The organism is Syntrophales bacterium (genome assembly GCA_035363115.1).
In the GTDB taxonomy this organism is placed as follows: Bacteria; Desulfobacterota; Syntrophia; order Syntrophales; family PHBD01; genus PHBD01.
In genome coordinates, this window is record DAOSEM010000009.1 from 1 (window position 1) to 57,671 (window position 57,671).

The 57,671-nt window shown below is 62.1% G+C and carries 52 protein-coding genes, 1 tRNA gene and 1 pseudogene (1 of these 54 running past the window's edge); 30 read left to right on the forward strand and 24 right to left on the reverse strand.

From position 1 onward, the window contains the following. Positions 1 to 99 precede the first annotated feature (99 nt). The 3 genes from PLO63_14785 to PLO63_14795 all read right to left on the reverse strand — a co-directional run bounded on the left by PLO63_14785 (position 100) and on the right by PLO63_14795 (position 2,533). Positions 100 to 1,107, reverse strand: a complete 1,008-nt coding sequence (locus tag PLO63_14785; GenBank protein ID HOI75409.1) for a hypothetical protein — start codon at positions 1,105 to 1,107, stop codon at positions 100 to 102. A gap of 317 nt (positions 1,108 to 1,424) precedes the next feature. Beyond that, positions 1,425 to 1,512: transfer RNA gene (locus PLO63_14790), tRNA-Leu, on the reverse strand. Positions 1,513 to 1,576: 64 nt separating this feature from the next. Beyond that, the gene (locus PLO63_14795; protein HOI75410.1) at positions 1,577 to 2,533 is read right to left on the reverse strand and encodes an alcohol dehydrogenase catalytic domain-containing protein; all 957 of its coding nucleotides are present in this window, start codon (positions 2,531 to 2,533) and stop codon (positions 1,577 to 1,579) included. Between the two features lie 200 nt (positions 2,534 to 2,733). Between PLO63_14795 and PLO63_14800 the strand changes: the two genes are divergently transcribed. The 22 genes and pseudogenes from PLO63_14800 (at position 2,734) to PLO63_14905 (ending at position 21,927) form a co-directional block, all read left to right on the forward strand. Next, the gene (locus PLO63_14800) at positions 2,734 to 4,059 is read left to right on the forward strand and encodes an amidohydrolase (GenBank protein HOI75411.1); all 1,326 of its coding nucleotides are present in this window, start codon (positions 2,734 to 2,736) and stop codon (positions 4,057 to 4,059) included. Next, on the forward strand, positions 4,056 to 5,402 hold the full coding sequence (locus tag PLO63_14805; GenBank protein HOI75412.1) for an amidohydrolase: 1,347 nt from the start codon (positions 4,056 to 4,058) through the stop codon (positions 5,400 to 5,402). The genes PLO63_14800 and PLO63_14805 overlap by 4 nt, the downstream gene beginning before the upstream one ends. Beyond that, positions 5,399 to 6,895 carry a DUF4139 domain-containing protein gene (locus PLO63_14810; protein ID HOI75413.1) on the forward strand — a complete coding sequence of 499 codons (1,497 nt, stop codon included), beginning with the start codon at positions 5,399 to 5,401 and terminating at the stop codon, positions 6,893 to 6,895. The genes PLO63_14805 and PLO63_14810 overlap by 4 nt, the downstream gene beginning before the upstream one ends. Then, positions 6,892 to 7,182, forward strand: a complete 291-nt coding sequence (locus PLO63_14815; protein ID HOI75414.1) for a hypothetical protein — start codon at positions 6,892 to 6,894, stop codon at positions 7,180 to 7,182. Before PLO63_14810 ends, PLO63_14815 begins: the two co-directional genes overlap by 4 nt. 79 nt (positions 7,183 to 7,261) lie before the next feature. Then, the gene (locus tag PLO63_14820; GenBank protein HOI75415.1) at positions 7,262 to 7,705 is read left to right on the forward strand and encodes an Rrf2 family transcriptional regulator; all 444 of its coding nucleotides are present in this window, start codon (positions 7,262 to 7,264) and stop codon (positions 7,703 to 7,705) included. A gap of 73 nt (positions 7,706 to 7,778) precedes the next feature. Then, positions 7,779 to 8,945 carry a cysteine desulfurase NifS gene (nifS, locus tag PLO63_14825; GenBank protein ID HOI75416.1) on the forward strand — a complete coding sequence of 389 codons (1,167 nt, stop codon included), beginning with the start codon at positions 7,779 to 7,781 and terminating at the stop codon, positions 8,943 to 8,945. A 46-nt stretch (positions 8,946 to 8,991) separates the two neighbouring features. Then, entirely contained in the window at positions 8,992 to 9,375 is a 384-nt protein-coding gene (gene nifU / locus PLO63_14830) for a Fe-S cluster assembly scaffold protein NifU (GenBank protein ID HOI75417.1), read from the forward strand. Beyond that, positions 9,372 to 10,436 (forward strand): tRNA 2-thiouridine(34) synthase MnmA, encoded by a 1,065-nt coding sequence (gene mnmA / locus PLO63_14835; protein ID HOI75418.1) that lies wholly within the window; start codon positions 9,372 to 9,374, stop codon positions 10,434 to 10,436. Before nifU ends, mnmA begins: the two co-directional genes overlap by 4 nt. Beyond that, the gene (nadA, locus tag PLO63_14840) at positions 10,423 to 11,325 is read left to right on the forward strand and encodes a quinolinate synthase NadA (protein ID HOI75419.1); all 903 of its coding nucleotides are present in this window, start codon (positions 10,423 to 10,425) and stop codon (positions 11,323 to 11,325) included. Before mnmA ends, nadA begins: the two co-directional genes overlap by 14 nt. Before the next feature lie 57 nt (positions 11,326 to 11,382). Beyond that, the gene (locus tag PLO63_14845) at positions 11,383 to 11,748 is read left to right on the forward strand and encodes a formate dehydrogenase accessory sulfurtransferase FdhD (protein HOI75420.1); all 366 of its coding nucleotides are present in this window, start codon (positions 11,383 to 11,385) and stop codon (positions 11,746 to 11,748) included. A gap of 59 nt (positions 11,749 to 11,807) precedes the next feature. Beyond that, complete coding sequence (locus tag PLO63_14850; protein HOI75421.1) at positions 11,808 to 13,106, forward strand: O-acetylhomoserine aminocarboxypropyltransferase/cysteine synthase; 1,299 nt, start codon at positions 11,808 to 11,810, stop codon at positions 13,104 to 13,106. Further along, entirely contained in the window at positions 13,103 to 14,287 is a 1,185-nt protein-coding gene (locus PLO63_14855) for a homoserine O-acetyltransferase (GenBank protein ID HOI75422.1), read from the forward strand. The genes PLO63_14850 and PLO63_14855 overlap by 4 nt, the downstream gene beginning before the upstream one ends. A gap of 28 nt (positions 14,288 to 14,315) precedes the next feature. Next, a complete protein-coding gene (metW, locus tag PLO63_14860; GenBank protein ID HOI75423.1) occupies positions 14,316 to 14,900 on the forward strand; it encodes a methionine biosynthesis protein MetW in 585 nt (194 codons plus the stop codon). A gap of 61 nt (positions 14,901 to 14,961) precedes the next feature. After that, positions 14,962 to 15,918 (forward strand): cysteine synthase A, encoded by a 957-nt coding sequence (gene cysK, locus PLO63_14865; GenBank protein HOI75424.1) that lies wholly within the window; start codon positions 14,962 to 14,964, stop codon positions 15,916 to 15,918. Positions 15,919 to 15,956: 38 nt separating this feature from the next. Beyond that, a pseudogene (gene cysE / locus PLO63_14870) lies at positions 15,957 to 16,562 on the forward strand (serine O-acetyltransferase). Positions 16,563 to 16,718: 156 nt separating this feature from the next. Continuing rightward, entirely contained in the window at positions 16,719 to 17,345 is a 627-nt protein-coding gene (thiE, locus tag PLO63_14875; GenBank protein ID HOI75425.1) for a thiamine phosphate synthase, read from the forward strand. Continuing rightward, positions 17,342 to 18,541: an MFS transporter gene (locus tag PLO63_14880; protein ID HOI75426.1), complete on the forward strand. Its 1,200-nt coding sequence runs from the start codon at positions 17,342 to 17,344 to the stop codon at positions 18,539 to 18,541. Before thiE ends, PLO63_14880 begins: the two co-directional genes overlap by 4 nt. Then, positions 18,538 to 19,119 (forward strand): hypothetical protein, encoded by a 582-nt coding sequence (locus PLO63_14885; GenBank protein ID HOI75427.1) that lies wholly within the window; start codon positions 18,538 to 18,540, stop codon positions 19,117 to 19,119. The genes PLO63_14880 and PLO63_14885 overlap by 4 nt, the downstream gene beginning before the upstream one ends. Positions 19,120 to 19,255: 136 nt before the next feature. Continuing rightward, positions 19,256 to 19,687, forward strand: a complete 432-nt coding sequence (locus PLO63_14890) for an MOSC domain-containing protein (GenBank protein HOI75428.1) — start codon at positions 19,256 to 19,258, stop codon at positions 19,685 to 19,687. 2 nt (positions 19,688 to 19,689) lie between these two features. After that, entirely contained in the window at positions 19,690 to 20,499 is an 810-nt protein-coding gene (gene fdhD, locus PLO63_14895; protein HOI75429.1) for a formate dehydrogenase accessory sulfurtransferase FdhD, read from the forward strand. 196 nt (positions 20,500 to 20,695) lie between these two features. Next, complete coding sequence (locus tag PLO63_14900) at positions 20,696 to 21,265, forward strand: flavin reductase family protein (GenBank protein ID HOI75430.1); 570 nt, start codon at positions 20,696 to 20,698, stop codon at positions 21,263 to 21,265. After that, positions 21,262 to 21,927: a cation transporter gene (locus tag PLO63_14905; GenBank protein ID HOI75431.1), complete on the forward strand. Its 666-nt coding sequence runs from the start codon at positions 21,262 to 21,264 to the stop codon at positions 21,925 to 21,927. Before PLO63_14900 ends, PLO63_14905 begins: the two co-directional genes overlap by 4 nt. Positions 21,928 to 21,973: 46 nt before the next feature. On the opposite strand, the gene PLO63_14910 is transcribed toward PLO63_14905, so the two are convergent. Both PLO63_14910 and PLO63_14915 read right to left on the reverse strand, forming a co-directional pair. After that, positions 21,974 to 23,515, reverse strand: coding sequence for a DEAD/DEAH box helicase (locus PLO63_14910; protein ID HOI75432.1), 1,542 nt, complete (start codon positions 23,513 to 23,515; stop codon positions 21,974 to 21,976). A gap of 148 nt (positions 23,516 to 23,663) precedes the next feature. Next, the gene (locus PLO63_14915; GenBank protein HOI75433.1) at positions 23,664 to 24,539 is read right to left on the reverse strand and encodes an NAD(P)-dependent oxidoreductase; all 876 of its coding nucleotides are present in this window, start codon (positions 24,537 to 24,539) and stop codon (positions 23,664 to 23,666) included. Positions 24,540 to 24,902: 363 nt separating this feature from the next. Between PLO63_14915 and PLO63_14920 the strand changes: the two genes are divergently transcribed. The 5 genes from PLO63_14920 (at position 24,903) to PLO63_14940 (ending at position 29,510) form a co-directional block, all read left to right on the forward strand. After that, entirely contained in the window at positions 24,903 to 25,835 is a 933-nt protein-coding gene (locus PLO63_14920; GenBank protein ID HOI75434.1) for a substrate-binding domain-containing protein, read from the forward strand. Positions 25,836 to 25,838: 3 nt separating this feature from the next. Further along, positions 25,839 to 26,681, forward strand: a complete 843-nt coding sequence (locus tag PLO63_14925; protein HOI75435.1) for a substrate-binding domain-containing protein — start codon at positions 25,839 to 25,841, stop codon at positions 26,679 to 26,681. Between the two features lie 26 nt (positions 26,682 to 26,707). Next, on the forward strand, positions 26,708 to 27,580 hold the full coding sequence (locus PLO63_14930) for a substrate-binding domain-containing protein (GenBank protein HOI75436.1): 873 nt from the start codon (positions 26,708 to 26,710) through the stop codon (positions 27,578 to 27,580). Between the two features lie 140 nt (positions 27,581 to 27,720). Beyond that, complete coding sequence (locus PLO63_14935; protein HOI75437.1) at positions 27,721 to 28,419, forward strand: ABC transporter permease; 699 nt, start codon at positions 27,721 to 27,723, stop codon at positions 28,417 to 28,419. Further along, entirely contained in the window at positions 28,416 to 29,510 is a 1,095-nt protein-coding gene (locus PLO63_14940; protein HOI75438.1) for an ABC transporter ATP-binding protein, read from the forward strand. The genes PLO63_14935 and PLO63_14940 overlap by 4 nt, the downstream gene beginning before the upstream one ends. Here the strand turns inward: PLO63_14940 and PLO63_14945 are convergent. The 9 genes from PLO63_14945 to PLO63_14985 all read right to left on the reverse strand — a co-directional run bounded on the left by PLO63_14945 (position 29,497) and on the right by PLO63_14985 (position 39,637). Then, entirely contained in the window at positions 29,497 to 30,693 is a 1,197-nt protein-coding gene (locus tag PLO63_14945; protein HOI75439.1) for a hypothetical protein, read from the reverse strand. The genes PLO63_14940 and PLO63_14945 overlap by 14 nt on opposite strands. Before the next feature lie 249 nt (positions 30,694 to 30,942). Next, positions 30,943 to 32,586, reverse strand: a complete 1,644-nt coding sequence (locus PLO63_14950; GenBank protein ID HOI75440.1) for a carboxyl transferase domain-containing protein — start codon at positions 32,584 to 32,586, stop codon at positions 30,943 to 30,945. A 65-nt stretch (positions 32,587 to 32,651) separates the two neighbouring features. Beyond that, a complete protein-coding gene (locus PLO63_14955; GenBank protein ID HOI75441.1) occupies positions 32,652 to 33,116 on the reverse strand; it encodes a MaoC/PaaZ C-terminal domain-containing protein in 465 nt (154 codons plus the stop codon). 175 nt (positions 33,117 to 33,291) lie between these two features. Continuing rightward, positions 33,292 to 33,936 carry a response regulator transcription factor gene (locus PLO63_14960; protein HOI75442.1) on the reverse strand — a complete coding sequence of 215 codons (645 nt, stop codon included), beginning with the start codon at positions 33,934 to 33,936 and terminating at the stop codon, positions 33,292 to 33,294. Continuing rightward, on the reverse strand, positions 33,933 to 35,126 hold the full coding sequence (locus tag PLO63_14965; GenBank protein HOI75443.1) for a PAS domain S-box protein: 1,194 nt from the start codon (positions 35,124 to 35,126) through the stop codon (positions 33,933 to 33,935). Before PLO63_14965 ends, PLO63_14960 begins: the two co-directional genes overlap by 4 nt. Then, a complete protein-coding gene (locus tag PLO63_14970; protein HOI75444.1) occupies positions 35,123 to 35,950 on the reverse strand; it encodes a uridine kinase in 828 nt (275 codons plus the stop codon). Before PLO63_14970 ends, PLO63_14965 begins: the two co-directional genes overlap by 4 nt. Positions 35,951 to 35,966: 16 nt before the next feature. Then, a complete protein-coding gene (locus PLO63_14975; protein HOI75445.1) occupies positions 35,967 to 36,185 on the reverse strand; it encodes a hypothetical protein in 219 nt (72 codons plus the stop codon). Positions 36,186 to 36,203: 18 nt separating this feature from the next. Further along, on the reverse strand, positions 36,204 to 36,923 hold the full coding sequence (locus PLO63_14980; GenBank protein ID HOI75446.1) for a hypothetical protein: 720 nt from the start codon (positions 36,921 to 36,923) through the stop codon (positions 36,204 to 36,206). 11 nt (positions 36,924 to 36,934) lie between these two features. Then, positions 36,935 to 39,637, reverse strand: coding sequence for a glycogen/starch synthase (locus PLO63_14985; GenBank protein ID HOI75447.1), 2,703 nt, complete (start codon positions 39,635 to 39,637; stop codon positions 36,935 to 36,937). Positions 39,638 to 39,774: 137 nt separating this feature from the next. On the opposite strand from PLO63_14985, the gene hrpA reads away from it, so the two are divergent. Continuing rightward, positions 39,775 to 43,581 (forward strand): ATP-dependent RNA helicase HrpA, encoded by a 3,807-nt coding sequence (gene hrpA / locus PLO63_14990; protein ID HOI75448.1) that lies wholly within the window; start codon positions 39,775 to 39,777, stop codon positions 43,579 to 43,581. A 28-nt stretch (positions 43,582 to 43,609) separates the two neighbouring features. Here hrpA and PLO63_14995 read toward each other — a convergent pair whose 3' ends face one another. Then, entirely contained in the window at positions 43,610 to 44,536 is a 927-nt protein-coding gene (locus tag PLO63_14995) for a radical SAM protein (protein ID HOI75449.1), read from the reverse strand. Next, positions 44,533 to 45,819 carry a coproporphyrinogen-III oxidase family protein gene (locus PLO63_15000; GenBank protein ID HOI75450.1) on the reverse strand — a complete coding sequence of 429 codons (1,287 nt, stop codon included), beginning with the start codon at positions 45,817 to 45,819 and terminating at the stop codon, positions 44,533 to 44,535. Before PLO63_15000 ends, PLO63_14995 begins: the two co-directional genes overlap by 4 nt. Positions 45,820 to 46,122: 303 nt before the next feature. On the opposite strand from PLO63_15000, the gene PLO63_15005 reads away from it, so the two are divergent. Continuing rightward, positions 46,123 to 47,670, forward strand: coding sequence for a flavocytochrome c (locus tag PLO63_15005; GenBank protein HOI75451.1), 1,548 nt, complete (start codon positions 46,123 to 46,125; stop codon positions 47,668 to 47,670). A 51-nt stretch (positions 47,671 to 47,721) separates the two neighbouring features. Then, positions 47,722 to 48,246, forward strand: coding sequence for a cytochrome c3 family protein (locus PLO63_15010; GenBank protein HOI75452.1), 525 nt, complete (start codon positions 47,722 to 47,724; stop codon positions 48,244 to 48,246). Between the two features lie 118 nt (positions 48,247 to 48,364). On the opposite strand, the gene PLO63_15015 is transcribed toward PLO63_15010, so the two are convergent. From PLO63_15015 to PLO63_15050, 8 genes are all read right to left on the reverse strand, one after another. Next, positions 48,365 to 49,747: a TIGR00366 family protein gene (locus PLO63_15015; GenBank protein HOI75453.1), complete on the reverse strand. Its 1,383-nt coding sequence runs from the start codon at positions 49,745 to 49,747 to the stop codon at positions 48,365 to 48,367. 216 nt (positions 49,748 to 49,963) lie between these two features. Then, a complete protein-coding gene (locus PLO63_15020) occupies positions 49,964 to 51,349 on the reverse strand; it encodes a sigma 54-interacting transcriptional regulator (GenBank protein ID HOI75454.1) in 1,386 nt (461 codons plus the stop codon). Continuing rightward, positions 51,346 to 53,214: a two-component system sensor histidine kinase AtoS gene (gene atoS / locus PLO63_15025; protein HOI75455.1), complete on the reverse strand. Its 1,869-nt coding sequence runs from the start codon at positions 53,212 to 53,214 to the stop codon at positions 51,346 to 51,348. Before atoS ends, PLO63_15020 begins: the two co-directional genes overlap by 4 nt. A 631-nt stretch (positions 53,215 to 53,845) precedes the next feature. Then, the gene (locus PLO63_15030) at positions 53,846 to 54,379 is read right to left on the reverse strand and encodes a phospholipase D-like domain-containing protein (GenBank protein ID HOI75456.1); all 534 of its coding nucleotides are present in this window, start codon (positions 54,377 to 54,379) and stop codon (positions 53,846 to 53,848) included. 13 nt (positions 54,380 to 54,392) lie between these two features. Further along, positions 54,393 to 55,259, reverse strand: a complete 867-nt coding sequence (locus PLO63_15035; protein ID HOI75457.1) for a hypothetical protein — start codon at positions 55,257 to 55,259, stop codon at positions 54,393 to 54,395. Then, positions 55,256 to 56,446, reverse strand: a complete 1,191-nt coding sequence (locus PLO63_15040; protein ID HOI75458.1) for a GDSL-type esterase/lipase family protein — start codon at positions 56,444 to 56,446, stop codon at positions 55,256 to 55,258. The genes PLO63_15035 and PLO63_15040 overlap by 4 nt, the downstream gene beginning before the upstream one ends. 48 nt (positions 56,447 to 56,494) lie before the next feature. Next, positions 56,495 to 56,992 carry an SRPBCC domain-containing protein gene (locus PLO63_15045; protein ID HOI75459.1) on the reverse strand — a complete coding sequence of 166 codons (498 nt, stop codon included), beginning with the start codon at positions 56,990 to 56,992 and terminating at the stop codon, positions 56,495 to 56,497. Positions 56,993 to 57,012: 20 nt separating this feature from the next. Continuing rightward, positions 57,013 to 57,671: the 3' portion of an adenylate/guanylate cyclase domain-containing protein gene (locus PLO63_15050; GenBank protein HOI75460.1), read on the reverse strand. 1,465 nt of this gene lie beyond the right edge of the window; only the last 659 of its 2,124 coding nucleotides appear in the window; its start codon lies off the right edge, out of view; its stop codon occupies positions 57,013 to 57,015.

The following is a 57,671-nucleotide window of genomic DNA, read 5'->3' on the forward strand; positions in this document are numbered from 1 at the left end:
GTTCCTCGAAAAAAGCCCCGATGGGTCCCAGCCCTCGGGGCTTTCGAGTCTCCGGCGGTCTAAGGGAATCATCACGAAGAAGTTTCCCAGAGAGAACACTCATCCTGATTCCTGTTTCCACGCATAGACTTCATAGCCGTCAACCACCTTTCCCGACGGGGAGAAGCCTTTCCGTTCATGGAGCGGTTCGATCGCCGGCTTGGCAATGTTGACCGTGTTCGGCTCGGCATATTTCTGCATGTGTCCGGCGATGTCGATGGCCCGGTCACTGATCATCTCCAGCGGCATGGATTCGTCAAAGATGACGAACCCGGAGTTCACGCCGCATCGGACCATAAAATCGCGCTTCATCTGCTTCACATCCCGGTTGAATGATTCCAGTCCGTCGATGACGGCCGTTGCGGTCTTCACGGCACCGTCAACCGTCGTGAAGCAGGTCATGACACCGTCCGGCGTCCAGGCCGACTTCAGGCACTGGTTCTCTTCAAGAATCCTGCTGACGAAATTTCGGTACTGAATGAAGTCGTGCTGAACGACGGCCTTATCTTCATCAATCTTCATGCCCGTTGAGTCGACGATGTCGATGGCCAGAAATGCGAGGTCGCGGCCCATCTCATCGAGCTTGCGCTTCGTCTCGGCAAACTCCCGAATGATCTGTTCCCGGTCTTTCTTCGTCGCCGTTTTGAGTTGATCCAGCTTCGTGCTCAATGGAGAGAGCTGCATGTCGAATTCGGAAACATTTTTCCGTGCGCGCATCTCATCGATGCTGCTCTTGTACTTGATGTATTCCGCACGATGCCGGGACCGGTAGGAAAAACCGTTGAGCCAGAGACTGAGACCCAGTGAACCGATAAGAATGATTACTCCGGTCATGTCGTGTCCCCCGATCCGGACAGGAAGAACCGACCGGACCGGATTGCTGATTCTCTGCTCGACCGTTTGCAGGGTCTTGAGATAGGGCTGCTGCTCCTTTTTCAGTTTCACAAAGGGAACGGCAAACGACAAGGCGATAAGAACAAGGATGATGATCAGGGCCAGACTGGCGGCCTGGGAGGTTACCGCCATGAAATAGTGAAGCATGAAGGATGGGGAAAGTCTTGCGTTCATGGAAAGATCCTTTCACGTTTGTCTGCGTGCAGCCCGTGATTATCCGGCTCGGTCAGGAATCACGACGACTTATGGGCAGTTCCTCGTGAAGATCTCTCGGTGCCTTCCCATTACTTACACAGAGAGGTGTATTGTTACGATACGTAAACATCGTTCTGCTTGTCAAGATGTCATAATTGACGAGATCTTTCCCATGTATCCGAAATATTATGTGATTATTGTGATTATGGGATGGATTGAAAGGGAATTGGGATACTGGTTGATGAGGTTGACGGGTACGACGGCTGGAAGGCAGAAGTGCTGTTGATGATGTTACCTGGTGCCCGGGGCGGGAATCGAACCCGCACAGCCACGAGGACCGAGGGATTTTAAGTCCCTTGCGTCTACCAGTTCCGCCACCCGGGCATGGTGCGGTTCTTAACGGTTTTGCCAGCGAGTGTCAAGGCGATTGTCTTGAAAATACCCGATTCTAAAGGATTTCCAGGAGGACCTTCAGGCATTCCCGTTGTCTTGCCCGCTCGAAGGCTTCAATTCCCCGCTCCAGGGGATACCGGCCGGTGATCAGCCTTTCCAGCGGCATGTCCGGGTTGTTCAGGAGGATCCGGAGCCCATCGGAAAATCGGCCGCAGCGGGAACCGACAACGGAGATCTCCTTCACGACCGCGGGGGTGAGATCGATGTGGAAGGAATCATTAACGGTTGTCTTCAGGACGACCGTTCCGCGGGGCCGGCAGAGGACAAACGCATCCGCGAGGCCCTGAACGCTCCCGGTCGCCTCGACGACAAGGTCAGCATCCCCCTCGCGCGGTCCGGTCTTATCGCACGGGATCAGACCCCGCCAGCGGGCGGCCTCCAGCTTGGCCGGATGCCGTCCCACCAGGGTTACGTCTTCAAGGACCGTGGAGAGGACCCAGGCGCAGAGAATGCCGATCCTTCCGTCTCCCAGGACGACGGCACGCTCGTTTCCCTGGAGTGGAACCTGCTCCAGGATCTCGCAGGCCGCCGAGAGAGGCTCGACAAACACGGCCCGGCTGTCAGAGATTTCGTCCGGCAAGGCATGAAGGTTTGCATCCGGCAGCACGCAGAATTCGGCCATGCAACCCGGAAGCCCGATGATTCCCATGGCATGGCGATCCGGGCAGTGCCGCTCCATTCCGGCCCTGCAGCATGCACAATGGCCGCAGCCGACGTTGATCTCGCCGACAACCCGCCGGCCGAGCAGACTCGATTCGTTGCTTTCCTCCACGATCCCGGCGAACTCGTGTCCCGGGATTCCCCGGTAACCGTGATAGCCTGCAAGGATCTGCAGGTCCGTTCCGCAGATACCCGCATTCCGGACCCGGATCCGCGCCCATCCTTTGGGACGCTCAGGCTCGGGTACATCCGTCCGGAAATGGAGAGTATCATAAAATACAAGGGCCTTCATGCCGGTTCACCGATATTCCGCGGATTGTTTTTCATGCTTTGGCAGGTAAACCATCCCCGGCCGCCTGTCAATTGCGATCCATTTCTTCCCGGGACTGGACACCCGAAATAACAGGGAATTCCGGCCTGTTCCTTCTTGAAGGGACTCCGGCGGATGTGCTACAAGCAGGTCGCCTTATAATCCATTTCCGGGGGAGCTCCATGAAAGAAGCCGACGTCATCCTCGCGGGAGGACGAGTCCTGCTCCTGGACGATCAGGACACCATATTGGAACGGGGAGCCGTCGCCGTCGTCGGCGACTCCATCGCCGCCGTGGGAACACCGGAGGAGATCGACCGGGACTTTACCGCCCGGAAGCGCATCGACTGTTCCAACGGCCTTCTCCTTCCAGGCCTCGTCAACGCCCACACCCACGCGGCCATGACCTGCTTCCGGGGAATCGCCGACGACCTGGACCTGATGGACTGGCTGAGCAACTACATCTTCCCCGCGGAGGCCCGCAACGTCGACCCCGAACTGGCCTACTGGGGAAGCATGCTGGCCTGCGCGGAGATGATCCTGTCGGGCACCACCACCTTCTGCGACATGTACATCTTCGAGGACGAGACGGCCCGGGCGGCCCATGAGGCCGGTATGCGATGCCTCCTGGGCGAGGTCCTCTTCGACTTTCCTTCTCCCAATGTCAAGACGCCCGGCGAGGGACTGCGCTACACGGAGATGCTCATCCAGAAATGGGCCGACGACCCCCTGGTGAACATCGTCGTGGAGCCCCATGCCCTCTACACATGCTCCCCAACCCTTCTCAAGGATGCCAAGGCCCTGGCGGACGCCTACGGAGTACCGGTGGCGACCCACTACCTGGAGAACACGACGGAGCCCGGCCTCATCCAGGAGAAGCTGGGCATGCGGGCATCCGACTTCCTCAAGAAAATCGGCTACCTGGACGAGCACTTCTTCGTCTTTCACGGCGTTTACATGGACGACGAGGACATCCGTCTCTTCGCGGACCACGGCTGCAAGGTGGTCCACAATCCCGAGAGCAACATGAAGCTGGCTTCCGGCGTTGCCCCGGTGTCCCGGATGATCGACGCGGGGATCGCTGTCGGACTGGGAACCGACGGCTGCGCCAGCAACAACAACCTCGACTTGTTCCAGGAGATGGACACGGCGGCCAAGCTGGAGAAGTCTGTCCGCCTAGACCCGACGGTCATGTCGGCCCGGACGGTCCTGCGGATGGCTACCTGCAACGGGGCGAAGGTCCTGGGGCTGGATCATCTGGTAGGGTCCATCCGCCCCGGCATGAAGGCCGATCTCGTTCTGGTAAAGCTCGACAAGCCGCACCTGACACCCATGTACAGCGAATACTCCCACCTGGTTTACGCCGTAAACGGCTCCGACGCCGACACGGTCCTCATCAACGGCAAGGTGGTCATGGAGGCGCGGAAGCTCCTCACGATCGACGTGAACGAGGCGATGGAGCGGGTTCTGAAAATCGCCGAGCGGGTGAGGCGGAGCATGGAGACATGACCGGTCTGGAATCCCGGGAGCCCCTGGATCTGCTCGTCAAGGGGGGCACCCTCCTGACGATGAACGGAAAGGCGGAGATCGTCGAAAACCCGGCGATCGGGATCCGGGAGGACCGGATCGCCTTCGTCCGGACGGGAACAAAAGAACTCCCTGCGGCCCGGGAGCACCTGGACGCCTCGGGCTGCGCCATCCTGCCCGGCCTCGTGAACACCCACACCCACGCCGCCATGGTGTGCTTCCGCGGCCTCGCCGACGACCTGCCCCTGATGGAGTGGCTGGAGCGGCACATCTGGCCCGCCGAGGCAAAGTACGTGAACCGGGAAACGGTCTATGCAGGAACCTCGCTGGCCGTCGCGGAAATGCTTCTCTCCGGCACCACGACCTTCTGCGACAGCTACTTCTACAGCAGCTCCGTCGCCCGGGCCGCCGTGGACGCGGGCATGCGGGCCGTCGTCGCCCAGGGATTCATCGATTTTCCCACTCCCGACAGCCCGGATCCCTCCCGGCAGATCGAGATCGCCGAGACATTCGTCGGGGCCTGGCGGGACCGCTCGCCCCTGGTCACCCCTTCCCTCTTCTGCCACACGCCCTACACATGCTCGACGCGAACGCTGACAACCATCAAGGAGACGGCCAGGCGGATCGGCGTGCCTTTCCAGACGCACCTCTCGGAGAGCCGCGAGGAAGTGGACATCATACGGGGGCGCTTCGGGAAGTCTCCCGTCGAGTACCTGGATTCCATCGGCGTGCTCGACGAAAAGACCATCGCCGTCCACTGCAACTGGATGGAGGAGAGCGAACTGGACCGGTTGGCGGCCCTGGGCGTGAAGGTGTCCCACAATCCGGAGAGCAACCTGAAGCTCGCCTCCGGAATGGCTCCCGTCCCGAAGATGCTCCGCCGCGGAATCGCCGTCGGTCTGGGCACTGACGGCTGCGCCAGCAACAACGATCTGGACCTGTTCGGCGAGATCGCGACGGCGGCGAAGATCCACAAGCTCATGGAAATGGACCCGACGGCCATGGACGCCTCAACCGTTCTCCGCATGGCCACGATCGAGGGGGCGAGGGTCCTCGGGCTGGAGGAAGAGATCGGGTCCGTCGAACCGGGAAAGCAGGCCGACCTGATTCTCCTGGATCTGGACAAGCCCCACTTCACGCCCCTGTATAATCTGTGTTCCCATCTCGTCTATGCCGCGCGGGGCTCCGATGTAACAACCTCCGTGATCGCCGGAAAAATCGTCATGAAGGGCCGTCGCCTCCTGACCATCGACCTGCCCGCCGCCATGGAAGAGGTGCGGCGGATCGGCGCCCGGATCCTGGCTGACCGCGCGGGGAACTCATGAACGGGAATCCCGGAGAAAAGAAGCCGCACCGGACCGCCCGGTTCGCATGGTCCCTTTTCCTGGGCCTGCTCGTCCTCGCCGGGCCCTCCCCGCTTTTTGCCGTCCCGATCGAAGCGACTCTCTACCCGGAATCCGCCCGGATCACCGAGGCGATCACGGCGAGGCTTCAGCCTGCGGACGCCGGACGGCTTTCGGCCGTCTTTTCCCTTCCCGGAGTGGCGGATCCGGCAACGCTGACAATCGGCTGCCTGCCGGCAGGCTCCTGCCGGGTCGAGGACTATCGGGTAAAGCGGATTGAAACGCCACTGGGCTTGAAGGAAGCGGAGATCGAAATGAAGGCCGCAAAAGCGAGAGACGAGGCCGCCCGGATTCGCGCGGCGATTCTCGCCGCAGAGACCCAGATCCAGTTCTGGCAGCTCCAGACCAAGGCCAAAACGAAGACCCTCGCCGACGCCCGGAACATGGCCGCCGCCATCGGTCAAAACATCCGCAAGGCGGGCCAGGAGAAGATCGCCCTCGAAGTGGGCCTCGGCAAGGTGGAGCAGCGTCTCCGGGATATCGAGGCGGAGCGGGCGGCCCTGCCGGAGCGCCGCAAAGCGACGTGGCAGGTCACGGCAACCCTCTCCGGGACAGCGGCTCGCGAACAGACGCTGGGCATCGCCTATCGAACGGGCGGATGCGGCTGGAGTCCGGTTTACCGGATCGAGGCGAAGCCGGGAGAGAAAAAGATCCTGCTGTCCTTCGATGCAGAAATCCGTCAAGCCTCCGGACAGGACTGGAAAGACGTCCAGGTCATGCTGGCGTTTTCGGATCCGCCGAAAGGCACGGCAGAGGCTCCCGCGGTGGCCGCAGTTCCACCGCGGAAGCCTGACGCCCCTCCCCCGAAAAAAGGGAAAAAAGCACGCAAAAGCGCGGCGGATGTGAAAACCTCAGAACCGGTCCCGGGAAAAGGATCTCCTCCCACCCCTTCGGCCCCGGCAACCGCTCCGTGCGCCACCGGAGCCTGCGGCCCCTGGAGCCTGGGAAAAACAAACGTTCCCGCGGGCGCGGCCGTGACGAGAAACGTGCTCCTGAAAACGGCCGACGGATCGTTTCTTTATCGGATGGAATCCCTCGCGGGAGAGCCGATTCTGCAGGCGGAAGGATGCCGGGACTGGACGGTTCACATGCCGGCGGGTCCCGCCCGGTTCATGATCGACGGCGCCGTCACGGGGCACGGGCGCTTCCCCGAGCAGGGGGATCGTTCCCTTATGTTCGGTCGGGATCCCCGGGTTGCCCTCCGCGCAGGCAGCGGAAGTGGGCGAACCGAGGTGAACAACGGGCGTCCCGAGCCGATCCTTCTCATCTGGCGGGACGGCGGGCCGGCGGAGACGACGGTCAAAATCCCGGCGGGTGCGTCTGTCGCCATTCCACCCTCCCCCGCTTCTCACGGCACACAGGAACAGGCTCCGCTGTCCTCGGCTTCACCGTCCGCACTGGAGGAACAAAAATGAACACGACCTGCCCCTTCTGCCGGAAAGACATCGAGCTCGGCGACCGGATCGGTAGGCGGGAGACATGTCCGCTCTGCGGCCGGGATCTCCACGTCTGCCTCTGCTGCCTGTTTTACGCCCCCGGGTCCTACAACGACTGCCGGGAGCCCCAGGCCGAACGGGTCGTTGTCAAGGACCGGAGCAACTTCTGCGATTTCTATTCTTTCCTGCCTCCGGGCGAAGGAACGCCCCCCACCTCTCCCAAGCCCTCCCCAAAAGACGCACTTGAATCCCTATTTAAAAAGTAGAAAATAATTCTTGACAAATATCCGGCAGTTCTTTAATTACTACCATCCTGGTAGGAATAACATACTTCCCGGTGAAAGCATGAAGTTGTCCACGAAAACCCGTTATGGTGTCCGGATGATGCAATCCCTGTCGGAAAAATATGGCCGGGGACCGATCTACCTGAAGGATATCGCCAGGGAACAGGGAATATCGGAAAAATATCTGAGCCTGATCGTGATTCCCCTGCGCGCCGCCGGCCTGATCACGTCGACCCGGGGCGCCCACGGCGGCTATGTCCTGTCCCGCGAACCATCACTGATCACTCTCAAGGACATTGTGGATGTCCTGGAAGGGGAAACCTGCCTGGTCCAATGCATCAAAGACGTCTCCACGTGCCCGCGGGTTTCCGTCTGCCCGACAAGGGACGTCTGGACCGTCATCGGGGAGAGGATCTCCGAGACGCTGAGCGGGATCACGCTGGAGCAGCTTGTCCGGATGAGCAGGGAAAAAGAAGACAACCTGGTCATGATGAACGACATATGACGACCGCAGGCCGGCATCCCGTGAGGGGGTCGGTCCTGCGGCGAAAGAAATTCCCGGAAAGGCGGGAACGAACATGAAAAGAATCTACATGGATCATGCGGCCACGACACCCGTCGATCCGGACGTTGTCACCGCAATGCTTCCATTCTTTACGGAACATTACGGAAATGCCTCGAGCATGCACACCTTCGGACAGGAGGCAAAGCAGGCCGTCGAGCAGGCAAGGAAGAGCATCGCGTTCCTGATCGGCGCCAGGCCGGAGGAGATCGTCTTCACCAGCGGCGGCACCGAGAGCAACAATTTCGCCGTCAAGGGCATCGCCTACGCACGGAAAGAGAAGGGCAACCATATCATCACATCCGCCATTGAGCATCATGCGGTTTTGGAACCCTGCCACTTCCTCCAGAAATACGGCTTCGAGGTGACGGTGTTGCCGGTCGACGGGACCGGCCTGGTGGATCCGGACGACGTGAAAAAAGCGATTACGGGCAGGACCATCCTCATTTCGATCATGCACGCCAACAACGAGATCGGGACCATCGAGCCCATCCGGGAAATCGGTGCCGTCGCCCGCGAGCACGGCATCCCGTTTCATATCGATGCCGTCCAGACATTCGGCCGCATTCCCGTTCCCGTGGACGACCTGAACGCGGACCTCCTGAGCGCCTCGGGCCACAAACTTTACGGTCCCAAGGGTGTGGGAATCCTGTACATCCGCAAGGGCACACGGATCGTCCCCTTCATGCACGGGGGCGAGCAGGAGAAGAACCGGCGGGCCTCCACCTACAATGTCCCGGGGATCGTCGGCATGGGAAAGGCCGCCGAGCTGGCCGGCGGGCGCATGGAAGAGGAAGCGTCGCGCCTGACGGTTCTGAGGGACCGGATGATCCGCGGGATCCTCGACGGGATCGACCACAGCCGCCTGAACGGCCACCCCGTCCTCCGGCTGCCGAACAACGTCAACGTTTCCCTGGAATACGTCGAAGGGGAGTCCATGCTCCTCAGCCTGGACATGGAAGGAATCGCCTGCTCCACCGGCTCGGCCTGTTCCTCCCAGAGCCTGGAGCCTTCCCACGTGCTCAGGGCGATCGGCCTGCCCCACGAGATCGCCCATGGCTCCCTGCGGTTCAGCATGGGGAGAATCACCGGCGACGAAGACGTCGACACGGTCCTGGCGGTTCTGCCGCGCATCGTCGGCAAGTTGCGGACCATGTCTCCGCTTTACGGAAAGAAGCAGTGAACTTTCTGCGATCCAACGCGATGGATCGTCAAGGAGTGTAACGATCATGACAGGTTACAGCGATAAGGTAATGGAGCACTTCAGGAATCCGCGGAACGTGGGGGACATCGAGAATCCCGACGGTGTGGGCAAGGTCGGGAACCCCGTCTGCGGTGACATCATGGAACTGTATCTCAAGGTCGAGAACGACGTCATCGTCGACGCCCGATTCAAGACGTTCGGCTGCGGCGCCGCCATTGCCACCAGTTCCATGGTAACGGAGCTGATCAAGAACAAGACGATCGACGAGGCCTCGAAAATATCGAACCGGGCCGTAGCGGAGGCGCTGGGCGGACTCCCCCCGATCAAGATGCACTGTTCGGTCCTGGCGGAGGAGGCCCTGAGCAAGGCCATCGAGGACTACAGGAGCCGGAAGAAGATCGCTGCATGAAACGGAACGTCCTCGTAGCCATGAGCGGCGGTGTCGATTCGTCCGTCGCCGCCCTCATCCTTCGTGATGCCGGATACGATGTCACCGGCGTCACCATGTGTCTCGGCATTGTGGACGACGGCGACCGCTCCCGCTGCTGCGGCCGGGACGCCGTGGACGATGCGCGCCGTGTGTGCGAACACTTGCGCATTTCGCACCACGTGATCGACTTTGCCCGGGATATGAACGAGGAGGTTATCGAGCGGTTTGTAAAGGAGTACCGCCGCGGGCGAACCCCGAACCCCTGCATTGACTGCAACCGTTACCTGAAATTCGGACGCCTGCTGGGGCTGGCCCGCTCGATGGGTTTTGATTTCCTGGCCACGGGACATTACGCGAGGATCGAAAAGACGGGGGACACGTATCGGCTGCTGAGATCGAAGGACAGGACGAAGGACCAGACCTATTTCCTTTACCCGATCCTTCGGGCAGACCTGCCGTCGGTCCTTTTCCCTCTCTGGGACCGGACCAAGGAGGAAGTCCGGACCCTGGCCCGCGAGGCGGGGCTTCCCGTCGCGCACAAGACGGAAAGCCAGGATATCTGTTTCGTTCCCCGGAAAGGATATCGGCAGTTCATCCGGGACCTGGCAGGACCATCGCCGCCGGGCCCGATCGTGGACACGGAAGGCCGGGAACGCGGTCGGCACGACGGCATTGTCTCCTTCACGGTCGGACAGCGCAGCGGACTGGGAATCAGCTCCCCGGCACCTCTCTACGTGGTATCCGTGGATGCGAAGGGCAACCGGATCGTCGTGGGAGAAAAAAAGGATTTGCTGGCCTCGGCCCTCCGGGCCACGGACCTCAACCTCCTGGCCGAGTCCTGGCCGGAGAGGGCGGAGGCGAAGATCCGCTACCGCAAAAAAGCCTCGTCCTGTCGCATGATTCCGGAGGAAGGCGGACTCCGGATCGAATTCGACGAGCCGCAGGAATCCATCACACCGGGTCAGGCGGTGGTTCTCTACCGGGGCGACGAGGTTCTCGGAGGCGGCGTGATCGAGCGGGTGATCCATGAATCTCGTTGAGACAATAAAGGAATTGAAGAAAAAGCGGAACGCCGTCATCCTGGCGCACAACTACCAGATTCCCGAGGTCCAGGACATTGCCGACTACGTGGGAGACTCCCTGGGGTTGAGCATCCAGGCGGCGTCCACCCCGGCCGACGTGATCGTCTTCTGCGGCGTCCGCTTCATGGCGGAGACGGCGAAAATCCTTTCGCCCTCAAAGACGGTCCTCCTTCCCGAGGAGAAGGCCGGCTGCCCCATGGCGGACATGATCACGGCGGACGACCTGATTTCCCTCAAGGCCGCACATCCCGGCGCGGCGGTCCTCTGCTATGTCAACACCTCCGCCGCGGTCAAGGCGGAATGCGACCTCTGCTGCACCTCGGCAAACGCGGTCCGGATGGTGCGGGACGTCCTGAAGGATGAAAAGGAGATCATCTTCGTACCGGATCAGTACCTGGCATCCTACGTGGCCTCGCAGACGGGAAGGGAATTTGTCGTCTGGAAGGGGTTCTGCCCGACCCATGCCCGGATCCTGCCGGATAACATCGCCGAGATGAAAGCTCTGCACCCGGATGCAGAGGTGCTGGTTCATCCGGAGTGCACGCCCGAACTGATCCGCCTGGCCGATCAGGTGGCCTCCACGGAAGGAATGTGCCGCCATGCCGGCGAATCGAAAAACAGGGAGTTCATCGTGGCGACGGAGCGGGGCATCCTGCACCGGATGGAGAAGGAACATCCGGACAAGAAGTTCCATGCCGCCTCGAAGTTCGCGATCTGCCCGAACATGAAATACACAACGCTGGAGAAGGTCCTCTGGTCCCTGGAGGACATGGTCCACGAGATCGTTGTGCCGGAGGACATCGCAAGCCGGGCACGGCGGTGCATCGAACGCATGCTGGCCGCATAGGGCCCCCCGGTTGCGGGACGACCCCTTTCGGATGCTTATGCCGCCGTATCAGAACGTATGAAGACCTTTCAGGCAACATACCGGGGGCATCCCCTCCCCCTGGGCAGACAGAACGCCCAGCCCCTTTCGGAGGAGATCCTCACCGTTCGCGATGACATCGGCCGGCACGACGCCGGTCGATCCGTCATCGGCGAGGCCCTGTATCGACAAGACGGCTTTTCCAGCCGCTTGCCGCGGAGAAGCGGGAGACGTTCATCGGAGAACCTGTTCCAGGGTCTCCGATGTCGGATGCACGACATTGCGGCGGCAGGCGCCACGATCGGCCGGGCGGCGACCATCGCCCGGCGGATCGGCGACCCCACGGTCTCAGGCGCCCGGAAAAGCCGGATGAACGGCCTCATCAGCACAAAGAGGGCCTGTTAACCCCGCCCCCTTTTCATCCGGTTCCTTCTCCCCCACACTCAGAACAAGGAGAAAAGACCATGTCGAACATCGACCGTACACTGCATATCGATACATTGGCCCTGCACGGCGGCCAGGAAGCGGATCCCACGACGGGAGCCCGGGCCGTTCCCATCTACCAGACGACTTCCTACCAGTTCAAGGACACCGGACACGCGGCGAGCCTCTTCGCCCTGAAAGAATTCGGCAACATCTACACACGCCTGATGAATCCCACGACGGACGTCCTGGAGAAGCGCCTGGCCCTCCTGGAGGGCGGCGTCGGAGCCCTGGCGGTGGCAAGCGGCCAGTCGGCCATCACCCTGGCGCTCCTCAACATCGCCCAGGCGGGCGACGAGATCGTCTCGGCGGACAATCTCTACGGCGGAACCTACAACCTGTTTCGCCATACCTTCCCCCGCCTCGGGATCAAGGTCCGTTTCGTAAAATCCAACGACCTCCATGCCCTGGAGCAGGCGATCAACCCCAAAACCAAAGCGGTCTACATGGAGTCCATCGGGAATCCGAAGCTGGATGTGGCCGATCTGGCGGCCGTCACCACCATCACCCGCCGGCACGGCATCCCCCTTGTCCTCGACAACACCGTGTCCCCCTATCTCCTCCGGCCCTTCGACCATGGGGTGGACATCATTGTCTACTCGGCCACGAAGTTCATCGGCGGCCACGGGACGTCCCTGGGCGGTGTGATCGTCGACTCCGGGCGCTTCGACTGGACGAACGGCAAGTTCCCCCTGATCGCCGATCCGGACCCGAGCTACCATGGCCTGAATTTCGTGGAGGCCCTGAAGCCCATGGGGAACATCGCCTACATCATCAAGGCGCGGGTCACCCTGCTCCGGGACCTGGGACCGGCCCTGTCTCCCTTCAACGCCTTTCTGTTCCTCCAGGGACTGGAAACGCTGCACCTGCGGATGCCGCGCCACGCCGAAAACGCCCTGGCCGTGGCCCGGCACCTGGAGTCCCATCCGCGGGTGGCCTGGGTGAACTATCCAGGACTCCCGTCGAGCCCGGAGCACGCAAGGGCGGCCCGATACCTGCCCGGGGGCGCCGGCGCCATTGTCGGTTTCGGGGTCCGGGGTGGAAAGGAAGCGGGCAAAACGTTCATCGAGTCGCTGAAACTGGTCTCCCACCTGGCCAACGTGGGCGACGCCAAGACGCTGGCCATCCACCCCGCCACGACGACGCACCAGCAGCTGTCGCCGGAGGAGCAGTCCGCAACAGGAGTGACCCCCGATTTCATCCGCCTGTCCGTCGGCCTGGAGCACATCGGCGACATCCTCTGGGACCTCGACCAGGCATTGGAAGGAGCGCGGCCATGAGCAGAAACGGAATCGGCATTGTGGAAACGCACTCCTTCACCTTTGCGGAACCCCCGGAGAAGCTGGTCCTGGAATCGGGCCGCTCCCTGGGACCGGTCACGCTGGCCTATGAAACGTACGGGGAGTTGAATCGGGATCGCTCCAACGCGGTCCTTCTGTGCCACGCCCTCTCGGGGGACGCCCACGCGGCAGGCTTCCATGAAGGAGACGAGGATCCGGGCTGGTGGGACGCCATGATCGGTCCCGGAAAGGCCTTCGACACGGACGAGTATTTCATCATCTGCTCCAACGTGATCGGCGGCTGCAAGGGCAGCACGGGGCCCTCGTCACCCGATCCGGCCACCGGGAAGCCCTATGCCCTCGGCTTTCCGATGATCACCATCGGCGACATGGTGAACGCCCAGAGGCATCTCGTCGACCACCTCGGGATCGAACGGCTCCTGTCCGTCGTCGGTGGCTCCATGGGCGGGATGCAGGCCCTGCAGTGGGCATCCGCCTATCCGGAGCGGGTGCGCTCGGTGATTCCCATCGCCACGGCACTGAAGCACTCGCCCCAGCAGATTGCCTTCGACGAGGTCGTCCGCCAGTCCATCATGGCCGATCCGGATTGGCGGGAGGGCAATTACTACGGGATGGGGCAACCGAGGAAAGGGCTGGCGGTGGCCCGCATGGTGGGTCACATCACCTTCATGAGCGACGAGTCCATGGAGGCGAAGTTCTCCCGGAAACTGAAAAACGGCAACTACAGCTATACCTTCGGGGATGACTTCGAGGTGGAGGGATACCTCCGTTACCGGGGAGACAATTTCGTGAAGCGCTTTGACGCTAATTCGTATCTCTACATCACCCGGGCCATGGACTACTTCGACCTCTCCGGAGACCACTTTCTGTCTGGAAAGACGAGAATCGATACGCATTTCCTGGTCATCTCCTTCCGTTCCGACTGGCTGTATCCCTCCAGCCAGTCCCTGGAAATCGTGAAGGCATTGAAGCGCAGAGGAATCGCCGCCACGTACTGCGAGCTGAAATCCACCTGGGGCCACGACGCCTTCCTGGTGGAGGTGGAGGAAGAGACGCGGCTCATCCGCAATTTCCTCGGAAACCTGAACAATTCCAGCATCCATCCCTCTCCGGCCGGACGGAACGACGGAAAAACGGAGGCGAGGGTATGGAACCTGTGAGGACCGGCCGCGGCCGGCATGTGATACGATGAGCGAAAGGCTGGATCACCGGATCATTTGCGACATGGTGCAGGATGGGGCGAGGGTGCTGGATCTCGGGTGCGGGGATGGCTCCCTGATGTCTCTGCTCGTCCGGGAGCGGCGCGCCTCGGTCCAGGGAATCGAGCTGGACGGAGAGGCCGTGCACCGCTGTGTCGAGAAGGGGCTGACGGTCTTCCAGGGGGATATCGAAACCGGCCTTCTGGACTATCCCGACGCCGCTTTCGACGATGTCATCCTGAACCAGAGCATGCAGGAGGTCCGGAAGGTGGATTTCGTGATCGGGGAGTCTTTGCGGGTTGGAAAGCGCGTCATCGTGGGCTTCCCGAACTTCGCACACCTTCCCTCCCGCTGGACGATGTTTTTTCGGGGCAAGACGCCGGTCACCCGGTCTCTTCCCCATTACTGGTACAAAACGCCGAATGTGCGCTTCCTCTCCGTTCGAGATTTCGAGGACTTCTGCAGGAGCAAGGGTCTCAGGGTCCTGAAGGCCGTCTATCTTGGGGCCAACGGGACCCTGACATGTTGTCCCAACCTGTTCGCCCGGGATGCCGTTTTCGCCGTTTCCAGGTAGCGGAAGCCGGCGGCAACGAAAAAGACATGGAAACAACCCGACACCTGCAAGGAGATCAAACATGAAACGAATCTATGAAGACAATTCGCGGTCCATCGGCAACACGCCGCTGGTAAGGCTGAATCGGATTACAAAGGGATTGAACGCCCGGATTCTGGCCAAGGTCGAAGGCCGGAACCCATCCTATTCGGTGAAGTGCCGGATCGGCGCGGCGATGATCTGGGATGCCGAAGAAAGAGGCCTGCTGAAGCCCGGCATGGAGATCATCGAGCCGACAAGCGGCAACACGGGCATCGCCCTGGCCTACGTGGCCGCGGCAAAAGGGTACGGCCTCACCCTGACCATGCCCGAGACCATGAGCATCGAGCGGCGGCGGGTCCTGGCGGCGTTCGGGGCGAATCTGGTCCTGACTCCGGGGGCGGAAGGCATGAAGGGTGCCGTGAACCGTGCTGAAGCCATGGCCGCTGCTGATCCCGGCCGCTGGTTCCTCCCCCAGCAGTTCCGGAACCCCGCCAATCCGGCCATTCACGAGCAGACGACAGGACCTGAGATCTGGGAGGATACGTCCGGTGAAATCGACATCCTGGTCTCCGGCGTCGGAACCGGAGGGACGATCACCGGAATCTCACGATACATCAAGAACACGATGGGGAAACGGATCCTTTCCGTGGCGGTGGAGCCGAAGGAGAGCCCCGTTATCAGCCAGCACCTGGCCGGACAGGATTTGAAACCGGCCCCCCACAAGATCCAGGGCATCGGCGCCGGGTTCATCCCGGAGATTCTCGACCTCTCTCTGGTCGACCGGGTCGAGCAGGTGGAAAGCATGGAGGCCGTGGAATATGCCAGGAGGCTGGCCCGGGAGGAAGGCATTCTTTCTGGCATCTCCAGCGGCGCAGCCGCGGCTGTTGCCGTCCGCCTGGCCGCCCTGAAGGAGTTTGACGGGAAGACGATCGTGACGATCCTGCCCGATGCCGGGGAGCGCTACCTTTCCACGGTTCTTTTCGACGGGATCGGCTGAAGGCCGGTTCCTTGCGGGCAGAGCCCGGGGAGGATGCCATGAACTGGATCCATGCAATCCGCGAAGATGTCCGGACGGTGTTCCGAAAAGACCCGGCGGCCAGGAGCACGCTGGAGGTGCTGACGTGCTATCCGGGGCTTCACGCCGTCTGGATGCACCGCCTGGCCCACGCCCTGTGGAGGATGCGCCTGTTCCTCCCCGGCCGGCTCGTATCTCATGCCAGCCGTTTTCTGACGGGGATCGAGATCCATCCGGGGGCGCGCATCGGCAGGCGGTTTTTTATCGATCACGGCGCCGGAGTTGTGATCGGGGAGACCGCTGAGATCGGGAACGACGTCCACCTGTACCAGGGCGTCGTTCTGGGAGGAGTCACGCTGCAGAAGAAGAAGCGCCACCCGACCCTCGGCAGCGGCGTCCTGGTCGGGGCGGGAACCATCGTCCTCGGCCCGATCACCATCGGCGAAGGCGCCCGGATCGGAGCTTCTTCCCTGGTGCTCGGCGACGTCCCGCCCGGGGCGGTCGCGGTCGGCGTCCCGGCCCGGATCGGCCTTGGCTTTTCCGGAAAGGACCTCCAGGAGCTGGCGGACAACAAGCTCCCCGATCCCATCGCCGAGGCGTTCCGCTTCCTTGGCCGCCAGATCGAGACCCTGGAGCGGCGCCTGTCGGATGTGGAGCAACAGCAGGGAATCGCCGTCGAGCGGAACGGAACCCTGGAGGAGAAGAGACGCGAGATCCAGCGCATCTTCTCACCGATCCGCGAGGAATTCAGCGCCGGGGCGGGAATCTGAAAGGAGGCAGACATGATTGACTACAGCCTGTACCTGGTGACGGACCGGCGCTGGCTCATGGGCAGGGACCTGGTGGCCTGTATTGAGGAGGCCATCCTGGGCGGTGTGACGGTCGTCCAGCTTCGCGAGAAGGATGCTGACTCCCGCTCCTTCTTCGAGTTGGCCGGCCGGATGAAGGCGCTTACCGACCGCTATGGAATCCCTTTGATGATCAACGACCGCCTCGACATCGCCCAGGCGGTGGGCGCCGCCGGCGTCCACCTCGGCCTGGACGACCTTCCCGTACCGACGGTGCGGAAGATCCTGGGGCCGGACAGGATCGTCGGGGCCTCGGCGGCCACCGTCGAGGAAGCCCTGTGCTTCGAGAAGGAAGGGGCCGACTACCTCGGGGTGGGCGCCGTGTTCGAGACAGCCACGAAGCTGGGCAATGAATCGGTGAGCTTCGACGATCTTCGGAATATCAAGCGAGCCGTGAATATTCCCGTCGTCGCCATCGGCGGGATCAAGGCGGAAAACGCGGGAGCTGTCATGGAAACCGGTGTGGACGGGGTGGCCGTGGTCTCGTCGATCCTCGCCGTGCCCGATGTCAGGGAGGCGGCCGCCCGTCTGGCCGCTGCGATCCGAAGGTCCGGAAGATGAGTGGTACCCCCCATCGCTGGCGGGTCCTGTGGGCCGCCTTCATCACCTATCTCCTGGACAGCTACGACCTGATCGTCCTGGCGATCGCCATGCCCGTCCTGCTCAAGGTCCTGGACATGTCGCTCCCCGAGGGCGGGCTCCTGGGCTCGGCCACCATGCTGGGTGCCATGGCCGGCGGCATCCTCTTCGGCCTGATCGCGGAGAACTGGGGCCGGCGTTTCGCCCTCATCCTTGCCCTTCTCTGGCTGGGCCTGGGGATGGGGGCCGTCTACCTCGTTTCCACCTGGGAGCAGTGGATGATCCTCCGCCTCATCACCGGGATCGCCATCGGCGGGATCTGGGGTCCCTGCGCCGCCCTCATCGCCGCACACTGGTCGCCGGAATACCGGGGCCGCGCCGCGTCGTTCGTCTACAGCAGCTTCGCCATCGGCGCCGTCCTGGCATCCCTGGTTGGGCGGATGGTCCTGCACACGGACTGGCATGTCCTGTTTCTCATGGGTACCGTGTCCATCCCCATTGCGCTCCTTGTTTACCGCCTTGTGCCGCTCGACCCGGCTCAATCGGCATCGCCGGACGGCGAGCGTCAGCCCGGCGTCGGCGTCGGCGCCATCTTCCGGGACGGGATGGCCCGGACCACCTTCCTGGCGACCCTGATCAGCGTGGTCAACCTGGCCGGATACTGGGGGGCGGCGTACTGGATCCCGACCTTTCTGACAAGGGAACGGGGGCTCAGCCTCACGACCATGGCCTGGTTCTCCTTTGTCATGTACCTGGGGATGTTTCTCGGCTTCCAGTTTTTCGGGGCCCTGTCCGACCGGATCGGACGGCGGAAGGCCATGATCGCCGCCTTCCTGACGGTCGCTTTTGCCGTCGCCCTTTACATCGTCGTCCACAATCCCGTTTTCCTCTTCTGGTGGGGAATCGTCGTCGGCTTCGGCCTCTGCGGGGTCGGAGGCGTGCTGGGGGCGTATTTTGCGGAGCTCTTCCCAGAGCGGATCCGCGCTTATGCCGGGGGCTTCTGCTGGAACATGGGGCGCATCGGTGCCGTCCTCGCTCCCTATACCATCGGCTTCATCGGGAAGAACTACGGCCTCGCGACGGGGCTGGCGGTCACCTGCGTCGTCTACATCCTCGGGGCGGCACTGCTCCTCTTCCTCCCCGAAACACTGCGTCCCGGACACGAGATGGAAACATGAACCCTATCGATATCCAGGACTTCCTGGGCAAAAAGACGCTGCTCGTCGGCGACATCAACACCGGCAAGACCTTCCGGAGCGGGGAGATCCTGGCGGCATTCTGCGGGGCCGGTCTCGGCGGGCGCATCGTCATCCTGGACCTGGCGCCGGAGATCCCGGAGGAGATGGCCGTCGCGAAAGGACTGCGGGGAGCCGGCGGCAGGCTGTTCCCTCCCCCGGGATGCGATGTGCTTGTTTTCGATGCGTCGCCTGTGCCGCCCCGTCTCAGCTCCCGGACGGAAGCGGAGACCCTGGAGAAGGCCCGGTGGAACCGCCTCGTCATCGACGGCCTGCTTAAGCGGGTCTCCGAAGCCGCGCGGGACATCCTCTTCGTCAACGACGTCAGTCTCTACCTGCAGGCGGGAAACACGGAGGACCTGATCCCGTTCCTGGACGGCTTTCAGACCGTTATCGCCAACGGCTACCTGGGCGAGCGCCTCGGCGGCGGCACCCTCACAGAGAGGGAACAAGGACAAATGAGGAATCTGATGGCCGGATTTGAGGCCCGGGGCCGGGTCATCCGGTTGGAGACTTTATGAACGGAATAGCGGTAGCGCTGCTGTCCGGGGGGCTGGACAACCAACAAATAGACCGGGACCGGTCCGGGGGGACGTCGAAGGAAGGCCATGGGTCGGGAAGAAAGAAACCAGTCTTTGGATGTTTGAGGAGAGTGCCATGGGAAAAATCGTATCGGTGAATGTAGGGCCCGCCGTGGGCGACAAGAAGACGCCCGTCGGCTGCTGCAAGGTCCTGGCGGACGCGGGCCTGGAGGGGGACGCCCACGCCGGGACGGGGAGGCAGGTCAGTCTTCTTGCGGTGGAGAGCATCGAAAAGATGAAGGGAAAAGGTCTTGAGGTGGCTCCCGGAGATTTCGCCGAGAATTTCACCACGGAAGGGATCGATCTGGTCTCGCTGCCCGTCGGAACCCGCCTGAGGGTCGGCGGGGATGTCCTGCTTGAAATCACCCAGATCGGGAAGGTCTGCCATGATCGCTGCCATATCTTCTTCACCGTCGGCGATTGCGTCATGCCGCGGGAAGGCGTCTTCGCAAAGGTGATTTCCGGTGGCATTGCAGCCGAGGGCGACAGGATCGAGGAGGAATCGTGAAGATGCAATCCTCACCGGATGAGAGAATTACGGATCGGTTTACGATCTGCCGGATCATCGTGGAAGACGATGTCATCCGAATGCAGGAAGAGGAAAAACGGGTGATCGGAGAGATCTCTCTCAAGATCTTCATCAACGGGACGGAATACGCGTCGCTCCTGTGCCTCAATCAGTATGCCGAGGAGCTGGCCCTCGGCTTTCTCCACAGCGAGGGGGTGATCGAGACGATCGGGGATGTCGAATCCCTAGCGTACAATGAACGCCTTTTCGCGGTGATGATCAACCTGGCGCCGGGCCGGTCCGTGGCAAAGAGTGAAAGCCTGCGGAGCGTCACGTCCGGTTGCGGCAAATGCTTCACCTACATCAACCCGCTGAAAAGCGATCAGTACCGGGAGACCAGGGGGAATGTGCATTTCTCTCTGCGAGACATCCTGGACCTGATGAAGCGCTTCGAGCGTTCGTCGGAACTTTATCGGGACGTCGGCGGTGTCCACAGCGTTCTCTTCCACCATGAGGCCTTTTCCTTTTTCTGCGAGGACATCGGCCGCCACAATTGTTTCGACAAGACCGCCGGCGTACTCCTGAAAGCCGGGATAATGGACCTCACCGGAAGCGGAATGATGTTTGTCAGTGGACGGGTGTCCTCGGAGATCATCACCAAGGTCATCCGGATCGGCGTGCCCGTGATCGTCTCCCGTTCGACGCCGACCGCCGCGGCCGTCCATCTTGCCCGGAAATACAATGTGACGCTCCTGGGCTATGTCCGCGGAAAATCCGGCTTCGTCTATTCCGGGGAAGAACGGCTGGTGTGACGGGATTGCACAGTGATATGTTAATTCATCCCGGCATGAAGGCATTTCATTTTTATTGTGCGGAGGTCTTGCTCTAAGAAATCCGGGATGAAGTCTGGAAAGAAGTGAACGCAAGGGTACAGATCTGAATATTCAAGGCCTGTGTCCTGAAATAGGCAGCGAATTATAAACAGGATTCAAATGGAGGAAAGATGCCATGAAAAAATCACTGGGACCCAGGACAATCATCTATCCGACACCGGCGCTTGTTGTCTGCGCGTATGACAAGGAAGGAAGACCGAACGCCATGACTGCAGCCTGGGCGGGCATCTGCTGCTCCTCGCCACCGTGCGTCGCCGTGTCGCTCCGGAAAGCGACCTACACCCATGGATGCATCGGAGAACGGCGAGCCTTTACGGTCAACATCCCATCGGAACAGTACGTCCGGGAAGTGGACTACTTCGGGATGGCAACCGGCAGGAAGGTGGACAAGTTCGCCGCCACGGGCCTCACGGCGGAGAAGAGCGCCGCCGTCGACGCGCCCTTCATCCGGGAGTTCCCCTTCATCCTGGAATGCAGGCTGGTCCACGTCTTTGAACTGGGCATGCACACCCAGTTCGTCGGAGAGATCGTGGACCTCAAGGCGGAGGAGTCCGTCCTTGCCGCCGACGGCTCCCTGGACGCCGAAAAGGTGAAGCCCGTTCTCTACGCCCCGGAAAACGGACACTACTTCGGCCTGGGAAAGAATCTGGGCAAGGCCTTCTCCATCGGTCGCGACATCGGATGAGCCTGAACCCGCATTCCGAAGGAAATCGTCATCTCCTGTACCGCCGAGCCCTGGCCCTGGCCCTGATCACGGTCTTCTACAACATTGCCGAGGGGGTGTTCTCCGTATGGTTCGGCCTGGAGGACGAGACACTCTCCCTATTCGGCTTCGGCCTGGATTCGTTCGTGGAGGTCGTCTCGGGAGTGGGCATCTGGCATATGGTCCGGCGCCAGCAGGAGAGACCCGACGAGAAACCGGACCGCTTCGAGCGAACGGCTCTTCGGGTGACGGGTACGGCCTTCTACATCCTCGTCGCAGGGCTGACCGCTACGGCGTTCTGGAATCTCTTCGCACAGCACCACCCGGAAACGACCTTCTGGGGTGTCGTGATCTCCCTGGTCTCGCTGTCCTTCATGTGGTGGTTGATTCGTGCGAAACAACGGGTAGGGAGGGAGCTCGACTCGCCGGCCATCCTGGCGGGCGCCGAGTGCTCGCGGGCCTGCATGATCCTTTCGGTGGTGCTGCTGGCTGCCAGTGCCGGCTATGAACTGACGGGCATCGGCGGTCTGGACGCGCTTGGCGCCCTCGGGATTGCCTGGTTTTCCCTGCGCGAGGGCCGGGAGGCCTTTGCCGAGGCGAAAGGCCTCTCCTGCTCCTGCGGCGGCGACGATTGTTCCCTTTGACGAACTGTTCAACCGCTCTCTGATTGCCGGAATCGTTCCGGCCGGATCAGGAGGCCTCGCCCCCGCCTCCTCCTGCCGAACCACTGTCCGGACCGGATCGGCGCCGCCGCGAACGATCCCTGTCCCTTTCCCTCGGCGGCCTCCGGCGCTTCGGTCGGTCGCTTCGCTGCATCGAGGAATCATCCCGCTTCATGGCCGGAGCCGGTTCAAAGGTCTCTTCATCCGACGGCGACACGACCGGCGCCTGCAGGGTTCGCTGGTAGTAGTCGTCCAGCAGCATGGCGATGACGGGGATTTCCGCTTCCGCCTCGGCGAGGCTCCGTCCCAGGGAAATGAACCGCTGCATCCGCTCGATCTGCACCCGGTCCCTCCCCCGCAGGTCCGCTTCCAGGGCCGCGGTGATGCGTTGCGACACGACCGCCACCACGTCCTCCTCCGAGGGCAGCGTTCGCTCCTCCATGTTGATGTTGTATGTCTTGGCGATGGACTTGAGCTTGAACTGCTCCATGCCCGCGACGATGGAGATGGCCGTCCCGGCCGCTCCGACACGTCCCGTCCGTCCCGCCCGGTGGATGTAAAGCTCCGGATCCTCCGGCGGCTCGTACTGGATGACGTGGGAGAGATCCTGGATGTCGATGCCCCGGGCGGCGACATCGGTCGCCACGAGAAACCGCAGGATCCGCTTTTTCACCCGGGCCATCACCTTTTCCCGCGCCGCCTGGGAGAGGTCGGAGCTGAGTTCGTCGGCGTCGTAGCCGAACCGCTTCAGGACGACCGTGACGAAATGGACCGTTGCCTTGGTGTTGCAGAAAACGATCGCCGAGACGGGGTTTTCCATCTCGATGATCCGGACCAGGGACCGCTCACGCTGCATCCCCGGGACGAGGTAGCATACGTGGTCCGTCCCCGTGACATGGACGCGGTCCCGGCTGAGGCTCAGAAACTCCGGCTCCTGGAGGAACTGTCCTGCGAGGCGCAGGACGTCGGAGGAAAAGGTGGCCGAAAACATGTAGCCGCTGACCGGTTTCTTGGGCATGAACTGCTGGATTCGCCGCATGTCCGGGTAAAAACCCATGGAGAGCATGCGGTCGGCCTCATCGAAGACGAGGATCTGCAGTTCCTTGAGGGACAGGGTTCCCTGGATGAGGTGATCCAGGATGCGGCCCGGAGTCCCGATGACAAACTGGGCACCGGCCTTGAACGCCTCGAGTTGGGGTCCGTAGGAAACCCCGCCGTAGACGACGGCGGTCCGGATGCCCGTGTCGCCGCCAAGCGTTTCCGCTTCGCGGGTGACCTGGACGGCCAGCTCGCGGGTAGGAACCAGGACCAGGGCCTGGCAGGCCTTTTTTTCCGGGTTGATCCGTTCCAGAATCGGCAGGACAAAGGCCGCCGTCTTGCCGCTCCCGGTCTGCGACTGGACCATCACGTTCCGCTTTGCCAAAATGTACGGAATCGCCCGGGCCTGGACCGGCAGGAGGCTCGTCCATCCGGCCCTCGCACAGGCCCCCTTGAGCCGCTCCGGGAGATCCTCCAGATTCATCTCCGGCAGGGCATGCTCCGGCTCGATGATGGGTTCGTCCTCGTTCATCTGTATTCCGCGGCTTTCCGTTCCCGGACCCTCCGGGATGCCGGCCGTCGAATCGTTTTCTCTTCCTTCTTCTTCCTGCATGTTTTCTTTCTCCTGTAATATCCAGATTCTTGATGTTCTACTGCTGCATTCATCCTGCCGGGTGTTCTCAGGGCCGGTTCATCCTGTCCAGGACGCGAAAGAGGGCGTGGGTCCCCTCGTTTTCCAGCCCCTCCGCCACGGCGGCCAGGTAGAACTGGTTCACCAGGGCAAGCCCCGGGAGGGCGATTTTCATCCGTCCGGCCTCAGCCAGGGCGATTCGCATGTCCTTCACGAAATGGCGGATCGCAAAACCCGGGGCCGTGTCGCCCTTCACGATTCGCGGACCGAGCTGGTTGAAGGCCCACGAGGCGGCGGCCCCCTTCCCCACGACCCCGATGACCGCATCCAGATCGAGGCCGGCCCTCCGGGCGTAAAGAAGGGCCTCCACGACGCCGATCATCGTCGAGGCGACGAGGATCTGGTTGCTCATCTTCGTGTGCTGTCCCATGCCGGGACCGCCCATGAGGACGATGTTTCTCCCCATCCGCTCGAAGACGGGAAGGACCCGCCGGAATGCCTCTTCATCGCCCCCGGCCATGATCGCCAGGGTTCCCTCCCTCGCCCCGATGTCTCCCCCCGAAACCGGCGCATCCAGGGAAAAAACGGATTTCGCTTTGGCCTCCCCGTAAATGCGAACCGCCAGGGACGGCTCGGAGGTGGTCATGTCGACCATCACGGATCCGGGCTCGATCCGGGACAGCACGCCCCTTTTGCCCAGGACGACTTCCTCTACATCCGCCGGCTCCCCGACCATGGTGAAGACAATGTCGCTCCGTGCGGCAACGTCTCCCGGGCTGTCGCACCAGACGGCTCCTTCCCGGCACAGGTCTTCCGTCCTTTCACGGCTTCGGTTGAAGACGGAAACGGGATAGCCGCCCTTCAGGACGTGCATGGCCATGGAACGGCCCATGACGCCGGTTCCGATCCAGCCGATTCTTTCCACGGGATTCCTCCGAACATGCCGGTCCGGAATGCTCCACCGGTCCGGAATTCGGGGACTATCGGTCAAAATGTCCAATATGTCAAGAAGTTTAGCCCGCCAGGAGTCCATCTCTCCCCCTCTCGCCTGGAAAAGCGATGATTTCAGCCTGCCAATCACGGGAGCAAGTTTCATGATCCCCTGACTTCTGTTGCCGGTGCGGCTTTTTCACGGATCGATCCTGTCAGGTGATACCGAGGATCAAAGGGTTCTGAAAGATCGTATTTGTTCGTATTTATGATTATTCGTAATAATATGTATGATTTTGTATTGATTCAATCCCCCGAATCCGTTATGAATACCGCTCCGTCCGGAGGATATCCAGCCATGCCGAATGATTTCATGAATACGAAGGAAGTCGCCGGGTACCTGGATATCCATGAAAAACAGGTCTACGCCCTCATCAAGGCGCGACGGATTCCGGCAACTCGGGTAACAGGAAAGTGGCTGTTCCCCAAGGCACTGATCGACGAGTGGATCCGGAGTCAGGCTGGTGAAGCACTCCAGGAGGCCCGCCGGAAGAGCACCCGGATCGAGGGGGCCCTTCTTGCGGCCGGCAGCAACGATCCCGTCCTCGACATGCTCCTGGCAAGCCTGAAGGCCGCTCATCCCGATTTCTACGTCTTTACGGCCAGCACCGGGAGTGCCGGCGGTTTGGCAGCCCTCGGAAAAGGCTACACCGACATAGCCTGGACGCATCTCATCGATCCGGAAAGCGGAGAATACAACACCCCTCCCACCATTGCCCAATACCTTCAGGATACCGGCTTTGTGGTTATCCATCTCTTCAACCGGGAGATCGGCCTGGTGGCGGCAAAAGGAAATCCTCTCGGGATCAGCGGCTTCGAGGATCTCATCAGAATCCGGGCGCGGATCGTGAATCGCCAGCCTGGCGCGGGAACACGAATCCTTCTGGACCATTATCTGCGAAAGGCCGGTGCCTTGCCGGATTCTCTGCCCGGTTACGACCGGGAGGTTTTTACCCACATGGACGTGGGCCTCACGGTTCTTGCCGGGGAGGCGGACGCGGGAATCGCCTCCGCTGCCGTATCGCGTCTCCTGGGCCTGGAAATGATCCCCCTGGCCACGGAGAGTTTCGACATGGTTCTCCGTCGGGATACCTTCTTCAGCAAGGGCATTCAGGCATTCCTCGAAGCCCTGCAGAGTCCGTCCTTCCAGAAGAACGTTGAAAGACTGGGGGGGTACGATTTCCAGCGTGCAGGCCGGGTTCTGCACACCATCGATCCGGAAAGGAGCTGAATCATGAAAAAAGCCGTTGTTACATCCATCCTCTCCCTCCTGCTTCTCTTCAGCGGGCCGTGCATGGCCGGAGAAGGCTTCCTTCTCCTGTCCAGCACGATCGGTCCCATCGACTCCGGGATCGTCTCCCTCCTGGAAGACCGTTTCGAACAGGATACGGGCATCCGGGTCCGCCATGTGGGAGCCGGAACCGGTGCCGCCCTGAACATTGCGAAGAAAGGCAATGTGGACCTCGTCATGGTCCATGCCAAATCCCTCGAGGAAAAATTCATCAAGGAGGGCTTCGGCACAAAACGAATCCCCTTCATGTACAACGACTTCGTCATCGTCGGGCCGGCCGCGGATCCGGCGAAGGTCAAGGGGATGAAAACCGCCGCGGAAGCCCTGAAGGCGATCTCCACCAAGGGGGCACTCTTCGTCAGCCGGGGCGACAAGTCCGGGACCCACGTGGCGGAAATGGATCTCTGGGGGAAGGCGGGAATCAAGCCGGCCGGTGCCTGGTATAAAATCTATGAGAAGGGCGCCGAGGGGAATGTTCCCACCCTTCGCTACACGGACCAGCAGAAGGGGTACACGGTCATTGACCGGGCAACCTACCTGGGCCTGAAAAAAGACATCAAGCTGGTCGTCCTGGTGGAAGGCGACGAGGCCATGCTGAACTTCATCTCCCTGATTCCGGTCAATCCGCAGAAGTTCCCGCAGGTCAACGCCAAGGACGCGGCGACGTTCATCTCCTGGCTGACCTCGCCGCAGAAAGGCCAGCTCATCGTGCGGGACTTCGGCAGGGACAAGTTCGGCAGCCCTCTTTTCTTTCCCAACTCCGATGAATGGAACAGGAAAAAGTGATCATGAAACCCAAGGAGGTTAAAGCAATGATGAGACGATCGTACCTGCGGACGGCCTTGCTGGCTGTTGTCCTTGCGCTGGTCCTGGCTGCCGGAATGGCGGACAGCTCCTTCGCGGCAGCGGCCAAGCAGAAAAACGTGATCCTGGCAACGACGACGAGCACCCAGGACTCGGGCCTGCTGGACGTCCTGATCCCCATCTTCGAGAAGCAGACAGGATACTTCGTGAAGACCATCGCGGTGGGCTCCGGCCAAGCCATGGCCATGGGGGCGAAGGGAGAGGCGGACGTGCTCCTGGTCCACTCCCCCGCGGCGGAGAAGGCCTTCATGGCCCAGGGGAACGGCACCGCCCGGACCCTGGTCATGCACAACGACTTCATCATCGTCGGCCCCCCGGCGGATCCGGCAACGATCAAAATGACCAAGGGAGCGACGGCCGCCTTCAAGAAAATCGCCCTTTCGAAGGCGCTTTTCATGTCCCGGGGCGACAACTCGGGGACGCATGCGAAGGAAAAGGCCATCTGGAAAGCCGCGGGTGTCGCCTATGAGAAGGAGAAATGGTACCAGCAGACGGGCCTTGGCATGGGCCAGACCCTGAACGTTGCGGCGGAGAAAAAGGCCTATACCCTGGCGGACCGTGGAACCTACCTGGCCCTGAAGAAGAACCTGGGACTGGACATCCTGAACCAGGGAGACGCCATTCTCCTGAATATCTACTCCGTGATCCCCGTCAACCCGGCCAAGTTCAAGAAAATCAATACAGAGGGCGGCAAGGCCTTTGCCGACTTCATGGTGGCCCCGGCGACCCAGAAGATCATCGGAACGTTCGGCGTGGAGAAATTCGGATCGCCCCTGTTCTTCCCGGATGCCGGCAAGAAAGAGGAAGCCCTGGGTAAGTAGTTCCTTCAATTTTGACGGCCGGTCCCCCTGCCCGTTTTTACTCCGGACAGGGCAGATGTCGGGCCGGGCCCGTCGCGGCGATGCACGACGACTCGTCGCGGCGGGCTTTTCGTTGTATCTCAAATCTCCGGTGGTGCACCTTGGACCTGATTCTGGAAGGCATCCGGCAGGCGTTTCTCCTCCTCTTCACCCTGGACCGCGAGGTCCTGGGCATCACCTGGCTGTCGCTCCAGGTCTCCGGTGCAGCCACGGGAATCAGCCTTGTATTCGGCATGTCCGTCGGTGCCGTCATCGCCCTGACGGAGTTTCCCGGCAAGCGGTTCGTCATCAGCCTCATCAATACAGGGATGGGGCTACCGCCGGTCGTCGTGGGCCTGTTCGTTTCGATCTTCCTCTGGCGGAACGGCCCCCTCGGCTTCATGGAAATCCTCTACACACCGGCGGCCATCGTCATCGCTCAAGCGATCATCGCCACGCCCATCATCACGGGGATCACCCTGGCGGCCCTCCAGCACCTTCCGAGGAACCTGCGCCTCCAGATCCTGGCCCTCGGGGCCACCCGCCTCCAGATGGTCTGGATGCTCATGAAAGAGGCGAAGCTCCCCCTCCTGGCGGCGGTCATGGCAGGCTTCGGAGGCGTCATCTCGGAGGTCGGGGCCTCCATCATGGTCGGCGGCAACATCAAGGGCTACACGCGCGTCCTCACGACGGCCACCGTCATGGAGACGGGAAAGGGAAACTTCGACATCGCCATTGCCCTGGGGATCATCCTCCTGCTCCTGGCATTTACCATCAACTCCATCCTCACAGGCATTCAGCAGAGGCAGAGGCCGCGATGAATCCTGCCGAAGCCATCCTCGAAATCCACGACCTGGAAGTCCGGCGCGGAGGGGTCCGCGTCCTGGAGCTCACCGGCCTCGACGTCCGCAGCGGGGAGTTCCTCTCCCTCATTGGTCCCAACGGGGCCGGGAAATCGACCCTTCTTCTGCTGCTGGCCTGCCTGCTGCCCCGACATCGGGGCACACTCTCCTTCCGGGGAGCCGAGGTTACAGAAGGGAACGGCCTGCTGGAGTACCGGCGGAAGATCTCCATGGTTTTCCAGGAACCGCTTCTCTTCGACGGAACGGTCGAAGCAAACGTGGCATCGGGGCTGAAACTGCGTGGAACCAACCGCGAGATCATCCACCGGACCGTCGCGGAATGCATGGAGCAATTCGGCATCGGGCACCTGAAGGGCCGCCATGCCCGGAAGCTCTCCGGCGGGGAGGCTCAGCGGACGAGCTTGGCCCGGGCCTTTGCCATCGGGCCGGAGGTCATTTTTCTTGACGAGCCCTTCTCCTCCCTCGATCCGCCGACACGGGAAGGCCTGATGGACGACCTCCAGCGGATCCTCCGGGAGACGAAAACCACCGCCGTGATGGCCACCCACGACCGGGTCGAGGCACTGCGCCTCTCCGACCGCATCGCCGTCATGAAAGACGGTGAGATCGCACAGATCGACTCGCCGGAAGAAATCATGAACCATCCCCGGGACGAGTTCGTCGCCTCATTTGTCGGGGTGGAGACAGTCCTGGCGGGGGAGATCGACGGAACCGGGACCGGTACGGTATTCGTGCAGGTTCCGGGCGGAAGAATCGAAGCGGTCGGGATCGGCCGGGCGGGGGATTCCGTTTTGTGCTGCATCCGGCCGGAACAGGTCACCCTGACGACCGATGCCTCCTGCCGGGATGGGGCGAGCGCCCGGAACGTCTTTCCCGGGAAGATCGTGAAAGTCGTCCCCATGGGCCTGTTTTACAAAGTCACCATGGACTGCGGCTTTCCCATCACGGCCTATGTGACGGCCTCCTCGGTGGAAAACCTGTCCCTCGCGGAGGGCAGCCTCGTCTGCTCCTCCTTCAAGGCCACCTCGGTCCACCTCATCCGAAAGTAGGCGGAGCCGTCCAGGCTCCGGGGCCCCACTTCTCCGGCAGAACCGCTTCTTTAGGCCATTCGGCCGGCACGAGTTGTCCCGGTTCCTCCCCTTCCCTTTCGATCAGCTTCATCAGGCCGGGACGGCGGAACTGGGGGTTCCCGCCCTTCTCCGTCCGGCCGTTGCAGATCGCCTCCGATCGGAGCCGCCGGCCGATGGTCTTTTCCATCCGGTTGCCGAGCCACAGAACGCGATCCACGTCGTAGCCGTGCTCGATTCCCAGTTCGTCGATCTGAACGAGGAGGTCTTCCAGGGTCACGAGGCCCACGTAGCGGTGATCCCTGTAGTAGTATTCCCCGGTCCCCCGGACGGGGCAGTCGTCGAGGAAATTGGCCGGCTGCCCGCCCAGGCCCCCCAGTGTCCCCTCGAAGCGGGCGATGCCGGCATGGAGGGCCGCCAGGATCGAGGAGGAGGCGACCCGCTTCGTCTCGTGCAGATGGCAGAGGTGGGCCTCCGGGTCGGGCATGGCGTCCATGACCATGGAGAAATACCGGTAGACCTCCGCCGCCGAGGCGGAGCCGTCGTGGTCCGCGTGCTCGATGTCGTTGGCACCGATGGAAAACCACCGCTTCGTAAACTCCACGGCGTCTTCGAGCCTCGTGGCGCCGCTGATGGGGCTGCCCCAGATGGTGCTCACGACGCCGCACATCCGGATGCCCGCGTCGCGGCACTTCCGGATGCACCGCTCCGCCTCCCGCCAGTACTGCGATAGTGTCGTCCCGGAGTTGGCGAAGTGGTGCTCGGGATCCGTGGAGACCATCATCAGGACCCGGTCCGGTCCGATGCCGCGCTTCTTCAGTTCGATGGCGCGATCCACCGCGTTCTCCCGGATCGTCACGGCGCTGAAGACCAGCTGGTCGTAGTCGATCCCCTGCCGGGTGCAGCGCTTTTTGAACCGGTCGCTCCGGAAGTGCGCGAGGACGTCCTCGGCGTCCCGGAACTGGGGAATCGCAGCAGGATTGCCCAGGTTGGTCACTTCCAGTTCCCGGCACCCCGCCATGATGCTCTCCTCCCCGTAAAAGATCTTGGCGGCCGTGGAGAGGAACTTCTCCTCGTGCTGGAACCCGTCCCGGATCGTGATGTCCCCGATCATCACCTTCCGGGGCATCCGTGGGAAGATTTTCCAGTAATCATGTTCGGTCATGCTGCTTTTCTCCTCGTGACCTGGTTGAAGTTCTCGTTTTTCCGTGCCGGACCGAATGCCGTTCGCGGGGGCGCGGCCGGGGGTTCCCAGAGGAGCAATTAGAAAACGTTTCCTCCCGGACGGCGATTCAATTTTTCGAAGCGTTTCGCGGAAACGTTTTCGCGACAACGGGAATCCCCGTGACAGCCCCCGCGCCTCAGACTGGCCGCTATCCTCGGGAACACAGCCGTAGGCTTCCCGAACTGCCGCTTAGAATTTGAAATTGCCGAAATTCGACTCTTTAATCGGTTGCAGGAGTGCCACCTCGAACCCCAACGCCAGGGCGTCCCGGCACTGCCCCAGGGGCAGCGTCCCGTCGTTGAACAGGCGCGATTCCATGTAGAACGGGTGCGCCTCCCGGTTGTACTTGTCGATCATCATCTGCCGGAACTTCGCCGCCGCCTCTTCATCCATCTCCTCACCCCGCTTCTTCCGGTTGACCCGCTCCAGGCTCGTCAGGATGAAGCCCGCCGTGTCCCCTGACATGACCGAGGTCCTCGCCCGCATCGTGGCGAAGATGAAGAGCGGGTCGAAGGTGCGCCCGGACATGCCGAAATTCGCGGCCCCGTGGTCCGGCCCGATGATCCACTGGATCCGCGGCACCTCCGCGCAGGCGCAGGCCCGGACCATCCCGGAGCCGTATTTTCCGATGCCGGCGTACTCCTCCGCCGTTCCCACCATGTAGCCTGGGGAGTTCTGGATGTAGAGGAGGGGGATCTTCATGGTGCAGCAGCGGATGACCCACTCGATGGCCTTGCGGGCGGAGTCGACGAAAATGACGCCGTTGTTGTTGCTGGCGATGACGCCCACGGGAATCCCCTTGAGGAAGATCTTCCCGCAGACGATGTTGTCGCCGCGTCCGATGTTGTACGGACGCTTGTACTCGCTGAAATAACTATCGTCGGCGATGGCGGCGATGACCTCCCGAACGTTGATCCCCTTGGAGGTCTCCTTCGGCAGGACCCGGTAGAGGTGATCCGGCGGGACCTTCGGGTCGGCGGGCTTCCGCCGGTCCGCGTACAGGGTCTGCTTCGGGTCGAACGCCAGGAGCTCCCGGAGCTTCTCGATGCCCTCGTCCTGGGACTTCACGAAGTGGTCCGCCCCGCCGGAGATGTGTGTATGGACCTTCGCGCCCCCCAAGTCTTCCATGGAGACGGTCTCGCCGATGGCCGACTTCACCATGGGCGGGCCTCCGAGGAAGGAGTAGGACATGCCGTCGATCATGATGGATTCGCAGGCCAGGTAGACAATGTAGGCCCCTCCGGCGGTGTTCCCGCCCGTGCTCAGGGTGTACTGTTTGAGGCCTTTCGCCGACATGCGGCACATGTTGTAGAAGAAGTGGCCGAACTGGTTCCGGCCGGGGAAGATCCGGTCCTGCAGGGGGAGATAGGCCCCGGCGGAGTCGGCGATGTAGACGAAGTTGAGCCCGCATCGCTCGGCGATCTCCTGCGCCCGGAGGTGCTTCTTGCAGCTGATGGGATAGTAGGCCCCGGCGGTCACCCGGCTGTCGTTAGCCAGGATCATGACCCAGTTGCCGTGGATCTTGCCGATCCCCGTGACGAGCCCCGCGGACGGGACGTCCTCGACGCCCTCGTAGCCGATCCCGAATCCGGCTCCCCGGGAGAGCTCGAAGAACTCCGTCCCCGGATCGATCAACTGCCGGATCAGCTGGCGGGGTGGCTTCTTTCCCTGCTTGGCCAGGCGCTGGTTCTGGGCGTCGCCGCCGGGGTTGTATGCCTTCTCCCACAAGGCATGAATCCGCTTCTCTTCTTCCAGCCAGTGCAGCCGGTTCTCCTCGTGCTCCATCTCCTTCTTCTCTGCCCGGGACAGCCTCTTCTCCGGTTGATTGGCCATCACTCCTCTCCTTTCCGTCATGGTGCGCAACGCCGCAGGCGGCTTCTCCCGCCCGCCGCCTCCGCTCACCGGGGTCTCTTGCCGCAGAACAGCTTCATCACGAAGGAAACTACCGTTTCCCCCCGCTGGTTCCGGATCCGGTTCTGGATGGTCAGGATGCCCTTCTCGTTCCCCTTGTGCGTGATGCCGGTCACCTCCACCTCGCAGTGGATGGTATCGCCGATCCGCGTGGGCGCTGTGAACCGCACGTCTTCCATCCCGTAGAAGGCGATGAAGGACTTCGGCAGGTAGCTTGAGTAGGGTCCAAGGCGGAACGGCAGGGCCATGCCGATCGAGAGCGTCAGCATGCCGTGGGCGATCCGCTCCTTGAAGGGTGTCGCCGCGGCGTATGATACATCCGTGTGGAGGGGATGCCAGTCGCCGGTCAATCCGGCAAAGGTCACGATGTCCGCCTCCGTGACGGTCCTGGCCGGCGACACCATCTTCTCGCCCAGGACATAGTCATCCAGGTATTCGTATTCCTTCGGCATGGTATTCCTCCGCAGGACGGCTGAATCAGCGCCTGCCCTGTCCGAGCAACCTGCCCGGATCACGAGGCGCAAAGATGGGAATGGATGGACGATGGTATAATCCGCGGGTAAACGCCTGTCTGTCGGGAAACCATGACAGTCTGTGAAGGGGAAACGAGGAAAATGCGGTGGAGGATTATTCCAGGGAGGTCAGGCCCTGGCGGATGGCAAACTTGATGAGGCCGGAAACGTCGCGGATGCCGAGCTTCCTCATCAGGCGGCTCCGGTAGGTCTCGACGGTTTTGGCGGAGAGAAAAAGCTTGTCGGCGATTTCGGCGCTCGTCCGGCCTTCCGCGACAAGCTGCAGGACCTCCCGCTCCCGGTTGCTGAGCACGGACAGGGGATCCCGGAGCCCCTCGTCACTCAGGCAGGCCCCCACGACCTGGTCGGAGACCTTGGCGCTCAGGTACCGGTGCCCGGCGCGGACGGCGTGAACGGCCTGGATCAGCTCCCGTCCCGCGGACTCCTTGAACAGGTAGCCCCTCGCCCCCGCCCTGAGGGCGCGCAGAATCGACTCCGACGACGACTGCATGGAAAGGATGATGACCCTCGTCTCCGGGAATTCCCGGCAGATCTGCTCCGTGGCCTCGATGCCGTTCAGGTCCGCCATGACGACGTCCATGATCACGACGTCGGGCCGGAGCTTCCGGACCGCCCGGACCGCGTCCCGGCCGTTCCCGGCCTCGCCGACGATCCGGATGTCGCCGTCGGCCTCCAGCAGATACTTCAGGCCGTCGCGGACAATCGTGTGGTCGTCGGCCAGGAAGACGCGGATCGTCACAGCGGCACCTCCACGGTCACCCGGGTTCCTTTCTCGGGCTCGGAATCGAGGATGAAACGGCCGCCGATGGCCTCGGCACGCTCGGACATGGTCATGATGCCCCAGCCGCCCTGCTCTTCCATTCTTCTCGCCTTGGAGGGGTCGAACCCGACCCCGTCGTCGGTGATGACGATCCTGAGCTGGGCTCCGCGTGTCTCGATCCGGATCCTGGCGCAGGTCGCCTGGGCATGTTTGCCGATGTTCGTGAGGACCTCCTGGACGATCCGGAAGATGTTGTTCTCCACGTCCGGGTTCGGGCGCGGGCGGATCTCCGCCCCTTCCACGACGACCTCCACGCCGGTCCGCATGGAGAATCGCTCCGCGTACCAGCCGATGGCGGCGACGAGTCCCAGGATGTCCATGTCGGGAGGCCGGAGGTCGCTCATGAGGCTGCGGGTGAACTCGGTGATCTCCTCGACCAGAACCATCGAGTCTTCCAGCCGTGCGTGGAGCAGCTTCATCTCCTCCTCGGGAAGTTTCGATTTCACGATGCTCAGGTTGATCCCGACAACGGTCAGGTTCTGACCAACCTGGTCGTGCAGCTCCCGGGCGATCCGCTTCCTCTCCGACTCCTCCGCCTCGGAGAGTTTCGCCGAGAGGATCCGGAGCTGCCGGCTCTTCTGCTTCAGGATCTCCTCGGCCCGCTTGCGCTCGGTGATGTCTCGGCCGATGCCGAACCGCCCCACGGCATTTCCCGCCGAGTCGTACTGGGTCGTGACCAGGAATTCGACGGGAATACGCTCTCCGTTCCGGTGAACGAGATCCGCGTCGTAGGGAAGGGTGTAATCGCCCCGGATCCCCTTTTTGAAGCGCTGGATCGTCGTCTTGATGTGTTCGGGGGCGACCAGGAACGTGAAGGGCTGGCCGATGAGGTCACGGACGGAATATCCCGTCACGCGCTCGAACTGGGGGTTTACGTAGGTGTAGATCCCCGTCTCATCAACGATGAAGATCAGGTCGCCCGTCGATTCGATCAGGGTCCGGTACTTTTCCTCGCTCTCCCGCCGCGCCGCCTCCGCCTTGCCGCGCTCCACCTCCGCCTGTTCCAGCCCGGCGACCTTGCGCCGCAGGAGGGAGATCTCCTCGATCAGCTGTTGTCTCGTCTTTTCCCCGGTGTCCGCGTTGTACTCAAGAGGTTGTTTTTTCATCATTTGGATATGACCGTACCAACCGATTTTCCGGCCAGCGCCTTCGTCAGGTTTCCTTTCTCCAGTCCGTTGATCACCTGGATTCTGTCCACGACCTCGCTGTTCCGCAGGATCTCCAGGCAGGGCCGCTCGATGATCAGGTCGTCCAGCTTCCGCTCCAGAAGCTCGGCGACGCCGATCTTCGGGATGAACTCCGCTTCGGGGTTCTTCTTCGGGTCCTCCGTGTAGAGTCCCCGCTCGTCCTTGACGAAGATGCAGCTCCGGGCGCCGATCAGGTCGGCCAGGATCAGCGTTCCCACGTCGGTCCGGTGAATGGGGATCCGCTGCTTCGACGACGGCAGGGCGAAGTAGTCGTAGGGCGGCATACCGTGCATGACGGGGATGCAGTCCTGGGCAAAGTAGGTCGAGAGCTTGATGACCTCGTCGTGGCCGATCTTGATCCCGCCCCAGGGCGACAGGAGCGTAGAAACCAGAAGCGCGTTCTGCTCCGAGATGGAGCTCCCGAACTTCGCGATGATCCCCGTGGGCATGCCCAGCTCCAGGCCGATGGCATAAATGTGCCGGCTCCGGGTGCCTCCGCCCGTGGTGATGAGCATCTTGTGCTTCTTCTTGCAGGCGACGATCTCCCGGATGATCTCCGGCAGGGCCTTGATCCCGCGGTCGCAGATCGACTGGCCGCCGATCTTGACGACGTTCACGTCCGGGAAGAGCCTCTTCTGCGGGGCAACCTTCAGGCTCTCCAGGAAGGTCTTCCCGACGAGGCTCTCCCCCATGAGGCGGCTCTTGACGTGGAGCCGGCGTCCGTCTTTCTCCCGGTAAAGGGCCATGGTTTCCGCCTTTCCCTCAGTCCTTCAGCTCGATCTCGTCGTCCTTGTCCTTCCCGGACTCCAGGAGAACCAGGTCCGCCCCTACGGCCTTCGCAATGTCCTCCAGCTCTTTCTTCCGGAGATGCTCGCTGTAGAACCTCATGTCCACGCCGGCGATGGCGACGAGCTTGAAACGGGGTTTCTTTTCCTTCTCACCGACCTTCCTCCGCTCCCGATAGAATATCTTCCCTGCCATGGCTGCACCTCCTTGATTTCATGACTTGTTTCTTTTCTCTCCCATGGTCACCCACTCGCCGGGACCCGCCGGCAGGACCGGCAGGACGGCGTCGGATCCCCATAACCTTGGCCGAAGCCATCCCTTTGTGTGGACCTTGTCTTCCGGTCGGGGAAACAGGGCATCCCGGTCCAGCGATACCACGCGCATCCCCTTCCCTTCCAGTGCCGATACGGTAACGGGATCCGGCAGGGACCGGAGCGACGCATATTCGATGAAGCGTCCGCTCCAGCCCGAGGCGGTCAGGCCGACAGCCGCTGCGGCGCCGATGATCCCGTCGCTGGTCCCGCCGTGACCGGAAAGATGCGCCTTCCCGGCGGCCTTGAGGGCCTCAGCCTGCGTCACCAGTCGCCGGGTACACTCCCGCCCGATCTCCATGAGATCCCGCAAGGCCGGATCGCCTTCCCGGACCACGCAGAGCCCCGGGTCGCTGCCCGGCGAGGAAAGCTCTACGATGTGCTCCGCCGCCTGCGTCGCCAGGCCGTCTATCATGGACGGCTCGGGCAGGTCCAGGACCATGCAGGCGGAGCTGTTGTGCGACGTGTAGGGAATGCGCGGGTCCACCAGGAGTTGCTGGCGGACAACACCCCATACCACCGCGGTCTCCGGAACGCGGGTGTCGAAGCGACGGGCCACTTTGCCCGTTCCGAACTCCGCCTCCAGGTTGTCGGTGTCGTCGAATCCGATATAAATTCTCATAAAAAAAATCCTCAAAAAATGGGCCGGCCCCCGTTCAGCCTCTCGTAAATCCGCATGTAGCCGGCGATCATGCTTCCCAGGTCGTAGCGCTCCCGGGCCTCCCTCATGATCCGCCGGATCTGGGGCTCCCGGATCTCCAGGGGCTTCCGGTGGAAGGCCAGGCTTTTTTCCAGGGCGTACCAGAGGCCTCCCGAGTCGTAGTCCCGGAAGAGAAATCCGTTGCCCACGTCCAGGGGGGAGCCTTCGACCTTGAGCCTCAACTCCCGGATCTTGTCGTGGTATCCCCCGGTGTCCCGGTTTGTGGCGGTGCAACCGAAGAGATTGCCCACCTGGTCGATCTGGCCGCAGGGCTCGTAAAGGGAGGCGCCGAAGACGTCGCTGGCGGCGGCAAATCCGAGCATGGACAGCTCTTCGCTGTATGGCTGGAACGTGACGCGCCCTTCCGAGCTCCAGGCGATGCGTCCCAGGATGTCCGCGTGGGTCCGGTCGCCTCCGACGGGGTCCGCAACGATGGCGATCTGCGCGTCCTTGTGGACTCCGGTGAAATGTCCGGCCACGGCCTCCAGGAGCTCCACGCCCTTCTGCACGGTATCGAGCCGGGATGGCCAGTAGAAAAGGACGGCGTCCGGGTCCACGTTCAGGCCCGTCCGTCGCTGGAACTCGACCCGATTCTCCCGCTTTGCCTCCAGGACATCGTCCTCGGGACCGTATTTCCGGGGCAGGAGGTGGCAGTTCTCCGGGTACATGTTCGACGCCGGGGCGTTGATGATCGCCCGGGCGGCGTCGAAGTAGTACTTCTCCTTCACCTCGCGGCGCACGCTCGGGGGAACGATCGGCCGGTCCAGGAAGTAGTCGTTCACCACCTCCCGGAGGAACCGCTCCCCGACGAAATTGATGACCGTGGCGTTCTTGATCGCCGTGGCCTGGCAGTCGATGCATCTCCGGCCGAAGGCCTCGCTGTAATAAAGCCGGGGATGGAGGTTCCCGAGGTTCACTCCCCCCAGCAGCTCCACGGGCAGGTCCGCCGTGAAGATGTTGTGGACGGTGTGAAGGATCGGAAGGCCCGTGGACGCCGCATAGGCCGCGATGGCCCCCCCGGCCATCCAGTCGTGGCTGTGGATGATCAGCCGCCCCTTGTGCTTGGACCGCACGTCCTTGATCAGGCTGTTGACCACCTCCCGCTGGAACTCCGCCGCCGTGCGGAGGACGTCTCCCGCGTAAGCGCCCGGATTGCTCTCGAAGACCGAGGAGCTGACCAGGTGGATCCGCCCGGCGTCGATCTTGTAGCGGATCTCCCGCCACTCCTTTTCATCCAGCTGTGACTCCCGCTGAAAACGCTTCTTCAGGTTCAAGGTGGCCAGGTGGACGTCGATGCCCCGTTCCGTCAGCCCTTCGCACAGGGCGGACACCACCTCCCCCAGTCCGCCGCTCTTTCCGGAGACATATTTGGCCAGGGGGCCCATCTCGTCGGGCAGGCGCCCCGTTTCCGGGGAGATCATGAGAATTGCAGTGGTCTCCCGCTTTCGGAGAACCTCGAACCGGACCATGGCCACCTGGAGATCGTCGATCTTCCGGGTCAGGATCTGCGTCGGCCGGGCGATGGAGCCGCCGTAGGGGTTGAAATAGGCGTGTACGGCATGATCCTCCCCGATCCGTTCATGGATGAAGTAGACGTGGTCCGAGGTGGTGAGCTGACGCCATTTCGTGAGCAGCTCCCCCCCGGCGCGCCGGGCACGCTGCTCCATTCCCTGGATGTCCTGGAACAGCTCATGCTGGGTCGGGTTCCCGAGCCATCCGAAGGTGTCCCGGCCCGCGTCGGCCCAGGAGGAGGTGGAGAGGTCGTGAATGTCGACGGCGGGGCAGTCGGCTTCCCGGAATCGGGCGGCGACGTCCGTCGGGGTCGAGGGAATGACGTTCTCGTATGTTTCCAGGGCCGCCGGCAGGCCCTTCCAGAAATCGAAGATCCCCTTGTCGGCCCAGATGTGCTCCCCGATGTGCTCGAAGTCATAGCCCAAAATGACGGCCTCCCCGTCGATCTTCGCGATGTAGGAGGCATAGACCTCCGGCGGGATGGGCTGGTGCGGAAACCGGAAGGCCACGTCATCGCTCAGTTCCCGGTTGCGGGGGAGGACGATGAGAGGCGAGCCGGCGGCCCGGAAGACGGCGTTGGGGGAGATCGGGACCTCGCTCCCGGTGAACATGTCACTCCGCTTCTCGCAGAGGATGGAGAGATATCCCATGTCCGCCACGACGTCGGCGATGCGGTTGTTGTACATGAGCTCCGTGTTCCGGAAGGACGTGGGAAACACGCCGAAGAGCTTCCGGATCAGGTCCCGGTGCAGCGAGACCTGGTCACGGAACTCCTGCTTCCGCGGATCGTCGAAGAGGCTGGACAGGGAGTGGTAGTAGGTCTCGCTGAGAAACTCCACCCGCTCCCCGTCTCTTCCCGCGTCATAGAGCGCCTGCAGCGCGTGGACCACCTCCGGCCGGAATTCCTGCGCCTGCTCCAGGAACGTGCCGGACATGCTCAGGGTGATCTTGAAGCGCGGGTGCCGGTTCACCAGATCGGTGAACATCTCCACGGCGGGAAGATAGCACTTCGCCGCCACCTTCTCGAAGATCGCCTGGTTCTGCTCGTCCCAGAGAAACTTTTCCCGTTCCGGGTGAAGTCTCAGCGGCTGGTGAAGCTGAAAATAGAATATGGCCAGCGGCATTTCTGAACCCCGTCGTGTGTCCGAATCCCCTTGTCAGCCGGAAATGATTCTGATAGCTGCCTTATACCACACCGGAACCCGTTTTCCAAAGGCATCCGCCCGGATAGGCCGGAGCCGTACAAAGAGACAGGCACGGAATGGATTCCCAGGTCACGAAAAAGCCCGCCGTTCAACGGATAGGTCCGCCCCGCCCGGACCTTCGCTACCCCTCCGCCCTGCCCATCGTCCAGAGGCGTCGCGACATCGTGGCCGCCATCCGCGACAATCCCGTCGTCGTCATCACCGGGGAGACCGGCTCGGGGAAGAGCACCCAGATCCCCAAGATGTGCATCGAGGCCGGACGCGGACGCCGGGGTCTCGTCGGCTGCACCCAGCCGCGCCGCGTTGCGGCGGTGACGGTGGCCCAGCGGATCGCCGAGGAGCTGGGAGAGGAGCCCGGGGGAACCGTGGCCTACAAGATCCGCTTCGAGGAGCGCTCGGGACCCGCCACCCGCATCAAGATGATGACCGACGGCATCCTCCTCATGGAGGCCCAGGCGGACCCGCGCCTCTCCCGCTACGACACGATCATCGTCGACGAGGCCCACGAGCGCAGCCTCAACATCGATTTCGTCCTGGGGATCCTGAAGAACCTGCTTCTCCGCCGCCGCGACCTCAAGGTGATCATCACCTCCGCCACCATCGACGCTGAAAAGTTCTCCCGCTTCTACGGCGACGCCCCCGTCATCGAGGTCTCGGGACGCCTCTTCCCCGTGGAGGTCCGCTGGTGCCCCGTCGACAAGGCCCTGGAGGAGGAGGGGGACCTGACCTACATCGACGCCGCCGTCCGGAACGTGGAGGAGCTGCTCGCGGAGGACCCCCGGGGCGATATCCTCGTCTTCATGCCCCGGGAGCAGGACATCCGCGAGGCCTGCGATCTCCTGGAATCCAGGGCCGGCGGGGACGTTCTCGTTCTCCCGCTCTTCGCCCGCCTCTCCTGGGGGGAGCAGAAGCGGATCTTCCAGTCCGCAGCGCAGCGGAAGATCGTCGTTGCCACGAACATCGCCGAGACCTCCATCACGATCCCGGGGATCCGTTATGTTGTCGACACCGGCCTGGCCCGTCTCCTCCAGTACAACCCTCGGACTCGCACGACGAGCCTGCCCGTCAAGAAGGTTTCCCGCAGCAGCGCGGACCAGCGGAAGGGTCGCTGCGGCCGCGTCGAGGGCGGGATCTGCATCCGCCTGTACGACGAGGGGTCCTACGCGGAGCGCCCCCTGTTCACTCCTCCGGAGATCTCCCGGGCCAACCTGGCGGAGGTCATCCTGCGGATGCTGTCCCTCAACCTGGGCAAGATCCAGTCCTTTCCCTTCGTCGATCCGCCCCAGCCCCGAAGCATCAAGGACGGCATCGACATGCTCCAGGAGTTGGGCGCCATCGCGGCGAAGAAGAAAGACGAGCGGGAGGGGGACGACCGGCCGTACACCCTGACCGAACTGGGCCGCCGCATGGCCCGCCTGCCCATGGACCCGCGGATATCCCGGATGATCCTGGAGGCGGAGGGCCACGGATGCGTCGAGGAGGTCGCCGTCATCGCCTCCGCCCTGTCCATCCCGGACCCCCGGGAGCGGCCGCTGGAGAAGGAAGACGAAGCGGACCGCATGCATGCGCCCTTCCGGGACCCGTCGTCCGATTTCCTTACGCTGCTCAACATCTGGAACGCCTTTCACCGCCAACTGGAGAGCCTCAAGACCCAGAACCGGATGCGGAAGTTCTGCAAGGCCCATTTCCTGTCTTATCGGCGGATGCGGGAGTGGAGGGACGTGTACGACCAGATCCGGGGAATCCTGGCCGAGGGGGGATCCCGGAAGAGACACCCCGACCCCGGGAAATCGTCTTCCCTTTCATCGGAGGAGCGTTTCGCCGCCGTCCACAAGTCGATCCTGAGCGGCTACCTCTCGAACATCGCCGTGAAAAAGGAGAAGAATTTCTACACCGCCACCCGGGGCCGGGAGGTGATGCTCTTCCCCGGCTCCTGCATCTTCGGACGCGGGGGACCATGGATCGTGGCCGCCGAGATGGTGGAGACGTCCCGTCTCTTCGCCCGGACGGTCGCCTCCATTGAGAGTTCCTGGCTGGAAGAGCTGGGAGGCGACCTCTGCCGATCCTCCTGGGCCGATCCCCGCTGGTCGAAGGACCGGGGCGAGGTCGTGGCGACCCAGCAGGTCCAGCTCTTCGGACTCGTCATCGTCCCCGCCCGGACGGTCTCCTACGGCCCCGTCGATCCGGACGGGGCGACGCGCGTCTTCATCCGGGAGGCCCTGGTGGAGGGAAACGTCCGCCACCCGCTGCCCTTCCTGATTCATAACCGGGAGCTGGTGGAGGAGGCCTCCGCAGTGGAGGACAAGCTCCGGCGTCGGGAATACCTGGCCGACGAAAACGACCTGGCGCAGTTCTACGAGGAGCGCCTGCCGGGCGTCTACAGTTGGCCGCTCCTGAAGAAGCGAATCCGGGACCGGGGCGGCGACGCGTTCCTCCGCATGTCCGAGGCGGACGTCCTCCTGCGCCGGCCGGATCGGGAGGAACTGGCAGCATTCCCGGACCAGGCGAGAATCGGCCGGCTCCGCTTTCCCCTGGACTACCGGTTCGATCCGGCCGGCCGGGACGACGGGGTGACCCTTCGGATTCCCGTCCAGGCGCTGCCGGCCCTCTCCCCGGGTCGCATGGAATGGGCGGTTCCGGGGCTCCTCCGGGACAAGGTCACGGCCCTGCTCAAGGGCCTGCCGAAGGAGTATCGGCGTCGCCTGCAGCCCGTGCCGCAGGCCGTTTCCATGATCCTTGAGAACCTGGAAGAGTCCGACACGCCCCTCCTGACCGTCCTGAGCCGGATCATCCACGAGCGATTCGGGGTGCACGTGCCCGTGACCGTCTGGTCCCCCGAATCCGTCAGCGACCACCTCAAGCTCCGCTACCTCGTGGTCGACGAACAGGGCCGGACCGTCGCGGACACCCGGGACATCCACGCGCTTCAGGAGCACGCGGCGGCGGACGCCGAGTCCTCCGCCTTCGACCGGGTGCGCCGGGAATGGGAGCGCACGGGCCTGACTTCCTGGGACACCGGGCCTCTGCCGGAGGAGCTGGCCGTGAAAAACGTGGGGCTCCTCTTCCCCGCCCTCGTGGCGGAGAACGAGGGTATTTCCCTCCGGCTCCTCAGGAACCGGGCGGAGGCCCGTGAGCAGCACCTCCGGGGCGTGGAGGCGCTCTACGTACTGCGCTTCCCCGAGGAGCTGAAACACCTGAAAAAGGCCCTGGTCCTGACGGGGGAGATGAAATTGCAGGCCGAGGCCCTGGGAGGCTTCCGGGAGGTGGAGCGGATACTCATGGAGAAGGTCCGGCAGGACCTCTTCGCCGTTCCCGTCCGCTCCCGGGAAGCATTCCTGGACCACGGGGACGCGGTTCGCCCCCGCATCCTGCCCCGGGGCCAGGAGGTCCTGCAGACGGCACAGCCGATCCTCCGGGCCGTCCACGAACTCTGGAAAACCCTGCGGGCGCTGGAACACGGCCACCGCTTCAACGCCCCGGCCCGGAAATACCTCCAGACCATGGAGGAGGAGTTCCGCCGGCTCCTGCCCCCGGATTTCCTGATCCGCTTCGATGGGGAGCGCCTCCGGCACATCCTGCGCTATCTGAAGGCCCTGGCGATCCGGGCGGAGCGGGGTCTCCTGCATCTCGAGAAGGCCCTGGCCCGCACCCGGGAGATCGAGGCGATCATGGCCCGCTACAAGGACCTGCAGGAAAGCCTGCCGGCCGACTCCTCGCCGGAAAAAATGGCAGCCCTGGAGGATCTCTACTGGATGATCGAGGAATACAAGGTGTCCCTCTTCGCCCAGGAGCTCAAGACCCCCTACCCCGTTTCCCCCAAGCGCCTGGACGAAAAATTCCGCGAGTTCGAGCGGATGGTTTGACGCGGGATCGTATCGAAACCCGATCGGCTCAAGCCCTCTCCGGTGTCCCGTCCGTCCACGAGCATAGCCCCGTCCGGAATAGCTCCAGGATTGCGGATGGTTTCAGAGACAGAAGCTGCGAGACTTCGACGCACCCCGAGTATCCGCAGTTCGCACAGACGTCCGGATTTCCCACGTCCCGGCAACACATGAACTGTCTGTCCCTTGTCGCCAGTTCGATCTGGGGAATGGGACGCTTCCAGTCGTTGGCTCGCATCGCCCGGTAGGCGGCTCTCGAGAAATAGACGGGATACCCTTTTTTCTTCAGATCCCAGATCCGGTCCAGCACCGCCGTTCGCTCCGAGCCGGCAAAACCGTGCAGGCGGACGATTTCCGGGCAGTGCGTCAACAGGTTGAAGGTAATGCTCCGGAAGACCCCTTCCCTTGCCATGCCGTGAATGATTTCCTCGAGGCACGCGGCGTTGCTTCGGCTGACGGTTACTGCCGCATAGATCTCCGAAGAGGCGGACGTGCGGATGTTCCGAAGGATCCGGTCGTAGGACCCGCTGCGGATGGAGTTGTGTATCTCCCTGGTTCCGTCGATGGTCACGATGTACTTGCAGCGGCGTGAAGACAGAGGATTCGTTCCGTTTGTGTAGACGCTGACATCCACGTACCCGGCATCGAAGGCGGCGCCGATCAGGTCGTCCAGGTTCTTTCCACCGTCCCGCCACAGGGTGGGCTCACCGCCGGTGACGACAAGGGTCCGGCAGCCGCGCCTGAAGGATGAGGCGAGTGCTTCCCGGACCTGCAGGAACGACATATGATACCGGCCGGAGTTCTTGCTCTCGCAATAGAAGCAATCGAGGTTGCATGTGTCCGTCACGACAAGGATCAACAGGTACGGCATCTCGTGGCGAAGAACGAATGTCTGGAAGGCATAGGAGAGATGGCTGAGGAATCGCGGTGTGTTCAAAGCACGGTCTCCGCCGGCCACGGCAGACGCCTGCAGGTTCCCCAAAGCCTGTTGATGTAATTCAGGCTGTATTCGTTCTGCAGCCGGTGAATCCAGTAGGCGCCCGATTTCGTGACCCGGTAGCCGCCGTTTTCCTTTTCCAGCATCCCCGCCGCGGCAAACGGCCTGAGGATTCCCGAAAAGACCGGCTCCAGCATTTCTCCCTGTCCGAAAACGTCCTGAAAATCCATCCGTGATACATTCAATTCATAAACTCGCCAGTACAGCCAATAGGCCATCTCGAGGCGCCGGTCGACGGGCATCGAGAGGGCGATCGGCCGCCGGCCGGGGAGTGCCGCAGAATACGCTGCGACATCGAAGGTGTTCACGTAGAAATCGGTGCCCGTCATGGAAGCCGCGCTCGGGCCGAATCCGATGTAGTGGTGCCTCGTGATGGAACTGAACTTCTTCCGGTCGGGTTTGAGCCAGCTCCAGACGGCGCAACGCTTGTATCCCGAGCGGGTCAGGAGGGAATCCGCCAGGTTCAGCATGGACCGGATGAGACGGCCGTCCGCTCTCTTCACCCGGCGGATCTTCATGGACCGTCCGAGGTCCGAATAGGGAAAGGAAAAAAGGGGATACGTACTGACCTGGTCCGCTCCGCACGCAAGAACCGATTGAAGATCCCGTTCCCAGTCCCGGAGTGTCTGACCGGGCAGGGCGAACATCAGGTCCGCATTGACCGCCTCAAAGCCCGTTTTTGCGGCCCGCTCCAGTGCTTCCAGCGCCGTCGCCCCGTCGTGATTCCGGCCGATGTTCCCGAGAATCCGGTCGGACGTGGACTCCACGCCCACGGACAGCATGGTCACACCGGCCTCCTTCAGCAACTGGAGGCAGCCGTCGTCCATATTGCCGGGATGAAGCTCGATGCAGACATCCCCGGACAGTGGAAACCTCTCCCTCAGGTGGTGGATCATCCGGAGCAGTCCGGGCATGTTGACCGTCGGGGTCCCCCCGCCGATATACAGCGAAACGAAGTCGCATTCCCCGAGCCGCGGGGCATACAGCTCGATTTCTTCATGGACGGCCCGCTCGTATTGACGGAACCGTTCCTCGTCGTATTCAACCCGGTTATACGGGCAAAAGGGGCAGAGATTTCTGCAGAACGGGACATGAAGATACAGGCCGGCCCGGGTGAGTTTTTCCGGAAAGGCGGGTTCGACCGGCTGCATGCGAAACCGGCCCCACCGCCCTGTGACCATTCGCTGAAGAAGGGGTTTCCAGAGAGACTTGGCAGGCATCATGATTCCTTCCGTCCGTCGGCAATGATTTTTCGGGACTGCTTCATATCCGGCCTGAATTCTCCCGTTCGCCGCATCATCCGGGTCATCATGACTGGCACGGAACGGTTGGCAGGTGAATAATGATTGCGGGAAGAAAAATCAATGACGAACCTCTCATTATTATTTGTGTAAACGAACAATCCGGTGTGTTCATGGTTGACTCCGCGATTCCCGAAACGCTATATACGTTTCCAGTGTTATTCCTTGTGAGTCCACGATGGTTACTCTCTTTTTTTAATCCTTCACCCGGAAAGGAGGCATCGCATGGCTGAGCACTCGGAAAAACCCCGATCGTTATCCAGGCGCAATTTTCTGAAAACAACGGGGGCGGCCGCCGCCGCGGCGGGAATTGCCCTGGGCGGCGCCTCCCTTTCGGCCCGCGACGCCACTGCCGCCGGGGACGCACTGCCCGCGAAATGGGATGAAGAGACCGACGTTATCATCGTCGGCAGCGGCTTCGCCGGCCTTTCTGCCGCCATTGAGGCCAGGAACGGCGGGGCCGACGTCCTGGTGATCGAAAAGATGCCCGTCCACGGGGGAAATTCGATCATCAACGGCGGGGATTTCGCCGCTGCGGGGAACAGGATGCAGAAGGAGCAGGGCGTCAAGGACTCGTCCGATCTCATGTTCAAGGACATGATGAAGGCGGGATCCTACCTGAACCACCCGAAACTGGCCAGGATGGTGGCGGATCATTCGAACGAGGCGCTCGAGTGGTGCGAAGAGTATGTGGGAGCCCGGTTCGCGCGCCTCAATTTTCACGGCGGCCACTCGGTCAAGAGGGCCGTCCAGACGGTCAACGCCTCCGGGTCGGAGCTGGTCAGCAAACTGCTGACGAAGGCCCGGTCGCTGGGCATGAAAATGCAGACCCGCACCAGGATGGTCCGGCTCCTGGCCGACCCGAGCGGTCGGATCGTCGGCATGGAGGTGCGCAGGAACTACCGGTTCCCCGATGAGAAATCCGGCCGGCCGGCATTCATCAGGGCACGGCGGGCCGTCGTACTGGCGTCGGGCGGCTTTTCCCAGGATGTGACCTTGCGACAGGTGCACGATCCCCGGCTGACGGACCGGTTCGACTCCACGAACCACCCGGGCGCCACGGGCGAGGCCCTGCTGGCGGCATGCCGAGCCGGGGCGATGGACGTCCAGATGGACTGGATCCAGCTCGGTCCCTGGACCAGCCCGGACGAGAAGGGATTCGGGCACGTGCCCCTGTTCTGCGAGCGCCTCGTCGGTTACGGGCCCATGGTCGATCCCAAGACGGGAAAACGGTTCTTCAAGGAGACGGGCAACCGGAAGGAGCGGGCCGACGCGATCATCCTCATCGGACACCCGGTCCTCATCCTCGGCGATTCCTACGCCGTCCCCAAGCAGGTCTTCCCCAATGCCCTGGCAAAGGGAGTGGAATCGGGTGCCATCAAGAAATTCGACACCCTGGAAGCGCTGGCCCGTGCCTACGGCATGCCCGTCGCCGACTTCCAGGCACAGGTCGCCCGCTGGAATGCCTTTGTCGAAAAGAAGAAGGACGATGACCTGGACTGTATGATCTTCCCCGATGCCCGGCCCACCGTCACCCCGCCCTTCTATGCCGCCCGGCTCTGGCCCCGGGTCCACCACACCATGGGCGGGCTCGTAATCGACACGGAAGCCCGGGTCATCGGCTTCGACATGAAGCCCGTCAAGGGACTTTTCGCGGCCGGGGAAGTGACCGGAGGCGTGCACGGAGCCGTTCGCCTCGGCAGCGTGGCCATGGCGGACTGTGTCGTCTTCGGGCGTATCGCCGGCCGGAATGCGTCGAAGGAGAAAGCCTGAGCTCCCCTCAACAGGCCGAACATTTATTGAGTGATATTCTGGAGGTAGGAGATGTTGTTAAAGAATAATCGCAAGAACGTGAAATGGGTCGTCCTTGCCGGGTGCTGCCTGCTGGTGCTGATGCTGGCTGTCGGCGCCGTTTCGGCCGCGCCAAAACAGGTGACCGGGGCGAAGGGCGGGGACTGCGCGGCCTGCCACGGGAAGGACAAGGTACTCCCGGACAGCCATCCCGCCGTCAGGGACATGCAATGGAAGGACTGCCATGCCTGCCATGCGGAGGGCAAGATGTCGCTGGTGGGGAAAATGCCCGGCAGCCATCGCCACCAGCTTTCCGGCGTGAATTGTGTGGCCTGCCACGGAAAGGGGACTCCCGAGCCCCTGGCCATGGAGAAGTGCGTCTCCTGCCACGGCTCCACGGCCAAGCTGGCGGAAAAGACGGCCAAGGTAAAACCATCGAATCCCCACACCTCGCCGCATTACGGGACGGAGTTGGACTGCAACCTCTGCCACAAGCAGCACGCAAAGAACGAGAACTACTGCGCCCAGTGCCACAAGTTCGACTTCAAGGTACCCTGAAGCAGCAGGACGCCTGTCCCGTCTGAAGGCAGGCAACGCCGCACAAACGATGAGGCCGCCACTCCCGGAGGAGTGGCGGCCTTTCTCGTTTCTGACGTGTCCTCAGCTCTTCAGCCTTTTAGAAAATCTGCGGCAGGATGAACAGCGACAGGGACATGACGATGAACATCCAGAGCCAGCCGATGAAGGTGTAGGGGAGGATGTCCTTGAACTTGAGCCGGAAAGCGCCCAGGATGGGCAGCGCCCAGAAGGGCTGGATCATGTTCACCCAGAGGCTGCCGGCGGTGTAGGCGTTCAGGACGTCTCCATAAGCGACGCCGAGGTTTTTCGCGGCGGGCAGGATGTAGGGGGCCTCGATGACGAACTTGGAGCCCGCCGAGGGAACGAAGAAGTCCACGATGCCCGTGTAGATGAAGACGATCCAGGTGAAGGTCGTGGGCGTCGAGATGTCGATGAAGAACCTTGTGATGACCTCGGCCAGGCCGGAGAAGCTGATCATGCCGAAGATGCCCGCATAGAGGGGGAACTGGATGATGACGCCGTAAACCGTGGCCGTTCCGCGCTGGACCGACTCGATGAAGCTTTTGGAGTTGCCGTGGAGGATGAAACCGACCATCAGCAGAAGGAAGTTCAGCGTGTTGAGATCCAGGGCGGCGATTCCCTTCACCCCGAACAGCTTGGCGCACCCGAACACGCCGGCGGCGCCGATCAGGATCGGCAGGACGAAGGACCGGTCCAGCCGTTCCGCCGGCGGAAGGTTTTTCTTGTCCACCGGGGGATCGGGCGGCGGTACAAAGATCGCTGCCGTGGCGTCGTCGACCTCCACGGCGTGCTCTTTTTTCGGTGCGATGGCCATCAGGATGATCGGGATGGTGATGAGAAGCACCAGGTTTGTTATGAGCAGCTTGATGTTGAACGTCGACTGGCTGAGCGGAATGACGCCGGCGACCTTTTCCATGAAGTTGCCCGGCGTGGCCATCAGGAGCTGGGCCGCCTGGGAGGGTCCGTTCGACATCAGGGCGGTGACGTAGGAGATCGCGGCGATGAAGGGATAGTGGATCCCCAGGCCCCGCTTCTTGACGGCGATGGCCCGCCCCATGATGATGGCGGCCATCAGGCCGATGCCCCAGTGGAACCACATGAGAACGCACATGAAGATGGAGTAGAACAGAATCGTCTGGGTCTTGGTCTTGGGGATGTCCACCATTTTCAGGAGGCCGGCCTTGATGTACTTGGAGTCGCCGACGATGAAGCCCGTGATCATCAGGAGGCACATCTGCATGGCGAAGGTGAGGAGGATCCAGAACCCCTTCATCCAGTCGCCGACGAGCTGGCCGGGACCATGGCTAGTTAGGCCCCAGCCGGCGAAGAAGACGATCACCGTCAGGATCAGGGCGAAGACCAGGGCGTCGGGTACCCACCGGAAGGCCCACTGCGCGAATCCCTCGGTGAACCGGGATAGAAATGTCTCTTCGTTGTTGTTGTTTGGTTTTTTACTCATGCGCTCTTTCTCCTTTCATTGAGTCTTGACGAAACATTGCCCCGCCAAGAGGAGAGCAACGGACATGCCATCCCGCAACGAAAGGACAAACCGGTTCATGACCCCGTTAATACTACGAATACCGAGGGCGTGGATCGTTATGATGCAGGGACTACCCCGGAGGATGGGCGGGAAGGATGTGCGATAAATTGCGCAGGTGCGCAAATCTTTGCGCGATCAGATGCCGTATTCCTGGATCTTGTAGAGAAGCGACCGACGGCTGATACCCAGTTCCCGGGCTGTCCGAACCCGGTTTTCCCGGTTGCGCTCGAGGGCTTGCAGAATCGCCTGCCGCTCGAATTCCTTGACCATTTCCTTCAGCGGACGCTGGGTTGCCGTGGCCTCGGACAGTTCCTCGGCGATATCCGCATCCGCCTCTGCGTTTCTGCGCTCGCCGCCCAGGACATGCCTCGGCAGGTCCTCGGAGAGGATCATGCCGCCGGTGCTCATGATGACGGCACTCTCCACGGCGTTGGCCAGCTCCCGAACGTTGCCGGGCCATGCATAGTTGATCAGGATGCGGTAGGCATCCTCGTCAAATCCATCGATATCGCGGCTGTTTTCGGACGCGAAGCGCTGCAGGAAATGATCCGCCAGGAGGCGAACGTCCTCGGGACGTTCGCGTAGCGGCGGAACGTGAAGGCTCACCACGTTGACCCGGTAGTACAGGTCCTGCCGGAACGTGCCGGCCCGGACCATTCCCTCCAGGTCCCGGTTGGTGGCGACGATGATGCGGACATCCGTCCGGATGGTCTCGTTGGAGCCGATCCGCTCGAATTCCCGCTCCTGCAGGACGCGCAACAGTTTCACCTGCAGATTCGGGCTGATGTCGGCGATTTCGTCCAGGAAGATCGTCCCGCCGCCGGCCTGTTCGAACCGTCCCCGGCGGCGGGCAATGGCGCCGGTGAAAGCCCCTTTTTCATGGCCGAATAACTCGCTCTCCAGGAGGCCTTCCGGAATGGCTCCGCAGTTGATCTTGACGAACGGCCCGTTCCTGCGCTTGCTGTTGTAGTGGATCGCCGACGCGACCAGTTCTTTTCCTGAACCGCTTTCCCCGGTGATCAGTACGCTGGCGTTGCTTCCGGCGATGCGGGTGATCGTCAGGCAGAGCTCCTTCATCCGGGCATTGTCCGTCAGGATGCGGTCCAGGCGGTAGCTCTGGAGGAGCTCTCGATGCAGCAGATTGATATCGTTGCGCATCTGCCGCATCTGGAGCGCCCGCTCAATCAGGAGCAGGACCTCGTCAATGTCGAAGGGCTTGATGACGTAATCGAAGGCCCCCAGCTTCATCGCCTGCACGGCCGTCTCCACTGCGGCGTAAGCCGTCATCAGGATCACTGCGGCGCCCCTGCGCAATTTTCCGATCTCTTCCAGCGCTTTGAGGCCGTCCATCTCGGGCATGCGGATGTCCATGATGACGATGTCCGGGGAGGTCTTGCGGAACGCATCGAGCCCCGTCAGGCCGTTGTCCGCACAGGTGACGTCGAACCCCTCCTTTCCCAGGACCACGGTCAGGAGTTTGCGCACGCTTTCATCGTCATCGACAACCAGGATCCGGCTCATGCTTCCGGCATCTCCCCAATATCAGCAAGCATTCCGGGTAGCTGGATCGTCACGGTCGTCCCCTTCCCCGGTTCGCTCTTCATCACAATCGTGCCGTTGTGCTCATGGATGATGCGATTGACTACTGCAAGACCCAGGCCGGTCCCTGCCGGTTTCGTCGAAAAAAAAGGATCGAAGATCTTCTCGATATGCTCCGGTGGAATTCCGCATCCGTCATCGGCGACGGAAACGGTCACCTTCCCGGGGGTCTCCACTGCAGTCCGGATGACGATCCTGCCTCCCGATGCCATGGCCTGGCCGGAGTTGATCAAGAGGTTCAGCAGGACCTGCTTGAGCTGCTCCGCGTCGGCCCGGATCATGGGAAGGTCCTGAGCCAGCCTTAGATCGATCTCGATGCTCTGTTTCGCGGCCCGGTTCCGGACCAGGCGCATGATTTCCCCTCCGATCAGGTCGTTGAGCTGCACGGGCTCGAAATGGGGGGGGGCCGGCTTGGCGAACTTCAGGAGCTCGCCGATGGTCCGGTTCAGGCCGTCCACCTGGCGGATGATGAGGGGAGCATACTCCTTGACCTCCTCCGGATCCCCGCTTTTCTGGAGGTACTGCACGAATCCCCGGATGGACGTCAACGGGTTCCGGATATCGTGGGCGATGCCCGCGATCAGCTCTCCCAGGGCCGCCAGGCGGTCGGCTCGCAGGACCTGCTTCTTAAGCTGCATGGTTTCGCTGATGTCCTTGAAGATCGCCACGGCACCGATGACTTTGCCGCTGCCGTCCCTGAGGAGGCTGGTGCTGCTGCTCACATGGACGGTCCTGTCCTGGAGGGGGACGTCGAGGTCCACGCTCACGTATTCATTGCCGTTCCGGAGCGTGTTCAGGAGGTAGCTCGTGAAGCCCGCATCCTGGTCGAGGAGCGATTCGTAGGGGCGGCCGACGACCTCCTCCGGGTTGAGGCCCATGATCTGCTGCCCGGCGGGATTGATGGACGTGATGATGCCGCTGACATCCACCGTGATGACCCCTTCTGCGATGCTCCAGAGGATGTTCTCGTTCAGCGAACGGGCGTCGATGAGGGCTCTGGCCATCTCGTTCACGGCATCGCTGATCTCGCCCATCTCTCCTTTCAGGGACCGGACGGGCTTCCTCAGGTCCAGTTTCATCCGGTTCAGGCCGAACTTGATGATGCCCACGTCCCGGGTTAGCCTCTGGGCCATCAGAAAGCTCAGGGCCAGACTCAGGACCAGTCCGAAGGACATCACGACGATCACCGCCCGATCCATGGCCAGGGCCTGCTCCTCGACGGCCGCGGTGAACTCGTTGGCCCAGATGTAGCCCTTCACCTGCCCGTTCCGGATGATGGGCCACATGGCGTTCATGATGTGGCCGCGTGCCATCGATCCTGTCTCGACCGAGGGAAGCCCCTTTGCCATCACCTGCCACCCCGGGTGGTCCGCGGGAAGGATTTCGCCCACCTTGTTTCCGTATTCCCGGCTGGGGCCATAGGTGATGGCGGCGTTGATCTCTTTCCCGTAATAGCCAACGCCGACACCTGGATTCGCCTCGGCGATCCGGTCGGTGAAATCCCGCAGGCGCTCGTTCAGGAAACGGACCTGCGCCATCCGGTCGTTTGGATCGCCTCGGTATCCTCTCAGGATTGCGTCGAACCCCTCCCCCAGGTAGCTGTCGAGGATTTTCGTGATGCCGAAGAGCTTCGCCGTTTTCTCTTCCAGCAGGGCCTCGCGGCCCTTTCGCTCCAGGACATAGCCCGTCGATATGATGGGAATGCTGATGGCGACCGCCAGGACGAGGAACAGCCGTCCCCGCAGGGTCTGCGGCAGCAATCCGGCGGGAAATCTGAATTTTAGCATAGAACGCCCTGACTCCTTGACGGACAAGAACATCTCCGGATGTGGTCCTATCGGAAAGGCGGCCGGCGTGTCAATCCTCTTGAAGAATCTGAAGAACAGGCTGCAGACGGACCGTGTGCGGAATCGGGGCAACGGGGGATGAATCGCCTGCCATGGGAAAGGAGCGTGAACTTTTTCTCTCTCTTCTATACCCGGATGTCTATGAGGAGTCCTTTCTGCGGCCGGCTCCCCAGTACCTGAACGTAACCGCTCCGCGTGTCCCGAACGCGGGAATACCAGTTCCCACCGTAATCGTCGAAGAGATCGATGGTAATAGAACCCGGGGGGCTCGGCACCTGCCCGGCCAGGTCCTGCCGGAGAGCGTTTCGAAGGATCGGAAGGTTCCGGTGCCGGGCACCCGGAGACGGGTTCGCCGTCGTCGCGGGTCGGTGCTCATCCTGCCCGCGTTGCCGGTCCGGGATTGGAACCAAGTTCCGGTCCACTCCCTCGACATGGGTGATTATCAACGTCCCGTTGATCGTTATGGATCCGCCTCCGGTTAACGCAGCCGCAGCCGGTGAGGATTCTACCCGCAATGGCGGAAGGGGTCACCGGCCGGGCTGATACAAGAGAACATGGAGCGGAAGCTCCGTCAATGCTTGAAAATCATCGAATGCGCCATGTGCCGGTCGAAGTTGTTCAGGTAAAGCGCCGCCAGTTTCGAAGAGCGGACGACCAGCATGTTCTCGGCGTTCTTCTCCTCCGCTTCTTTCGTGAAATTGAAGGATCCGGTGATCACCGTCTCCCTGTCGATAAGCATCACGTTGTTGTTGGCCACGGTGTGATCGCTGTCGATGTAAACCCTGATGCCCGCTTTTTCCAGCACGAAGGCCGTCGTATCCTTTTCTCTCATCTGGCTCCGGTCCAGGAGCGCCGTGACCTTGACCCCCCGCTCCCGGGCATCCGCCAGGGCCTTGGCGATCTCATAGGACGGGAAGGAATGGGCGTGCAGGATGACTTCGGACCTGGCCTTGTCGATCTCCTTGATGACCGTAGCGGAGAGGCCGCCCCGGGGCGAGAAGAAAACATCGGCGGAGGAGATGGCTTTGACCGTCTCAGCCTGTGCCGCAGACGCGGCCAGCAGGAGGCAGAAGGCCACGAGTGGCATGATCCATCTTGGTTTCATCCTCGGCACCCCCTCACTTGAAGGTCACGGTGACCTCGGCGGGTCCCTTCGGGTCCAGACCGACATATCGTGCCCGGACGGTCGTTCCGGGCGCCGTCGGCGTCAGCTTCGTAATCGTGCCGAGCGACAGGAGGTCGCCCTTCTTCAGCGCGATGCCGTCTTTCTTCAGGGAATCCCGAAGCCAGAGAACCACGTTCATCGGGTGGTCCAACAGGCTGCTGCCGGGGGCCTCCACGAGCATCTTCCCGCTCTGGTCATAGATCTGGCACTTGAAGGTCTTCAGCCGCTCCATCCATTCGGGGGTCGCCTGGACGGGAATCGGCTCCCCGACGACACCGTAGCGTGCGGCAACATTGACGGCGGCGAGCAGGGTGCCGTTGATCTTGACGTCCTTCGCATAAACGAGATCGGGAAGCTCGATGAAGGGAATCGCCGCGTCGATCGCCTTCAGGGCCTCCATGGGGGTGGCCGCCGTGTTGATGAATTCGCTCCCCACGCGAAGGATCAGGTCGCCCTCGTAGAGGGGCCTCGCCCCGAAGGCGGCCTCGACGGTCACGCCCGACTTCAGGATCATTTTCTCCATCAGCGTGCCGCGCACCGGGGCAGTGACGCCGAAGACCTTCTGGACGTTCGGGTTCGTCAGCCCCGCCTTGTACCCGATCACCTTTCCGAAGGCCGGTGCGAGGGCTGCGTTGTATTCCGCCTGGATTCTCATGGCCTGTTCCAGCGTCGGGGAGGGATCGGGCGCCGGTGCGGGGATCTTCTTCAGGGAATAATCCGCAAGCTTCGCCCCCTCTCCTGCCGCAAACGCACCCTGGAAAAGGGACATGACAAGAAGCACACCGAGAAACGCAACGCATGACCGTCTGATTCTTTTCATCGCAATCCCTCCTGATTCTGATTGTTCGATGCTTCTTTTGGAATGCCCTTTCCGGACGCCCCGGCCCGTCCTCCCGGGAGCGAGGCTGCGACCGCTTCAGCGACCGCTTCCGCCACCTTCCGGTTCCCGCCGGCCGTGCAATGGCAGTGATCCCAGAAGTCTTCCGCCCTGAAAGGTCCCGTAGCGACGACCGCAATCCGCTCCTCCCCGGCAATCCGCCTCAATTCCGTCTCCAGCCGGGCGACGAGATTCTTGAAACGCGGACCGAACGTCCTGTCCTTCCCGAAATGAGCAGGGTCGGGCGATGTGGGCAGATCAACCAGGATGACGCCGATGCCTCGCCCCTTGCAGAGCAGGATCATGGACCGCATGTTCTCCCCGTACACGAAGAAACGGTCCTCATTGGCGGAAAAATCCATGTTCTGGAACTGTTCGATGGTGATGTGTCCCGAGAAATCGCGAAACGGGATGGCAACCTCCTCGCGGAAGACGACCGACCCCACCAGCTTCAGAAAATGGCTGTATCGGGCCGCGGTCCAGAACGCGGAGGGCTGCACACGATGATAGGGATTGGGAAAGACATGCGTGTAATCGTACCCCATGCCGGGAACGCTGTAGGGCAGGTAGTCGTTGTAAGCACTCTTGATGACGACGATGTCGGGGTTGTAGTGGATCAGGCGAAACGCGAGGTAGGAAAGGTTGAACGCCGAATTGTGCGAGCCGATTCCGGCGTTGATCACGTTGACGCTCCTGTACCCGGAGCCGGGATTCATCCATTTCTGAAGGATCGTCTCCAGGTAGTGCGGAAAGGTCTCGTCCGGTTTAACTCCTGTCCCTTCCACGGTGCTGTCGCCCAGGCAGACGATCCGGAGTTCGCCCTGGGGCTTGGGAAGCTGGAATTCCCCGCCCTTGGTACCCATTGAATTGACCTGTCCCGCGTATGCCGGATGGCGGGGATTGAATTCATGATGCCAGAAGGTGTTCGGAAGCATCTGGATCTGATCGGCTCCCGAACGGCAAAGGGCCTGCACGTTTGCTTTGGTCACGGGCGATATGGAGATCCGCCAGATCAGGAATCCCCCGATTTCCAATATGGCCAGCGACAGCAGGAAGGCCAGCAGGGAAGAGAGAAACCGCTTTCCTCGATGTTTTCCCGCCTCGCCGCTGCCGATTGTCGAGTTCTTCATGCGTTCACGATCACTCTCATTTGCTTACCGGAAACCGCTCCCGATATCTCAGACTTTCGGAATATGGTCAAGATGATGCGCCTCTTCGGAGACTCCGTCCGGAGCATCCGCAGCCTCGGCCCGGGCTTTCAGCGCCCGGTTCATCTCTTCGAAGCCTTTTCGTGTGTCCCGGTCAAGCCGGCTCGTGAGGAAAGGCACCAGGAGCCCGCTGAACGATTCACTCTGCCGGAAAACAACCTTCCCGTCGGCAACCGGCCGGATCTCGAAGCTGTGGGTGCCGTCGAACAGGCCGGGCAGCAGAAGCCGGCCCCGCCACCTGAGTTCCCGTCCGGGTTCCGCCACGAGCACATGGGGACGGAAGGTCATGCCCCCGGCTCCGCCGGTCTGTATGAACACCTCAAGACTCTCCCCTTTCCGCGGAACACCGCGGATGGAACGGATGAACGGATTCCACTCCGGATAGGCGGCGAAATCCATGAGGACTTCCCAGACCCGGTCCGGCGAGGTGTTGATGTTTGTTTCCGACTGCAGTTGATGGCTGAACATGAAATTTTGACAGGGTCTCCTTATGATGAACCGGGCCCTTCCGGCCCGGAGCATGAACATTCCGTGTCTTCCGCGGCGGTTGCCTCCGTCTGGAGCACGTACATCGGAAACACGCCGAAATTCTTTGCCAGTGGCATCTGTCCCACGTACTCGCAGGCACAGTCTTCCAGACGCATTGCCGTAACAAGGGCGGCGACGGCCTGGCTGACGTAGATCTTCCCCGGCGGAGTGATGGGCTCGATCCGGGCGGCACTGTTGACGTGTGTTCCGTAGCAGGTCCGGCGGCCCGTCACGGGATCCCGCCCTACATAAACCGGACCGGCGTGCAGGGCGACACGAAGATTGACGCCGGCGGGCAGGCCGAGGGCGGCCCAGTCCGTCCTTTTCACGCGATCCAGAAGAGTCCGGCTGTACCGGATTGCGTCGCCGGCGTTCCGGAAGACAATGAACAGCCCGTCTCCCCAGGTGTTTTTCGCGGCGGTCCGAATGCCGATCTCCTTTTCTATTCTCCCGACGGAATCCAGGAAATGGGCGACAAAATTGGGCATCTGCCGCTCCTCGAGCTTGCTGAAGTGAACGACGTCGGCAAACAGCATGATCATGGTCTGTGTGGTCAGCCCAGCGGGAAGCCTCGTGGAGGCTCGGGCGCGCCGCGATTCACGGCGGACCTCAATTGCGC

Coding starts and splice junctions, on each gene's coding strand:
- PLO63_14785 (HOI75409.1), bottom strand. CDS start 1,107: ATGAACGCAAGACTTTCCCCATCCTTCATGCTTCACTATTTCATGGCG.
- PLO63_14795 (HOI75410.1), bottom strand. CDS start 2,533: ATGAAGGCCCTTGTATTTTATGATACTCTCCATTTCCGGACGGATGTA.
- PLO63_14800 (HOI75411.1), top strand. CDS start 2,734: ATGAAAGAAGCCGACGTCATCCTCGCGGGAGGACGAGTCCTGCTCCTG.
- PLO63_14805 (HOI75412.1), top strand. CDS start 4,056: ATGACCGGTCTGGAATCCCGGGAGCCCCTGGATCTGCTCGTCAAGGGG.
- PLO63_14810 (HOI75413.1), top strand. CDS start 5,399: ATGAACGGGAATCCCGGAGAAAAGAAGCCGCACCGGACCGCCCGGTTC.
- PLO63_14815 (HOI75414.1), top strand. CDS start 6,892: ATGAACACGACCTGCCCCTTCTGCCGGAAAGACATCGAGCTCGGCGAC.
- PLO63_14820 (HOI75415.1), top strand. CDS start 7,262: ATGAAGTTGTCCACGAAAACCCGTTATGGTGTCCGGATGATGCAATCC.
- nifS (HOI75416.1), top strand. CDS start 7,779: ATGAAAAGAATCTACATGGATCATGCGGCCACGACACCCGTCGATCCG.
- nifU (HOI75417.1), top strand. CDS start 8,992: ATGACAGGTTACAGCGATAAGGTAATGGAGCACTTCAGGAATCCGCGG.
- mnmA (HOI75418.1), top strand. CDS start 9,372: ATGAAACGGAACGTCCTCGTAGCCATGAGCGGCGGTGTCGATTCGTCC.
- nadA (HOI75419.1), top strand. CDS start 10,423: ATGAATCTCGTTGAGACAATAAAGGAATTGAAGAAAAAGCGGAACGCC.
- PLO63_14845 (HOI75420.1), top strand. CDS start 11,383: ATGAAGACCTTTCAGGCAACATACCGGGGGCATCCCCTCCCCCTGGGC.
- PLO63_14850 (HOI75421.1), top strand. CDS start 11,808: ATGTCGAACATCGACCGTACACTGCATATCGATACATTGGCCCTGCAC.
- PLO63_14855 (HOI75422.1), top strand. CDS start 13,103: ATGAGCAGAAACGGAATCGGCATTGTGGAAACGCACTCCTTCACCTTT.
- metW (HOI75423.1), top strand. CDS start 14,316: ATGAGCGAAAGGCTGGATCACCGGATCATTTGCGACATGGTGCAGGAT.
- cysK (HOI75424.1), top strand. CDS start 14,962: ATGAAACGAATCTATGAAGACAATTCGCGGTCCATCGGCAACACGCCG.
- thiE (HOI75425.1), top strand. CDS start 16,719: ATGATTGACTACAGCCTGTACCTGGTGACGGACCGGCGCTGGCTCATG.
- PLO63_14880 (HOI75426.1), top strand. CDS start 17,342: ATGAGTGGTACCCCCCATCGCTGGCGGGTCCTGTGGGCCGCCTTCATC.
- PLO63_14885 (HOI75427.1), top strand. CDS start 18,538: ATGAACCCTATCGATATCCAGGACTTCCTGGGCAAAAAGACGCTGCTC.
- PLO63_14890 (HOI75428.1), top strand. CDS start 19,256: ATGGGAAAAATCGTATCGGTGAATGTAGGGCCCGCCGTGGGCGACAAG.
- fdhD (HOI75429.1), top strand. CDS start 19,690: ATGCAATCCTCACCGGATGAGAGAATTACGGATCGGTTTACGATCTGC.
- PLO63_14900 (HOI75430.1), top strand. CDS start 20,696: ATGAAAAAATCACTGGGACCCAGGACAATCATCTATCCGACACCGGCG.
- PLO63_14905 (HOI75431.1), top strand. CDS start 21,262: ATGAGCCTGAACCCGCATTCCGAAGGAAATCGTCATCTCCTGTACCGC.
- PLO63_14910 (HOI75432.1), bottom strand. CDS start 23,515: ATGAACGAGGACGAACCCATCATCGAGCCGGAGCATGCCCTGCCGGAG.
- PLO63_14920 (HOI75434.1), top strand. CDS start 24,903: ATGCCGAATGATTTCATGAATACGAAGGAAGTCGCCGGGTACCTGGAT.
- PLO63_14925 (HOI75435.1), top strand. CDS start 25,839: ATGAAAAAAGCCGTTGTTACATCCATCCTCTCCCTCCTGCTTCTCTTC.
- PLO63_14930 (HOI75436.1), top strand. CDS start 26,708: ATGATGAGACGATCGTACCTGCGGACGGCCTTGCTGGCTGTTGTCCTT.
- PLO63_14940 (HOI75438.1), top strand. CDS start 28,416: ATGAATCCTGCCGAAGCCATCCTCGAAATCCACGACCTGGAAGTCCGG.
- PLO63_14945 (HOI75439.1), bottom strand. CDS start 30,693: ATGACCGAACATGATTACTGGAAAATCTTCCCACGGATGCCCCGGAAG.
- PLO63_14950 (HOI75440.1), bottom strand. CDS start 32,586: ATGGCCAATCAACCGGAGAAGAGGCTGTCCCGGGCAGAGAAGAAGGAG.
- PLO63_14955 (HOI75441.1), bottom strand. CDS start 33,116: ATGCCGAAGGAATACGAATACCTGGATGACTATGTCCTGGGCGAGAAG.
- PLO63_14965 (HOI75443.1), bottom strand. CDS start 35,126: ATGATGAAAAAACAACCTCTTGAGTACAACGCGGACACCGGGGAAAAG.
- PLO63_14970 (HOI75444.1), bottom strand. CDS start 35,950: ATGGCCCTTTACCGGGAGAAAGACGGACGCCGGCTCCACGTCAAGAGC.
- PLO63_14975 (HOI75445.1), bottom strand. CDS start 36,185: ATGGCAGGGAAGATATTCTATCGGGAGCGGAGGAAGGTCGGTGAGAAG.
- PLO63_14980 (HOI75446.1), bottom strand. CDS start 36,923: ATGAGAATTTATATCGGATTCGACGACACCGACAACCTGGAGGCGGAG.
- PLO63_14985 (HOI75447.1), bottom strand. CDS start 39,637: ATGCCGCTGGCCATATTCTATTTTCAGCTTCACCAGCCGCTGAGACTT.
- hrpA (HOI75448.1), top strand. CDS start 39,775: ATGGATTCCCAGGTCACGAAAAAGCCCGCCGTTCAACGGATAGGTCCG.
- PLO63_15000 (HOI75450.1), bottom strand. CDS start 45,819: ATGATGCCTGCCAAGTCTCTCTGGAAACCCCTTCTTCAGCGAATGGTC.
- PLO63_15005 (HOI75451.1), top strand. CDS start 46,123: ATGGCTGAGCACTCGGAAAAACCCCGATCGTTATCCAGGCGCAATTTT.
- PLO63_15010 (HOI75452.1), top strand. CDS start 47,722: ATGTTGTTAAAGAATAATCGCAAGAACGTGAAATGGGTCGTCCTTGCC.
- PLO63_15015 (HOI75453.1), bottom strand. CDS start 49,747: ATGAGTAAAAAACCAAACAACAACAACGAAGAGACATTTCTATCCCGG.
- PLO63_15020 (HOI75454.1), bottom strand. CDS start 51,349: ATGAGCCGGATCCTGGTTGTCGATGACGATGAAAGCGTGCGCAAACTC.
- atoS (HOI75455.1), bottom strand. CDS start 53,214: ATGCTAAAATTCAGATTTCCCGCCGGATTGCTGCCGCAGACCCTGCGG.
- PLO63_15030 (HOI75456.1), bottom strand. CDS start 54,379: ATGAAACCAAGATGGATCATGCCACTCGTGGCCTTCTGCCTCCTGCTG.
- PLO63_15035 (HOI75457.1), bottom strand. CDS start 55,259: ATGAAAAGAATCAGACGGTCATGCGTTGCGTTTCTCGGTGTGCTTCTT.
- PLO63_15040 (HOI75458.1), bottom strand. CDS start 56,446: ATGAAGAACTCGACAATCGGCAGCGGCGAGGCGGGAAAACATCGAGGA.
- PLO63_15045 (HOI75459.1), bottom strand. CDS start 56,992: ATGTTCAGCCATCAACTGCAGTCGGAAACAAACATCAACACCTCGCCG.